Annotated in this window: 55 protein-coding genes, 2 tRNA genes and 2 pseudogenes (1 of these 59 cut by a window edge); 29 read left to right on the top strand and 30 right to left on the bottom strand. The window is 68.4% G+C overall.

Going from position 1 to position 55,480, the window contains the following annotated elements:
• A protein-coding gene (locus tag E6C70_RS15820; RefSeq protein WP_136425473.1) for an RNA polymerase sigma factor crosses the window boundary here: on the top strand, positions 1-330 show its final stretch. It extends 897 nt beyond the left edge of the window; the window shows 330 of its 1,227 coding nt (coding positions 898-1,227); its start codon lies off the left edge, out of view; its stop codon occupies positions 328-330.
• A gap of 15 nt (positions 331-345) precedes the next feature.
• Here the strand turns inward: E6C70_RS15820 and E6C70_RS15825 are convergent, their stop codons facing one another.
• A complete protein-coding gene (locus E6C70_RS15825; RefSeq protein ID WP_136425474.1) occupies positions 346-876 on the bottom strand; it encodes a hypothetical protein in 531 nt (176 codons plus the stop codon).
• 397 nt (positions 877-1,273) lie between these two features.
• Here E6C70_RS15825 and E6C70_RS15830 point away from each other — a divergent pair, with 397 nt between their 5' ends.
• Genes E6C70_RS15830 through E6C70_RS15845 form a run of 4 tightly spaced genes read left to right on the top strand, consistent with a single transcriptional unit; the run spans position 1,274 to position 4,846 of the window.
• Positions 1,274-2,167: an ABC transporter ATP-binding protein gene (locus tag E6C70_RS15830; RefSeq protein ID WP_136425475.1), complete on the top strand. Its 894-nt coding sequence runs from the start codon at positions 1,274-1,276 to the stop codon at positions 2,165-2,167.
• Positions 2,164-3,027 (top strand): ABC transporter permease, encoded by an 864-nt coding sequence (locus E6C70_RS15835; RefSeq protein WP_136425476.1) that lies wholly within the window; start codon positions 2,164-2,166, stop codon positions 3,025-3,027. The genes E6C70_RS15830 and E6C70_RS15835 overlap by 4 nt, the downstream gene beginning before the upstream one ends.
• Positions 3,028-3,062: 35 nt before the next feature.
• The gene (locus E6C70_RS15840; protein WP_136425477.1) at positions 3,063-4,220 is read left to right on the top strand and encodes a sensor histidine kinase; all 1,158 of its coding nucleotides are present in this window, start codon (positions 3,063-3,065) and stop codon (positions 4,218-4,220) included.
• Positions 4,217-4,846 carry a response regulator gene (locus E6C70_RS15845; protein ID WP_136425478.1) on the top strand — a complete coding sequence of 210 codons (630 nt, stop codon included), beginning with the start codon at positions 4,217-4,219 and terminating at the stop codon, positions 4,844-4,846. The genes E6C70_RS15840 and E6C70_RS15845 overlap by 4 nt, the downstream gene beginning before the upstream one ends.
• A 6-nt stretch (positions 4,847-4,852) precedes the next feature.
• On the opposite strand, the gene E6C70_RS15850 is transcribed toward E6C70_RS15845, so the two are convergent.
• From E6C70_RS15850 to E6C70_RS15865, 4 genes are all read right to left on the bottom strand, one after another.
• A complete protein-coding gene (locus tag E6C70_RS15850; RefSeq protein ID WP_136425479.1) occupies positions 4,853-5,335 on the bottom strand; it encodes an SRPBCC family protein in 483 nt (160 codons plus the stop codon).
• Between the two features lie 60 nt (positions 5,336-5,395).
• Positions 5,396-6,061 (bottom strand): response regulator, encoded by a 666-nt coding sequence (locus E6C70_RS15855; RefSeq protein ID WP_136425480.1) that lies wholly within the window; start codon positions 6,059-6,061, stop codon positions 5,396-5,398.
• A complete protein-coding gene (locus tag E6C70_RS15860) occupies positions 6,054-7,220 on the bottom strand; it encodes an ATP-binding protein (RefSeq protein ID WP_136425481.1) in 1,167 nt (388 codons plus the stop codon). The genes E6C70_RS15855 and E6C70_RS15860 overlap by 8 nt, the downstream gene beginning before the upstream one ends.
• A 186-nt stretch (positions 7,221-7,406) precedes the next feature.
• A complete protein-coding gene (locus E6C70_RS15865; protein ID WP_136425482.1) occupies positions 7,407-7,964 on the bottom strand; it encodes a CGNR zinc finger domain-containing protein in 558 nt (185 codons plus the stop codon).
• Between the two features lie 71 nt (positions 7,965-8,035).
• On the opposite strand from E6C70_RS15865, the gene E6C70_RS15870 reads away from it, so the two are divergent.
• Positions 8,036-8,998 carry an EamA family transporter gene (locus E6C70_RS15870; RefSeq protein WP_235833585.1) on the top strand — a complete coding sequence of 321 codons (963 nt, stop codon included), beginning with the start codon at positions 8,036-8,038 and terminating at the stop codon, positions 8,996-8,998.
• Between the two features lie 11 nt (positions 8,999-9,009).
• Here the strand turns inward: E6C70_RS15870 and E6C70_RS15875 are convergent, their stop codons facing one another.
• The 4 genes from E6C70_RS15875 to gabT all read right to left on the bottom strand — a co-directional run bounded on the left by E6C70_RS15875 (position 9,010) and on the right by gabT (position 15,006).
• On the bottom strand, positions 9,010-10,362 hold the full coding sequence (locus E6C70_RS15875; protein WP_136425483.1) for a flavin monoamine oxidase family protein: 1,353 nt from the start codon (positions 10,360-10,362) through the stop codon (positions 9,010-9,012).
• A gap of 64 nt (positions 10,363-10,426) precedes the next feature.
• Complete coding sequence (locus tag E6C70_RS15880; RefSeq protein ID WP_235833586.1) at positions 10,427-12,064, bottom strand: NAD-dependent succinate-semialdehyde dehydrogenase; 1,638 nt, start codon at positions 12,062-12,064, stop codon at positions 10,427-10,429.
• Between the two features lie 312 nt (positions 12,065-12,376).
• Positions 12,377-13,651 carry a Glu/Leu/Phe/Val family dehydrogenase gene (locus E6C70_RS15885; RefSeq protein ID WP_136425484.1) on the bottom strand — a complete coding sequence of 425 codons (1,275 nt, stop codon included), beginning with the start codon at positions 13,649-13,651 and terminating at the stop codon, positions 12,377-12,379.
• Complete coding sequence (gabT, locus tag E6C70_RS15890) at positions 13,648-15,006, bottom strand: 4-aminobutyrate--2-oxoglutarate transaminase (RefSeq protein ID WP_136425485.1); 1,359 nt, start codon at positions 15,004-15,006, stop codon at positions 13,648-13,650. Before gabT ends, E6C70_RS15885 begins: the two co-directional genes overlap by 4 nt.
• A 100-nt stretch (positions 15,007-15,106) precedes the next feature.
• Here gabT and E6C70_RS15895 point away from each other — a divergent pair, with 100 nt between their 5' ends.
• From E6C70_RS15895 to E6C70_RS15915, 5 genes are all read left to right on the top strand, one after another.
• The gene (locus E6C70_RS15895; RefSeq protein WP_136425486.1) at positions 15,107-16,618 is read left to right on the top strand and encodes a PucR family transcriptional regulator; all 1,512 of its coding nucleotides are present in this window, start codon (positions 15,107-15,109) and stop codon (positions 16,616-16,618) included.
• Positions 16,619-16,748: 130 nt separating this feature from the next.
• A complete protein-coding gene (locus tag E6C70_RS15900) occupies positions 16,749-17,690 on the top strand; it encodes a serine/threonine-protein kinase (RefSeq protein WP_136425487.1) in 942 nt (313 codons plus the stop codon).
• Positions 17,691-17,787: 97 nt separating this feature from the next.
• Positions 17,788-19,386, top strand: coding sequence for a PspC domain-containing protein (locus tag E6C70_RS15905; protein WP_136425488.1), 1,599 nt, complete (start codon positions 17,788-17,790; stop codon positions 19,384-19,386).
• Positions 19,383-19,802, top strand: coding sequence for a hypothetical protein (locus E6C70_RS15910; RefSeq protein WP_136425489.1), 420 nt, complete (start codon positions 19,383-19,385; stop codon positions 19,800-19,802). Before E6C70_RS15905 ends, E6C70_RS15910 begins: the two co-directional genes overlap by 4 nt.
• A gap of 227 nt (positions 19,803-20,029) precedes the next feature.
• Positions 20,030-20,959 carry a serine/threonine-protein kinase gene (locus tag E6C70_RS15915; protein WP_168770991.1) on the top strand — a complete coding sequence of 310 codons (930 nt, stop codon included), beginning with the start codon at positions 20,030-20,032 and terminating at the stop codon, positions 20,957-20,959.
• An 18-nt stretch (positions 20,960-20,977) separates the two neighbouring features.
• On the opposite strand, the gene E6C70_RS15920 is transcribed toward E6C70_RS15915, so the two are convergent.
• The 4 genes from E6C70_RS15920 to E6C70_RS15935 are packed head-to-tail and all read right to left on the bottom strand — an operon-like array spanning position 20,978 to position 23,496.
• Positions 20,978-21,460, bottom strand: a complete 483-nt coding sequence (locus tag E6C70_RS15920; protein WP_136425491.1) for a GNAT family N-acetyltransferase — start codon at positions 21,458-21,460, stop codon at positions 20,978-20,980.
• Positions 21,457-22,632: a UDP-N-acetylmuramate dehydrogenase gene (locus tag E6C70_RS15925; protein ID WP_136425492.1), complete on the bottom strand. Its 1,176-nt coding sequence runs from the start codon at positions 22,630-22,632 to the stop codon at positions 21,457-21,459. The genes E6C70_RS15920 and E6C70_RS15925 overlap by 4 nt, the downstream gene beginning before the upstream one ends.
• A complete protein-coding gene (locus tag E6C70_RS15930; protein WP_136425493.1) occupies positions 22,625-23,050 on the bottom strand; it encodes a MaoC family dehydratase in 426 nt (141 codons plus the stop codon). Before E6C70_RS15930 ends, E6C70_RS15925 begins: the two co-directional genes overlap by 8 nt.
• The gene (locus E6C70_RS15935) at positions 23,050-23,496 is read right to left on the bottom strand and encodes an FAS1-like dehydratase domain-containing protein (protein WP_207670161.1); all 447 of its coding nucleotides are present in this window, start codon (positions 23,494-23,496) and stop codon (positions 23,050-23,052) included. The genes E6C70_RS15930 and E6C70_RS15935 overlap by 1 nt, the downstream gene beginning before the upstream one ends.
• 78 nt (positions 23,497-23,574) lie before the next feature.
• Between E6C70_RS15935 and E6C70_RS15940 the strand changes: the two genes are divergently transcribed.
• Positions 23,575-24,342 carry an SGNH/GDSL hydrolase family protein gene (locus tag E6C70_RS15940; RefSeq protein WP_136425494.1) on the top strand — a complete coding sequence of 256 codons (768 nt, stop codon included), beginning with the start codon at positions 23,575-23,577 and terminating at the stop codon, positions 24,340-24,342.
• A gap of 134 nt (positions 24,343-24,476) precedes the next feature.
• On the opposite strand, the gene E6C70_RS15945 is transcribed toward E6C70_RS15940, so the two are convergent.
• Positions 24,477-24,971, bottom strand: coding sequence for an FBP domain-containing protein (locus E6C70_RS15945; protein ID WP_136425495.1), 495 nt, complete (start codon positions 24,969-24,971; stop codon positions 24,477-24,479).
• Between the two features lie 26 nt (positions 24,972-24,997).
• Between E6C70_RS15945 and E6C70_RS15950 the strand changes: the two genes are divergently transcribed.
• Both E6C70_RS15950 and E6C70_RS15955 read left to right on the top strand, forming a co-directional pair.
• A complete protein-coding gene (locus tag E6C70_RS15950) occupies positions 24,998-26,593 on the top strand; it encodes a molybdopterin-dependent oxidoreductase (protein WP_136425496.1) in 1,596 nt (531 codons plus the stop codon).
• Positions 26,594-26,625: 32 nt separating this feature from the next.
• A complete protein-coding gene (locus tag E6C70_RS15955) occupies positions 26,626-27,489 on the top strand; it encodes a ribokinase (protein ID WP_136425497.1) in 864 nt (287 codons plus the stop codon).
• 36 nt (positions 27,490-27,525) lie between these two features.
• On the opposite strand, the gene E6C70_RS15960 is transcribed toward E6C70_RS15955, so the two are convergent.
• Positions 27,526-27,861, bottom strand: coding sequence for a hypothetical protein (locus tag E6C70_RS15960; protein WP_136425498.1), 336 nt, complete (start codon positions 27,859-27,861; stop codon positions 27,526-27,528).
• Positions 27,862-27,965: 104 nt separating this feature from the next.
• On the opposite strand from E6C70_RS15960, the gene E6C70_RS15965 reads away from it, so the two are divergent.
• The 6 genes and pseudogenes from E6C70_RS15965 to E6C70_RS15985 all read left to right on the top strand — a co-directional run bounded on the left by E6C70_RS15965 (position 27,966) and on the right by E6C70_RS15985 (position 32,951).
• Complete coding sequence (locus E6C70_RS15965) at positions 27,966-28,865, top strand: alpha/beta fold hydrolase (RefSeq protein WP_136425499.1); 900 nt, start codon at positions 27,966-27,968, stop codon at positions 28,863-28,865.
• Between the two features lie 260 nt (positions 28,866-29,125).
• A pseudogene (locus E6C70_RS17340) lies at positions 29,126-29,344 on the top strand (sulfatase-like hydrolase/transferase); the annotation flags it as partial.
• A gap of 149 nt (positions 29,345-29,493) precedes the next feature.
• Positions 29,494-30,438 (top strand): annotated as a pseudogene (locus tag E6C70_RS16890) (sulfatase-like hydrolase/transferase); the annotation flags it as partial.
• A gap of 74 nt (positions 30,439-30,512) precedes the next feature.
• Positions 30,513-31,406, top strand: coding sequence for a dioxygenase family protein (locus E6C70_RS15975; protein WP_136425500.1), 894 nt, complete (start codon positions 30,513-30,515; stop codon positions 31,404-31,406).
• A gap of 109 nt (positions 31,407-31,515) precedes the next feature.
• The gene (locus E6C70_RS15980; protein WP_136425501.1) at positions 31,516-32,082 is read left to right on the top strand and encodes a DUF2238 domain-containing protein; all 567 of its coding nucleotides are present in this window, start codon (positions 31,516-31,518) and stop codon (positions 32,080-32,082) included.
• Complete coding sequence (locus E6C70_RS15985; RefSeq protein ID WP_136425502.1) at positions 32,079-32,951, top strand: glycosyltransferase family 2 protein; 873 nt, start codon at positions 32,079-32,081, stop codon at positions 32,949-32,951. Before E6C70_RS15980 ends, E6C70_RS15985 begins: the two co-directional genes overlap by 4 nt.
• Here the strand turns inward: E6C70_RS15985 and E6C70_RS15990 are convergent.
• The 3 genes from E6C70_RS15990 to E6C70_RS16000 form a co-directional block, all read right to left on the bottom strand.
• Complete coding sequence (locus tag E6C70_RS15990; protein WP_136425503.1) at positions 32,889-33,158, bottom strand: hypothetical protein; 270 nt, start codon at positions 33,156-33,158, stop codon at positions 32,889-32,891. The genes E6C70_RS15985 and E6C70_RS15990 overlap by 63 nt on opposite strands.
• A gap of 16 nt (positions 33,159-33,174) precedes the next feature.
• Positions 33,175-34,635 carry an APC family permease gene (locus E6C70_RS15995; RefSeq protein WP_136425504.1) on the bottom strand — a complete coding sequence of 487 codons (1,461 nt, stop codon included), beginning with the start codon at positions 34,633-34,635 and terminating at the stop codon, positions 33,175-33,177.
• Positions 34,636-34,891: 256 nt separating this feature from the next.
• Entirely contained in the window at positions 34,892-35,161 is a 270-nt protein-coding gene (locus E6C70_RS16000) for a GlsB/YeaQ/YmgE family stress response membrane protein (RefSeq protein WP_136425505.1), read from the bottom strand.
• Between the two features lie 114 nt (positions 35,162-35,275).
• Between E6C70_RS16000 and E6C70_RS16005 the strand changes: the two genes are divergently transcribed.
• Complete coding sequence (locus tag E6C70_RS16005; protein WP_136425506.1) at positions 35,276-35,944, top strand: response regulator transcription factor; 669 nt, start codon at positions 35,276-35,278, stop codon at positions 35,942-35,944.
• On the opposite strand, the gene E6C70_RS16010 is transcribed toward E6C70_RS16005, so the two are convergent.
• Positions 35,898-36,797 carry a CPBP family glutamic-type intramembrane protease gene (locus E6C70_RS16010; RefSeq protein ID WP_235833588.1) on the bottom strand — a complete coding sequence of 300 codons (900 nt, stop codon included), beginning with the start codon at positions 36,795-36,797 and terminating at the stop codon, positions 35,898-35,900. The two genes, E6C70_RS16005 and E6C70_RS16010, sit on opposite strands and share 47 nt — an antisense overlap.
• Positions 36,798-36,926: 129 nt before the next feature.
• On the opposite strand from E6C70_RS16010, the gene E6C70_RS16015 reads away from it, so the two are divergent.
• Positions 36,927-37,751, top strand: a complete 825-nt coding sequence (locus tag E6C70_RS16015; protein WP_136425507.1) for an aldo/keto reductase — start codon at positions 36,927-36,929, stop codon at positions 37,749-37,751.
• A gap of 23 nt (positions 37,752-37,774) precedes the next feature.
• Here E6C70_RS16015 and E6C70_RS16020 read toward each other — a convergent pair whose 3' ends face one another.
• The 7 genes from E6C70_RS16020 to E6C70_RS16050 form a co-directional block, all read right to left on the bottom strand.
• A complete protein-coding gene (locus tag E6C70_RS16020; RefSeq protein WP_268895970.1) occupies positions 37,775-38,191 on the bottom strand; it encodes a CPBP family glutamic-type intramembrane protease in 417 nt (138 codons plus the stop codon).
• Positions 38,192-38,200: 9 nt separating this feature from the next.
• A complete protein-coding gene (locus tag E6C70_RS16025) occupies positions 38,201-38,620 on the bottom strand; it encodes a hypothetical protein (RefSeq protein WP_136425509.1) in 420 nt (139 codons plus the stop codon).
• 158 nt (positions 38,621-38,778) lie between these two features.
• Positions 38,779-39,333 (bottom strand): DUF302 domain-containing protein, encoded by a 555-nt coding sequence (locus E6C70_RS16030; protein WP_136425510.1) that lies wholly within the window; start codon positions 39,331-39,333, stop codon positions 38,779-38,781.
• On the bottom strand, positions 39,330-40,301 hold the full coding sequence (locus tag E6C70_RS16035) for an NmrA family NAD(P)-binding protein (protein ID WP_136425511.1): 972 nt from the start codon (positions 40,299-40,301) through the stop codon (positions 39,330-39,332). The genes E6C70_RS16030 and E6C70_RS16035 overlap by 4 nt, the downstream gene beginning before the upstream one ends.
• The gene (locus E6C70_RS16040; RefSeq protein ID WP_136425512.1) at positions 40,298-41,068 is read right to left on the bottom strand and encodes an alpha/beta fold hydrolase; all 771 of its coding nucleotides are present in this window, start codon (positions 41,066-41,068) and stop codon (positions 40,298-40,300) included. The genes E6C70_RS16035 and E6C70_RS16040 overlap by 4 nt, the downstream gene beginning before the upstream one ends.
• A gap of 118 nt (positions 41,069-41,186) precedes the next feature.
• A complete protein-coding gene (locus E6C70_RS16045; protein ID WP_136425513.1) occupies positions 41,187-42,131 on the bottom strand; it encodes an alpha/beta hydrolase in 945 nt (314 codons plus the stop codon).
• Positions 42,128-43,417 carry an MFS transporter gene (locus tag E6C70_RS16050; protein ID WP_136425514.1) on the bottom strand — a complete coding sequence of 430 codons (1,290 nt, stop codon included), beginning with the start codon at positions 43,415-43,417 and terminating at the stop codon, positions 42,128-42,130. Before E6C70_RS16050 ends, E6C70_RS16045 begins: the two co-directional genes overlap by 4 nt.
• 94 nt (positions 43,418-43,511) lie before the next feature.
• Between E6C70_RS16050 and E6C70_RS16055 the strand changes: the two genes are divergently transcribed.
• Positions 43,512-44,489, top strand: a complete 978-nt coding sequence (locus E6C70_RS16055) for a LacI family DNA-binding transcriptional regulator (RefSeq protein ID WP_136425515.1) — start codon at positions 43,512-43,514, stop codon at positions 44,487-44,489.
• 49 nt (positions 44,490-44,538) lie between these two features.
• Here the strand turns inward: E6C70_RS16055 and E6C70_RS16060 are convergent, their stop codons facing one another.
• Complete coding sequence (locus tag E6C70_RS16060; RefSeq protein WP_168770993.1) at positions 44,539-45,453, bottom strand: LysR family transcriptional regulator; 915 nt, start codon at positions 45,451-45,453, stop codon at positions 44,539-44,541.
• A 240-nt stretch (positions 45,454-45,693) separates the two neighbouring features.
• On the opposite strand from E6C70_RS16060, the gene E6C70_RS16065 reads away from it, so the two are divergent.
• The 5 genes from E6C70_RS16065 (at position 45,694) to E6C70_RS16085 (ending at position 51,467) form a co-directional block, all read left to right on the top strand.
• On the top strand, positions 45,694-46,287 hold the full coding sequence (locus E6C70_RS16065; RefSeq protein ID WP_136425517.1) for an NADPH-dependent F420 reductase: 594 nt from the start codon (positions 45,694-45,696) through the stop codon (positions 46,285-46,287).
• Positions 46,288-46,535: 248 nt separating this feature from the next.
• Positions 46,536-48,158 (top strand): helix-turn-helix domain-containing protein, encoded by a 1,623-nt coding sequence (locus E6C70_RS16070; protein ID WP_136425518.1) that lies wholly within the window; start codon positions 46,536-46,538, stop codon positions 48,156-48,158.
• Between the two features lie 171 nt (positions 48,159-48,329).
• Positions 48,330-49,376: an alpha/beta fold hydrolase gene (locus E6C70_RS16075; protein ID WP_168770994.1), complete on the top strand. Its 1,047-nt coding sequence runs from the start codon at positions 48,330-48,332 to the stop codon at positions 49,374-49,376.
• A 16-nt stretch (positions 49,377-49,392) separates the two neighbouring features.
• Positions 49,393-50,418, top strand: coding sequence for an ABC transporter permease (locus tag E6C70_RS16080; protein WP_136425520.1), 1,026 nt, complete (start codon positions 49,393-49,395; stop codon positions 50,416-50,418).
• Positions 50,419-50,558: 140 nt separating this feature from the next.
• Entirely contained in the window at positions 50,559-51,467 is a 909-nt protein-coding gene (locus E6C70_RS16085) for an alpha/beta fold hydrolase (RefSeq protein ID WP_136425521.1), read from the top strand.
• A 162-nt stretch (positions 51,468-51,629) separates the two neighbouring features.
• On the opposite strand, the gene E6C70_RS16090 is transcribed toward E6C70_RS16085, so the two are convergent.
• The 3 genes from E6C70_RS16090 to E6C70_RS16100 all read right to left on the bottom strand — a co-directional run bounded on the left by E6C70_RS16090 (position 51,630) and on the right by E6C70_RS16100 (position 53,559).
• Positions 51,630-51,703: transfer RNA gene (locus tag E6C70_RS16090), tRNA-Met, on the bottom strand.
• A 34-nt stretch (positions 51,704-51,737) separates the two neighbouring features.
• A tRNA-Thr gene (locus E6C70_RS16095) sits at positions 51,738-51,809 on the bottom strand.
• 115 nt (positions 51,810-51,924) lie between these two features.
• Positions 51,925-53,559 (bottom strand): L-lactate permease, encoded by a 1,635-nt coding sequence (locus E6C70_RS16100; RefSeq protein WP_136425522.1) that lies wholly within the window; start codon positions 53,557-53,559, stop codon positions 51,925-51,927.
• Positions 53,560-53,767: 208 nt separating this feature from the next.
• Here E6C70_RS16100 and E6C70_RS16105 point away from each other — a divergent pair, with 208 nt between their 5' ends.
• On the top strand, positions 53,768-55,477 hold the full coding sequence (locus E6C70_RS16105; protein WP_136425523.1) for a glycoside hydrolase family 13 protein: 1,710 nt from the start codon (positions 53,768-53,770) through the stop codon (positions 55,475-55,477).
• Positions 55,478-55,480 lie beyond the last annotated feature (3 nt).

Here is a 55,480-nt window from a genome sequence, read left to right on the forward strand (position 1 = left end):
TCGCCCGAGGCCACCGACTACATCCGGCTCGCCGACTACTACGCGGTGCTCGCCCGACTTGACCCGAGCCCGGTCGTCTCGCTCAACGCGGCGATCGCCCGTGGGATGGCGCACGGCCCGGCCGCGGGCCTCGCCGCCGTCGACGCGGTCGCGGCTTCCGGTTCGCTCGACCACTACTACCTGCTGCCGGCGGCGCAGGCCGACTTCCTGCGCCGGCTCGGACGAGCGGATGCCGCCGCCGTGCGTTACGAGGACGCGATAGCGCTCGCACCGGACGGCCCCGAGCGCCGCTACCTCGAGCGTCGTCGCGCGGCACTGCGCCACCCTTGACCTCCGGGCGGCTCGTCAGACACCGTAGTTGGCTAATGGAGCCCAGAGCTTCGTAACTGAATCGCTGGCGTCGGAGATCACGGCGACCGCGAGGTTCCAACCTGTTGTGTCCGTGCCTGCAATAGGAGCAGCTGGGACTGGATCGACTCGAACCCAGGACGTCTCTATCCCGGGCGTCCCGGAGGACAGGTGCGCGACGTCGTCGGGGAACATGGATTCGACTTTCGTGGTCGGCCAACCAATTGCCGGACCACCGACAGCCTCGATATGAACTCCATCGAGGCTCTCTACGGTGACTTGAAGATAGAAGTCCGGCCAGTATGGATCCGAGCCCCCTATGGATTGGTCGGTAAGACGGAACCCGCCCCAATCGTAGTAGGTTGCAGGCGGGCTCTCGTAGCCACCTGCGGAGCCGGTCTCGTTCGCGGGCCCAAACAAAGCTTGCAAGTAAGCGATTGCTTCCTGCGCGTCGTGGTCATAGTGAAAGGTGGCGAGCACGGCATTGGAGCCGTCTCGGACCGTGACGGCTCCGCCGCCGATGACCATCGTCGACGCTTCGGGAGCAGCCGTCTTCGTCGGCAGGGGCGCTCCGGACGGGGTCGGTTGCAACTCTGTCGAGGTCGAGGTCGGGGTCGGTGGGAGATCGGGCTGAAGCTGACTTGTACATCCGCTGAGAGCAAGCGCCGACAGTCCTAACATGAGCACCGCGAGACTCTGACGCATCCGCTCCCCCCTCCTCCTTGCAGCAAGCAGCCGCCGCGGCCTGAGGCGAGCATATCGATTCGAGGAATGTGATTGATCACGATTCCGACATATACCCCCCCCCCCCCCGCCCCCCCCGCCACGCTCGACCGGCGCCGCGGCGCGCATCCGTCGACTGGTGGATGCGGCGCTCATCCGTCCGGGCCTGACGGTGCCGCGTGGATGCTGGCACGCTGGGGGCATGACGATGAGTGATGAGGCCGTGACGGTCCGCGACCTCCGCAAGCGGTACGGGCAGATGGTGGCCCTGGACGGCGTGAGCTTCGAGATCCATCGCGGCGAGACGTTCGCGCTGCTCGGCCCCAACGGCGCCGGCAAGTCGACGACGATCGAGATCCTCGAGGGCTACCGCGACCGTTCCAGCGGCGAGGTCGACGTGCTCGGCACCGATCCCGGTCACTCCACCCTCGCGTGGAAGGCGAAGCTCGGCATCGTGCTGCAGTCGACCGCGGAGGCCGGCACCATGACGGTGACCGAGCAGTTGCGCCACTTCGCCGGCCTGTTCCCGCGGTCGCGTGACGTCGACGAGGTCATCGACGCCACCGGCCTCCGCGAGAAGGCGAAGGTCCGCATCAGCAAGCTCTCCGGCGGCCAACGTCGCCGGGTCGACGTGGCCCTCGGCATCATCGGCCGCCCCGAGCTGCTTTTCCTCGACGAGCCGACAACGGGCTTCGACCCCGAGGCACGCCGCGACTTCTGGAGCCTCATCCGCCAGCTCAAGGCCGAGGGGACCACCATTCTCCTCACCACGCACTACCTCGACGAGGCGGCGCAGCTGAGCGATCGAGCCGGCGTCATCAACCACGGGCGGCTCATCGACATCGGCCGCATCGACGAGATCGGGGAGGCGGATGCGCGCGTGCCGATCGTGCGCTGGCGCGATCGCGACGGCATCCGTCAGCGGCGAACCACCGAGCCGGCCGCCCTCGTCACCGCGCTGGCCGCCGAGTTCGGTCATGAGCCCCCGGAACTCGAGGTGATCCGCCCCAGCCTGGAGGACATCTACCTCGACCTGGTCGCCGACGACGCAGCGGCCGAGAGTGCCGTGAGCGAGACCGAGGAGGTGGTCGCATGACCGCCGTGGCGAACGACACCGACACCAGCCGCCCCCGCGCCGCCGCCCGCCCGCGCATCCTCGCCAACGGGATGTCGCGCATCCGCTACGAGGTGAAGACCTACTTCCGCTCCCCCGACGCCGTCTTCTTCACGTTCCTCTTCCCCGTCATCATGCTGGGCATCTTCACCTCGGCGTTCAGCTCATCGGGGGACATCGTGCCCGCTCGGGGTGAGGCGGGCGTCAGCGTCGGAGCGTACTACCTGCCCGGACTGGTCGCCGCCGGCCTGCTGCTCAGCGGCGTGCAGAACCTCGCCATCGAGATCGCCGGCGAGAAGAGCAACGGCACCCTCAAGCGGCTCGGGGGCACCCCACTCTCCCCGGTGAGCTACTTCATCGGCAAGATCGGCCAGGTGTTCGTCACGGGCACCCTGCAGGTGGCGCTGCTCCTCGTGGTCGCCCGCGTGGTGTTCGGCATCGCCCTCCCGACCGAGCCCGAGGTCTGGCTGCGGTTCGCCTGGGTGTTCGTGCTCGGCATCACCACCTCGGCGCTGCTGGGCATCGCGCTCTCGGCTCTCCCGCGGTCGGGACGCAGCGCATCCGCCGTCATCCTGCCGGTCGTGCTCGTGCTGCAGTTCATCTCGGGCGTCTACCTGCAGTTCTACCTGCTGCCCGACTGGATGCAGAACATCGCCAGCGTGTTCCCGCTGAAGTGGATGGCGCAGGGCATGCGATCCGTCTTCCTCCCCGACTCCTTCGCGAAGCTCGAGGTGCACGACTCGTGGGAGCTCGGCTGGATCGCCCTGGTGCTGCTGGGCTGGCTGGTCGTCGGCCTCGTGCTCAGCCGCATCACCTTCCGCTGGATCCGCAAGGACGGATGAGGCGCGCGGCGCCGGCTCGATGAGAGAGTGATGGCATGAGCAGGACGATCTGGTGGGATGTCGCGGCATTCACCGCCGCGACCGTCACCGTGATCCTCGCGTCGATCGGCACTCCGTTCGACGCTGCGTCGTGGGGTGTGCTGGCGTGCGCCGTGGCGTTCCTCGCCGCGCACTTCGGGTACGCGCGCCGGCACATCGAGGAGCAATCCGCCCGCTCGACTCTCATCATCGCGCTCCTCTATGCGGCCGTGATCGCGGTGGGGTGCGCCTTCAACCCCAGCTTCGCCATCCTGCAGGCCTTCGTGTATCCGGCGATCTGGTTCGCCGCCGTCGACACCCGTACGGCCATCATCGGCAACGTCGCCGTCGCGGTCGCGGTGGTGATCGGATCGGTGGTGTTCTACCCGCCGCCCCAAGGGCTCGTCATCGGACTCGGGGTCGCCCTGCTCTCGTTCGGCTTCTCGCTGGCTCTCGGGCTGTGGATCACGCGCATCGCCGAGTTCGGCAACGAGCGCGCCCGCCTGCTCGCGGAGCTGCAGGCGACGCAGGGCGAGCTCGCCGCCCTGCACCGCGACGCGGGCGTCTCGAGCGAACGCGAGCGACTGGCCCGCGAGATCCACGACACCATCGCCCAGAGCCTCACGGGCCTCGTGATGCTCGCGGAGCGGGCCGAGCGCGAGCTGGCCGTCGACGACGCCGGGCGCGCGGTCGAGACGGTGACCATCATCGAGTCGATGGCGCGCGAGGCGCTCACCGAGGCTCGCTCGCTCGTGGCGGCGATGGCACCGGTGCGGGTCGATTCGACATTGACGGATGCGCTGACGCGGCTCGGCGAACGGTTCGAACGCGAGACCGGCGTCCGGGTCACGACGGCGGTGAGCGTGACACCGCTCGATCGCGAGCTCGAGGTGGTGTTGCTGAGGTGCACCCAGGAGGCGCTCGCCAATGTGCGCAAGCACGCGCGGGCCTCTGCGGCATCCGTCGTCATCAGCCAGCTCGACGCGGTGACGACACTGACCGTCACCGACAACGGCGTCGGCTACGTCGACGGAGGAAGCCAGACGGGCTTCGGCATCAGCGGCATGCGGGAGCGGGTGGCGATCGTGGGCGGAGACGTCGAGTTGACCGGCAGTGACCCGGGTGGAACGGTGCTCACGGTGAGCATTCCATCACGGGAGAGGATGGCGACATGATCCGCGTCATCGTGGCCGACGATCATCCCATCGTCCGCGGAGGCATCGTCGGCCTGCTCGCGGCGGTCGACGACATCGAGGTGGTCGGGGAGGCAGCCGACGGCGCCGAGGCGATCACCCTCGCCGAGGCGCTCTCCCCCGACCTCGTCCTCATGGACCTGCGGATGCCCGGAGTCGGCGGCGTGGAGGCGACGGCGCACATCGTGGCGGCGCCGGGCTCGACGCGTGTGCTCGTGCTCACGACCTACGAGAACGACGACGACATCCTCGGGGCGATCGAGGCAGGCGCCAGCGGTTACCTGCTGAAGGCCGCACCGCAGGAGGAGATCGTGGCGGGGGTGCGTGCGGTGGCGGCCGGGCAGACCGTGCTGGGCCCGTCCATCGCGGCGACGCTGGTGAATCGGGTGCGGTCCGAGTCGACGCCCGCGCCCGCGCCTCGCCTCTCGGCTCGCGAACTCGACGTGCTGCGCCTCGTCTCCGACGGTCGGTCGAACCCCGAGATCGGGCGGGAGCTCTTCATCGGGGAGGCGACCGTGAAGACGCACCTGCTGCACGTGTTCGAGAAGCTCGAGGTCAGCGACCGCACGCGCGCCGTCACGAAGGCGATGGAGCTCGGGCTGCTCTGAGTGCTTTCAGGCTGCCTGGTCTCCGCCCTCCGCACCCTCGCGCGCCACGCGCTCGATCTCCTCGCGGAGCCTGACGGCGAGGCCCTCGTGGGCGATGCGCAGCTGGCGGAAGGCGTAGCCGAACAACAGCAGGGGCGCCGTCATCGTCACCGTGGTGCGGGCGTGCACCGTGCCGTCGGCCTCGTCGACGAGCTCGGTCTCGTTCTTGACGATCGTGCGGGGCCGCTGCCGCGCGACGGTCACCACACGAGCGGCGTCGACCTCGAGCACGTCCGTGAGGTAGCGGACGCGGAAGGGGATGGGGCCGAGACGCAGCCGGTCGGTGATGCGGTAGCTGCGCAGCGATCCGTCGGCCGTCGGCAGCTTCTCGACGTTCACGATGAACGGATGAAGCGCGGCGTGCTTGGAGTATTCGGTGAGCAGGGGCCAGGCATCGTGGGCGTGACCGGCCGCGACGATGTCATAGCTGAAGGAACGGGTGCGGGACACGACCGTCACTGTAGCGACGCTGGCACGCCCGATGCCGCGCCCACGCCGAGGCGGCGGTTGTCAGAGCAGCTTGCGCGCCGTCGCCCAGGCCGTGAGCTCGTGACGGCTGGACAGCTGCAGCTTGCGCAGCACGCTCGAGACATGCGTCTCGACCGTCTTGATGGAGATGAACAACGTCGACGCGACCTCCTTGTAGGCGTAGCCACGGGCGATCAAGCGCATCACCTCCTGTTCGCGGGCGCTCAGGCGGTCGAGCTCCTCATCCGTCGCCGCTGTCTCGCCCACCGCCGCACCGAACGCGTCGAGCACGAAGCCGGCCAGCCGCGGCGAGAACACCGCATCGCCATCGGCGACGGCGTGCACGGCGCGCGACACATCCGAACCCGATGATCCCTTGGTGATGTAGCCCCGAGCGCCGGCCCGGATCACGCCGACGACGTCCTCGGCGGAGTCCGAGACGCTGAGGGCCAGGAAGCGCGTGCCGGGCATGGCGGAGGCCAGCCGCTGGAGCACTTCCGCCCCGCCCGATGTCCCCGCGCTCGACCCACCGGGAAGGTGCACGTCGAGCAGCACGACATCCGGTCGCCGCGTCGTGACCACGGCGATCGCGGACTCCACGTCGTCGGCCTCGCCCACCACGTCGATGCTCTCGTCGAGATCGGCCCGGAGCCCCGACCGGAAGATCGAGTGGTCGTCGACGACCACGACCGTGAGCCGTTCAGCCACGAGCCGGCTCCGTGTCGAAGCGCAAGTGCACCTCGGTGCCACCGCCGGCACCCGGGGAAACGGATGCGCTGCCGCCCGCGCGCCGCATCCGGCCGATGATCGACTGGCGCACGCCCAGCCGGTCGCCCGCCACCCGGGCGAGGTCGAAGCCGGTTCCGCGATCGCGCACGAAGACCTCGACCGCGCGGGAGGAACCCTCGATGTAGACCGACACCTCGCCCCCGGCGTGGCGGGCGGCGTTGAGCATGGCCTCGCGAGCCGCCGCTGCCAACTCACCGGACGCCCGCTCGGTCGAGGTGCCGACGGCCACCACGTCGATGTGCACGGGGTAGTCGAGTTCGAGGGCGGCCGCGAAGTCGCGCAGATCGGTCGCCAGATCGCTGTCGGCTGGAGTGTCGCCCGCGTACAGCCAGCTGCGCAGTTCCCGTTCCTGGGCCCGCGCGAGTCGACCGGCCTCACTCGAGGCACCGGCGCGGTTCTGGATGAGGGCGAGCGTCTGTAGCACGGAGTCGTGCAGGTGCGCGGCCATCTCGTTGCGCTGCTCATCGCGGATGCGGCCGATCCGCTCGGCCTCGAGGTCGCGCCAGACCCGGACGAGAGCGGGTGCGAAAACCAGACCGATGCCCACCAGAGCTACGAGCGAGGCGACGAGCCCGGTGACGCCCGTGACCGTCCCGGACGCGAAGAAGACCGCAACCACGAGCAGGGTGAGCGACGCGACGGCGCGAACCCCCTGCTCGGTGCGGCGGCCTCGGGCGGGATCGGGCCGATCGATCAGGCTCGCCCAGGCTCCGGCCCCCGCGGCACACACGACCGTCGCGAGCAGGCACAGGGCGACCTCGGACGTCGACGATCCGCCGCGCCACACCAGCGCCATCGTCGCGAGGGCGAACAGCCCGGCGCCCGCCGCGAGCAACCACGACACGGGAGCACGGCGGGTGACAGGCTCGTCGCCCGCATCCGTCGCCTGCCGCCACGGCGTGAACGCCCACAGCCAGAGATAGAGGAGAACGCCGGCGCCCCAGACCAGCCCGGTGATGACGAACGCGATGCGCACCACCCGGACCGACCAGCCCAAGTGCTCGGCGAGGCCACCCGCCACTCCGGCGACGAGGCAATCGCGCTCTCGCACGAGGCGAGGAGCGGTTGAGGCGGACATGCCTCGATCCAACCAGACGGGGTGCCGCGGCGTGCCGTCTCTCAGGGTCGAATCAGGGTGCGGCTACGGTGCGGCGTCCGGTAGGCGCAGGCGATCGACCGGGCCGCTCAGCCCGTCCGGTAGCCGCAGGCGGTCGACCGGGCCGCTCAGCCCCGACCGGTCAGCCCAGCCGGTCAGCCCAGCCGGTCAGCCGCGGGCGTCGGACCGGCGCTCGCGGAACGCGCTGACGGCCACCCGGTTCCCGCACCGCAGTGAGCAGTACCTCTTCGAGCCGTTGCGGGTGAGGTCGACGAGCACGCCGTCGCAGTGCGGAGCTTCGCACACCCGCAGCCGCGACGTCTCGCCCGAACGGATGACGTCGATGAAGGCCATCGACGCCTCCACCCGGATGCGCTCGGCCAGCGGCGCGTCGGGTTCGGTCGCGTGCAGGTGCCAGTCGAAGCCGTCGTGCTTGGCGAGATGGGGAAGCGCGCCCGCCTCGCGGAGCATGGCGTTGACCTCCTGGACGGCTTCAGGCGTGTCCAGGTCCCAGATGCGCCGCAGCCGCGCCCGCGCCGAACGCACCTCGGCCAGCTCGGCCTCGTCGTGGTCGATGCGGCCGGAGTACGGGTGCTGCTCGAAGATCGCGTCCAGGTCCTTCTCGGTGGAGAGCTCGTCGCGTCCGCTCGCCGACGCCGTCGGGAGCGTGTTCGCGAGCGCGGCGACGAACTGGAGGGCATCATCCGTATCATCAGCAAAATGCACCTTGACTCCTTACGCGCTCGGCGAGTACCGTCATGAGTGTAACGGATGTAGCTCATTACATGGAGGTGCTTATGGCGATCATGTCGCGGGCGTCGAGCGGCCTGCTCCTCGCGATCACGTCCACCATCACCTTCGCGCTCTCCGGCGCCTTCGTGAAGCCGCTGCTCGAGAGCGGATGGACGCCCGGGTCGGCCGTGATCGCCCGCGTGCTCATCGCGGGGGTCGTCCTCTCGCCGTTCGCCGCCGTCGCCCTGCGCGGTCGGTGGCGCACCATCTGGACCGGTCGCCGACGCATCATCGGCTTCGGACTCATCCCCGTCGCCGCGACCCAGCTGGCCTACTTCGCGGCCATCGCGCGCATCCCGATCGGCATGGCCCTCCTCATCGAGTACCTCGCGCCCGTGCTGCTGGTGCTGCTCGCGTGGGCGCGGACGCGATCCGTCCCCCCGGCGGTTGTGATCGTGGGCAGCGTTCTGGCTCTCGGCGGTCTCGTGCTCGTCATCGGGCCGGGTGTCGCCGGGCCCATCGACCTGCTCGGCGTGCTGTTCGCCGCGACGGCGGCCATCGGGCTGGCCGCCTACTTCCTCATCGCCGCGATGCCCGACGATGGGGTTCCGCCGGTCGCGCTCGCCGCATCCGGTCTGCTGCTTGGAGGTGTCGCCCTCCTGGCGCTCGGCCTCGTCGGCATCGTTCCGCTCGGAGCGACCTTCGGTACCGTCGACCTCCTGGGTGCCACCGTGGCGTGGTGGATTCCGCTCGGCGTCGTCGCCCTGCTCGCCACGGCCGTCGCCTATGCCACCGGCATCGCCGCGACCACGCGCCTGGGCTCGCGGCTGGCGTCCTTCGTCGGGCTGCTCGAGGTGGCCTTCGCCGCCCTGTTCGCCTGGATCCTCTTGGGCGAGGCCCTCTCGCCGCTCCAGCTCCTCGGGGGCGTGCTCATCATCGCCGGCATCGCGTTCGTCCGTGCCGAACGCGGCGCGGACGCGGTGAGCCCCGAATCCGAGAGGGTGACCACCTCGGCCGAACCTGCCTGAGCGCTCGGTTTCTAACGGGCGGCGAGGATGGCGGCAGCCGTCTCGTGGCCGACGCGAATGGCGCCGTCGACGTGCTGGTAGCCCTTGCCGGCCATGTCGCTGCAGGAGAAGTGGATCGGTCCGACGGGCGCCCGCAGGTCGGCTCCGTACCGGGCCAGGCCGCCCATGTCGAAGCTCGCGGCGTAGGCCCCGCGCGTCCACTCCTCGCTCCCCCAGTCGCTCTCGTAGTACACCTGCGGCGTGAGCGCCTTCTCGCCGTAGTAGGTGGCGAGGGAGGCGAGGATGCGCTCCCTGCGCTCCTCGGCCGGCACCGCGAAGACGCCGTCGGCGTTCTCATCCGCGACGAAGCCGACGAGCGTGCCGCGCGGGTCTCCGTGGTAGCTGTTGTCGTAGGCCTCGTGGACGAGCTGGTAGGGGCTGAAGGCGGTACCCGAGAGCCCGTCCTCACGCCAGAACGGCGTGTCGTAGACGGCGTGCACCTTGATGACCAGGCCCATCGAGAGGTGCTGGTGCAGCTGGTGCTGGCGGCGGGGCAGCGGCGGCTCGTAGCTCACGCGGCTGATGAGCACCGGCGGCACGGCGAGGATGGCGAAACGCGCGGTGACGGTTATGCCGTCGGAGATCGCGGTCACGCCATCCGTTCCCCAGCGCAGGGTGCGCACCGGCTGATTCGTGAACACGTCGCCGCCGAGGCGCTCGGCCATCAGCAGCGGAACCTGCTGCAGGCCGCCGACGACGCGCTCGTCGAGAATGAAGTCGGCGTCGACCAGGTTGGAGAAGCTGCCGGCGGATGCGGCCATCAACAGCGCCTGCAGGGCGGAGAAGGCGTGCGCCGGCTTGGTGAGCATCGCCCCTGCGATGAACATGCCGATGTTGTCGCGCGCCTCCTGGTCGTCGGTCTGCGTCTCGAGCCACCGGGCGAACGAGATCTCATCGAGCTCCCGGGCGAGCGGATGCGCCCACGGACGGTCGGGGTCGATCTCGGCCACGAGCGCGTCGAGCTTGTCGATGAGGCCGACCATCTCCTGCTCCGTGCGGGCGGGGACGGGGAAGATCTCGCCCTCGAACAGGCTGCGCTCACCCGCCGCATTGATGTAGACGTTCTGGCCGGCGCGGTAGCGCGAGTAGGTGGACAGGCCGAGGTCGGCGAGGGTCTCCTTGAGCGCATCCTGGTCGGGCGAGACCCACTGGCCGCCGATCTCGAGGGTGGCTCCGTCGATGTCGTTCGTCCAGAGACGGCCGCCGACGCGATCGCGAGCCTCGAGGACAGCGACGCTGAGACCCGCCTTGACGAGGTCGGTAGCAGCCGTGAGGCCCGATGCTCCGGCGCCGATGATGACGACGTCGCGTTCGATGTGTTCCATGGTGTTCTTCCTCTTGCTGGTCAGGCTCGGGGTGTTCGGGCTCGGGGTGTTCGGCTCGTGATGTTCAGGTGGGGATGAGCGTGTACTTGGTGGAGAGGTACTCGTGGATTCCCTCGAGGCCACCCTCGCGGCCGAGGCCGGACTGCTTGACCCCGCCGAAGGGAGCGGCGGCGTTCGAGACGAGTCCGGTGTTCAGACCCATCATGCCCGTGTCGAGCCGGTCGATCATCCGGTGGCCGCGGGCGAGATCGGCGGTGAACACGTAGCCGACGAGCCCGTACTCGGTGTCGTTGGCGAGGCGCACGGCCTCATCCTCGTCCGAGAACGTCGTGATGGCCAGCACGGGCCCGAAGATCTCCTCGCGGAGGATGTCGCTGCCGGTGGCGACGTCGGTCAGCACCGTCGGTGCATAGAAGGAGCCGTCGCGCTCGGGACGGTGGCCGCCCGTGAGCACGCGGGCACCACGGTCGACGGCATCCTGAACCAGAGCCTCGACGGATGCCACCGCCTTCTCCTCGATGAGTGGCCCGATGCTGACGCCGTCCTCCGTGCCGCGGCCGACGCGCAGGGCGTTCACCCGCTCGGTGACGCGTTGGGCGAACTCGTCGGCGACATCCGCGTGCACGATGAAGCGGTTCGCCGCCGTGCAGGCCTGGCCGATGTTGCGGAACTTGGCGAGCATCGCCCCGTCGACGGCCTTGTCGAGGTCGGCGTCCTCGAAGACGACGAACGGTGCATTGCCGCCGAGTTCCATGGACGTGCGGAGCACGCCATCCGCGGCCTGGGCGATGAGGCGGCGACCGACAGCCGTCGACCCGGTGAAGGAGAGTTTGCGGAGCCGCGGGTCGGCGATGATGGGCGCCGACACCGCGGCGGAATCGGAAGTCGTGATGACGTTGACGACTCCGGCCGGCACCCCGGCGTCCTCGAGCAGTTGCGCGAACAGGAGCGTGGTGAGAGGGGTGAGCTCGGCAGGCTTGATCACGACGGTGCAGCCGGCGGCGAGTGCCGGCGCGATCTTGCGTGTAGCCATGGCGAGGGGGAAGTTCCACGGCGTGATGAGGAAGCACGGGCCCACCGGACGCTGCGTGACGACCATCGTCCCCGCGCCCTCGGGGCTCTGCCCGTAGCGCCCCGAGATGCGCACCGCCTCTTCGCTGAACCAGCGCAGGAACTCGCCCCCGTACGTCACCTCGCCACGTGCCTCGGCGAGCGGCTTGCCCATCTCGATCGTCATCAGCAGCGCGAAGTCATCGCGGCGCTCCTGAAGCAGCTCCCACGCTCGTCGCAGGATCTCGGCGCGCGCCCGCGGTGCCGTTGCTGCCCATGCCTCGGCGGCCTCGACCGCGGCGTCGAGTACGCGGATGCCGTCGGCCGGGCTCGCGCCGGCGATCGTCTTGATGACGCGTCCCGTCGCGGGATCGTGTACCACAATGCCGGTTCCCCCGCCGTCGACCCAGGCGCCGCCGATGTACAAGCGATCGGGCACGCGAGCGAGCAACTCGAGCTCGACGTCGGCGGTGTCGGCGGTGTGCGCGATGTGCTTAAGGACGGCGATATCGGTGGTGTCGGTAGCGTCGGCGATATCCGTGGTGCCGGCAACGTCGGCGATATCCGTGGTGCCGGCAACGTCGGCGATATCGGTGGTGTCGGCGGCGTCACTGGTGTCGGCGGTGCCGGCGGTCATGGTGGTGTCGGTCATGACATTCCTTCCATCGAGCATCCGCGGATGCCCTGGGCTTGAATCAGGTCGAACTGCGAGGCGATGCGCGTTATGGCACTTTCTCTCGGCGGGATGCGCGTTATTGCACCGAACTGGCTCGGGGCGGGCGGCGTAGGGAGCTGGGTCGGCGGGCGATCGGGTACTTGCTCGCCCGGGATGCGCGTTATGGCACTTTCTCTCGGTGGGATGCGCGTTATTGCACCGAACTGGCTCGGGGTCGGGTCGGGTCCGGGGTCACGGCGGGACGTGTCGCGTCGGGATCGAGCCGACGTCGCGGCGCGCGGCCCGGCGTCAGGGGTACAGTCCGCGCAGGCGGTGGGCCTCGGCGACGCGTTCGACCGCAAGCACCGTCGCGGCCTCCCGCAACGAGAGGTCGCGAGCCTCCGCGTAGGCGACGACCTGCTCCCAGGCTCCGCGCATCCGGTCGGCGAGTCGGGTCTCGACCTCGTCGGCCTTCCACCAGTAGGCCTGGTTGGCCTGCACCCACTCGAAGTACGACACCACGACGCCTCCCGCGTTGGCGAGGATGTCGGGCACCACGAGCTGGTCATTGGCGCGGAACACCCGGTCGGCCGCCGGCGAGGTGGGTCCGTTCGCCCCTTCGACGATGACGGATGCGCTGACGCGGTGCGCGTTGCCCTCGTGCAGTACGCCCTCGACCGCCGCGGGCACGAGCAGGTCGAGGTCGAGCTCGAGCAGCTCGTCGCCGCCGAGCGCATCGGCATCGGCGAACCCGACGACGCTTCCGGTCTCGGCGACATATGCCGCCAGGCGTTCGACGTCGAGTCCTGACTTGTTGTGGACGGCCCCGTACTGGTCGCCGACAGCCACCACCCGGAGGCCCGCCTGGCTGGGGAACAGCGCGGCGTCGCGGCCCACCTTGCCGAAGCCCTGGACGGCGGCGCGGGCTCCCTCGACACGGATGCCGCGGTGCTGCAGCGCCGCGAGCGCGATGTGGGTGACGCCGCGTGAGGTGGCGCTGGCTCGACCCTGCGATCCACCGAGCGCGATCGGCTTGCCCGTGACGATGCCGGGCACGGTGTAGCCCGTGCTCACCGAGTACGTGTCCATCATCCATGCCATGGTCTGCTCGTCGGTTCCGACGTCGGGGGCCGGGATGTCGCGCTCCGGGCCGATGATCGGCAGGATCTCGCTGGTGTAGCGGCGGGTGACGCGCTCGAGCTCCGCGATCGAGAACTGGCGCGGATCGATCGCCACCCCGCCCTTCGCCCCGCCGTACGGCACGTCGATGAGCGCGCACTTCCACGTCATCCACATCGCGAGCGCTCGCACCTCGTCGAGGTCGACTCCGGGTGCGTAGCGGAGGCCGCCCTTGGCCGGTCCGCGCGAGAAGTTGTGCTGCACGCGATAGCCGCGGAACAAGCGGGTCTCGCCCGAGTCCGTGCGGAGTGGGACGCTCACCGTGAGTTCGCGACGCGGGGTCGCGAGCATCTGGTGCAGGCCGTCGGGGTAGCCGAGGAAGCCGATCGCGTCGGAGAGCTGCGCGTGCGCATCCTCGAGCGGGGTCGCGAGCGGGGCGAGAACGGGCGCCGTCACGAGGCTCATGCGGTCGCCAGCGCTTCCGCGATCACGTCGAGCCCCTCGGTCAGCAGGTCGTCGCCGATCGTGAGCGGCGGCAGGAAACGGATGACGTTGCCGTAGGTTCCGCAGGTCAGCACGATCACACCCTGGGCGTGCGCCGCCGACGCGACACGAGCGGTCAGCGCGGCGTCAGGCGCATCCGTCTCGGGGTCGACCAGTTCGATCGCGATCATCGCGCCGCGGCCTCGCACGTCGCCGATGCGGGGGTCGGATGCCTGCAGCGCGGTGAGGCGATCGATCAGCAGGCGCCCGATGTCGCCCGCCCGCTCGATGAGACCCTCCGACGCGTAGGACTCGATCGCGGCGAGTGCCGCGACACAGGCCAGCGGGTTTCCGCCGTAGGTGCCGCCGAGTCCGCCGACCTGGGCGGCATCCATGATGTCGGCGCGACCCGTGACGGCCGAGAGCGGCAAGCCACCGGCGATGCCCTTCGCGGTGACGACCAGGTCGGGGACGATACCCTCGTGCTCACTGGCGAACCACGCGCCGGTGCGGCCGAAACCGGACTGCACCTCATCGGCGATGAAGACGACGCCGTTGGCGCGCGACCACTCCAGCAGGGTAGGCAGGAAGCCGGCCGCGGGAACGATGAAACCGCCCTCCCCCTGGATGGGCTCGATGATGAGAGCGGCGAGATTCTCGGCGCCGATCTGCTTCTCGATCTGGAGGATCGCGGTGCGCGCCGCCGTGACCCCGTCGATGCCGCCATCCCGGAACGGGTAGGAGAGCGGAGCGCGGTAGATCTCGGGGGCGAAGGGGCCGAAGCCGTTCTTGTATGGCTGGTTCTTGGCGGTGAGGCCCATCGTGAGGTTGGTGCGGCCGTGGTACGCATGGTCGAACGCGACGACGGCCTGCCGCCCGGTGTGGTGGCGGGCGATCTTGACCGCGTTCTCGACGGCCTCGGCTCCCGAGTTGAACAGCGCGCTGCGCTTGAGGTGGTCGCCCGGCGTGAGTCGATTGAGCGCCTCGGCGACGGCGACGTACGACTCGTACGGCGTGATCGTGAAGCAGGTGTGGGTGAAGGCGTCGAGCTGCGCCTTCACCGCCTCGACGACGCGCGGGTGAGAGTTGCCGACGCCCGTGACGGCGATACCGCTGCCGAGGTCGATGAGCGAGTTGCCATCGACGTCGACGACCACTCCACCTCCTGCCGCTGCGGCGAACACCGGGAGGGTGGCTCCGACACCGGCGGCGACGGCATCCGTCTTGCGGGTCATGAGCGCGCGCGAGAGGGGGCCGGGGATGCTCGTGACGAGTCGCCGCTCCTGGACGATGTCGGGTCCGCCGACGGTGCGGGCGGGTGCGTCGATGGTGGTCATGATCACTCCTGTGTGGTTCGGGCGACGGTGCGATGCTAGGCGGCGTTCGGGCACAGCACGATGGACGAGACGTACACTTGAGCGGATCACGTTAGACATCATGTACAGGAGTTCCGTGCTGCCCACGCTCCGCGCCCTGCTCGCCCGCGACGACCTCGCCCTGAGACTCGCGACTCCCGCGCCGGCCGCAGCGCTGGACTCCCCCGTGCAGTGGGTGCACAGCTCCGACCTGGTCGATCCGACCCCGTTCCTGGCGCCCGGGCAGGTCCTGCTGACGACGGGCACCCAATTCGACCAGACGGATGCCGACGACTACGTCGCCAGACTCGTCGATCGCGGCATCACGGGCCTCGGGTTCGGCACGGAGGTGATTCGAGCGGGCACGCCGGTCGCGCTGATCGAATCCTGCGGCGTCCGCGGACTGCCGTTGTTCGAGGTGCCCTACCGCACCCCGTTCATCGCCGTCGCCCGCACGACCGCCGAGCTCATCGCCGCTGACGCCTACGCCCGCCACACCTGGGCACTCGACGCCCAGCGTGCCATCTCGCTCGCCGCCCTGCGCGCGGACGGACTGCACGCCGCTCTCGCCGAGCTCGCGCGCGTCCTGGCAACGGGCGTCGCCCTGTTCGACGCCGGGGGCGGGCTCGACCGGGTGTTCCCCGCCGATGCCATCGACCCCATCGCCCTCGGCGTGGTGCGGCGCGACGTCGAACTGCTGCTCGCCCGCGGCCAGCGCGCCAGCGCGACGGTCGAGGCGGGAGGTCGCTCCCTGCAGTTGCACACCCTGGGCGGCCGCGGTCGCCTGCGGGGTGTCCTCGCCGTCGGCGCCGACCTCGACGAGCAGGGCCGCGAGGTCGTCGCATCCGTCGTCGGTCTGGCCAGTCTCGCGCTGGAACAGGCGCGTGAGCTCGACCGCACCCGGCAGCGGATGCGCACCGGCCTCGTCCATGCTCTGCTCGCCGGCGAGACCGAGCTGGTCGCCCGGGTCGCTCCCGACCTCGGCGGGGCGCTTCCGGAGGGCGAGGTCCGGGTCGCCATCGTCGCGGTCGACTCCGATCGACGCGACGCCCTGGACGAACTGCTCGAGCGTCGCGCGCGACAGTCGACCGGCGCGCTGTTCTTCGGGCGCACGGATGACGGCGTGCTCCTCGTGGTCGACGCCGCCGCGTCGCGCACGCTTCGGGAGCTTCCTCGACGCTTCGGTGCGCGCGTCGGCGTCTCCGGGCTCGCATCGAGGGAGCAGCTGGCCCCTGCGCTCGCGCAAGCCAGGGACGCGCTGGCCACCCTCGACGAGCCCGGCACGCGAGGCTTCGACGAGCTCGCCGCTCATGGCATAGTCGACTCGCTCGCGCGTGGCGGGACCCGCGAGCTGGCCCGCGCCGCCATCGCCCCGCTCACCCGACACGACGCCGACGCCGGCACCGAGCTGGTGGCCACGCTGCGGGCGTGGCTCGAGGCCGACGCCCAGTACGACCGGGCGGCCGCCGCCCTCGGGGTCCACCGGCACACCGTCCGCGCCCGGATCGCCCTCGCCGAGCGCGTATCCGGACGCGACCTCGGCACCTTCGCGGGCCGAGCCGAATTGTGGGTCGCGCTGGTCGCATCAGCCTGAGACGGTGCCGATCCCGGGACATCCGAAGGGGTCGTCCGATCCGAATAAGGGGTGACCCGGTTACGCAGCGGGGCCATCCCCGGTAGACCCGAGGAAGAGCTCGTTCGCAGCCGCACGAGGATGGAGGTGCATGATGCAGGAGTCGCTGATCGGTGACCGCTACCAGCTCACCGCGCCGATCGCCCGGGGCGCGATGAGCGCCGTGTATTCCGCCCACGACCGCGTCCTCGACCGCGAGGTCGCCATCAAGTTCCTCATCGGGGACGGCAGCGGCGACGCCTCCGATCGCGCCGAGCGCGAGATGCGTCTCGGGGCGAGCGTCGACCACCCCGGCCTCGTCGAGATGCTCGACGCCGGCTACGCGGCCTGGCGGGGTTCCCGCATCCGCTTCCTCGTGCTGGAGCGCCTGAACGCCCCGTCCCTCCAGCAGCTCCTGCAGACGGCACCGCCGAGTGCGGCACTCATCGCCGAGATCGGCGAGCAGGTCGCTGACGCGCTCGCGTGCCTGCATCAGCGCGGTGTCCTGCACCTCGACGTGAAGCCGGCGAACATCATGGTCGAGCGTGTTCCGACCCTGCGGTACTCCCGACGGGTCCGCCTGATCGACTTCGGCCTCGCCGAACGCATCGACGGCATCCCGCACCGCCCGACCCCCACCGCTATCGCCACCGCCGGCTACCTGAGCCCCGAGCACGTCGCCGGCATCCCCCTCACCGGCGCGAGCGACGTCTACTCCCTCGGGCTCGTGCTCCTGCGCTGCCTCACCGGTCACGACGAGTACGAGGGCACCGCAGCGGATGCCGCGCTCGCTCGGCTCTCCCGCGATCCTCGCGTCCCGCTCGACGTGCCGGAGGGCTTCGCCTCGATCCTGTCCGCCATGACCGATCGGACGCCGGCATCGCGGCCCCGTGCCGAGGACGTCGCCGACGCGTTCTCCGTCCTGCGCCCCGTCGATTCCCGCGCGAGGGTCGATGGCCGCCGACGCGCACCCTCGCCCATGACACGGCTGCGCTCCCTCATGCGCGGCACCCGATCCGCGGGCGCGAGCAGCTCGTTGCCGATCGCCGTCTGAGCTCGATCAGGGCAGGATCTCCGGTTCCCGTCACTCAGGGTGCGATCAGGGTGGTACCCGATGGCGGCACTCCCGGCCGGTGAGCCAGCATCGGATCATGACTTCGAACTCCCCTGCTCCCGGTCTCGACGAGCCGACACCTGATCCCCGCCCGACCACGGGCGGCGCTGCGGAATCCGGCTTCTTCGCCTGGCTGCGCTCGTTGCGCGTCCCCCGGCAGCCGGGCTGGCTGGGCGGCGTGTGCGCCGGCGTCGCCGCCCGACTCGGCATCGACCCGATCATCGTTCGCGGCATCGTCGTCGTGTTCGCCCTGTTCGGCTCTCCCGTGCTGCTGGCCTACGGGGTGGCGTGGCTGCTGCTGCCCGACGCGACGGGTCGCATCCACCTGCAGGAACTGCTGCGCGGCGTGTTCGACAGCGCCATCGTCGGCATCGCCATCCTCATCATCTTCGGCGTCGTGCCATACGGATTCGGGATCGGCCCATTCATCGGCGGCCTCGGTGATGGCGCGGCGTGGTCGGGAGGGGTGTGGAACGGCGCATTCGGTTTCCACCTCGGCCCCTTCGTCACCTTCATCGTCCTCGCTGGGGCGATCACGGCGCTGATCGTGTGGCTGGTGCGCCGGCGCGATGCCACGCCCATGAGCGGCTACGGGTCGGCCGGCTACGGCCCGGCGGAGACGACGACGGATGCCGCACCGCCCGCCACGTCCGATGCCGGGACGACGGAGGCGCTCGCCGGCGCCGCCGCAGCGACGCCGACCGAGTCCCCCGCCTCCGATGCCGCGGCACCGGTCGAACCCACGCGACCGGATGCCGCGGTCGGAGCGGATGAGTACGTCGCCTGGAAGCGCCAGCACGACGAGTGGCGCCGCGACTACGACGCGTGGAAGCGTTCGCAGGCCGAATCGGACCGAGCGGCCCGCGCGCAGCTCGCCGCCCGGAACAAGGCGCAGGCAGCCGAATTCCAGGCCCGCGCGATCGAGGCAAGGCGCACTCGTCGCCTCACGCGGCCGCGCATCAACTTCGGCTACTTCATCGCCGTGCTGGGCGCCGCGCTGATCGCGGGAGCGATCGGCGGAATCATCGCGGCGGGCGATGCGTCGATCGCGCCGTACACCTGGACGGTCAGCCTCGCCGGCGCAGCCCTCGTCACCGCCGCGGGCATGGTGGCCGCCGGCATCGCGAGGAGACGCAGCGGATGGCTCGCCTTCGTCACCATCGCGCTGCTCGTTCCCGCCCTGATCTCGGGGGCGGTGCCCCGCACGGCCGAGTTGCGCTTCGGAAGCTTCGACACGAGCCTGACCAGCACGCGCAGCATCGTCCAGCCGCTGGGGTCCACGTTTCTGACCGTCGACGATTCCACCCGCAAGGCCGCCATCAGACCGCGGCTCGAACTCACCCAAGGGGCGGGAACGGTGTACGCGGAGGTGTCCGACGACACCGTTCTCAGCATCGACGCCACGGTCGGCAACGGCTCCATCACCTTCTACTACGTCGACGCGGCCGGCAATCAGACCTTCGAGAAGGCGGTCAAGCTGAGCGGCTCCGGCACCGATCACTGGGCCGGATGGAAGGGCGGCGGCGGTGTTCCTCATGCGCCTGACGCGCAACTGGTCGTCCGGGGCGGCAACACCGACATCACCGTCGTCACCCACGAGAAGGCCGCCGTCACGAACGAGGAGAGCAACAAGTGAGCGACACCGAGGCCCTGAGCGCCGAACCGACCGACCCCACCGCTCCTCTGCTGCCAGCGGCCGCTGACAGCGCGCGGACCACCGCGGCAACGCCCGCCGCCACCGCGACGCCCGCCGCCATCGCGACGCCCGACACCCCCGTGATGAACGCCGCCCTCGGGACGAGCGCCGCTCCCGCGCCGACGGCGCCACGCATCCGCTGGGCCGCCATCGTCTGGGGCCTGTTGTTCGCGGGCATCGCATCGGCGCTCCTCTGGGTCGTGACCGACGTCGGCAATCGGGACGCGGCATCCCTCTGGCTGAAGACCGTGTCGCCGGCGACCCTGGTGCTCGTGATCCTGCTCGTCGTCGGCGGCCTGTTGCTCGTCGCCGGACTGGCGAGCCTGCTGCGCCGAATCACCTCCGGCCGCAGCTGAGACCTCCCGCGTCGGGGGCGCGGGAGCCGGTGCCGGGAGCCGTGGGGGCGCGACTCCCGGCACGATGACGCTTTTCGGACGTGAACCGGGGTTTGTTCGCGATCCTGCGCACACCGTCCGTTTGCACCATTCATATAACGTTCAAGGTTTCCCGGCTGCTGGATGTGGCTCCGGAGCGGTAGAAATAGAGCATGCCGCGGGGTGGCGGTGATGAGGGGATGGGATTCGTGAGCGAATCGACGGGGGACATGCAGCCGAAGCTGCTGGAGGGCCGTTACGAGGTGCGGTCGCTGATCGCGCGCGGGGGCATGGGATCGGTCTTCAAGGCCTGGGACATCCGGCTGCACCGCAGCGTCGCCGTCAAGGTGATGAACCCCGAACTGACCGAGGACGAGAGCGCCCGCGTCGATCGCGAGATCGCGATCGCCAGTCATACCCATCACCCGGGATTCGCCGAGGTGCTCGACATCGGCGTCGTCGACACTTCGACGGATGAGCGCCGCTTCATGGTGATGGAACTGGTCAACGGCGGCTCGCTGCAGGAGGCCATCGTCGAAAGCGCCCCCGACCTCAAGACCGTCGCCGAGATCGGAACGCAGGTCGCCGACGCCCTCGGTCACCTGCACCTGCGCGGCGTGCTGCACCTCGACGTCAAGCCCGGCAACATCCTCATCGAGCACGTGCCCACCCTCGGCTTCACCCGCCGCGCCCGCCTCATCGACTTCGGAATCGCGCAGCCCATCGACGGTCACGGGCGTGCGCCGGGCCGCAGCATCGTCGCGAGCGCCGCCTACATGAGCCCCGAACACGTCGAGGGCCTCCCCCTCGGCGGCGGGAGCGACGTGTACTCGCTCGGACTCGTGCTGCTGCGCTGCATCACGGGCCGCGAGGAGTTCACCGGCACCCAGGCCGACGCCGCCATCGAGCGCCTGCGTCGCGATCCCGAGATCCCCGAGCTGCTGCCGACCGGCTGGTCGCAACTGCTCGCCGCGATGACCTTGCGCGCCCCGGCCGGCCGGCCCACCGCGCACGACGTCGCGGGAGAGTTCGACGCGTTCGCCCGCGCCTCGCGGCACACGCCGATAACGTTCACCCCGACGCGCTCACCGCTCGCCGCCGCGGACGACGCCCTCTCGACCGCCGAACTCGCCGGCTGAACGTCCCGCCGACACGCGTCAGGCGAGCGGAAGCAGGTAGGTCTGCATCGGGCGCCCCGACACGGGGTGCGGCCGCACCTCGCCGACCTCGACCCAGCCTGTCGCTCGATACAGTCGGACGGCCGTCTCGTTGGCCGTGAGCACGTGGAGAACGATTCTGGGCCGCCCCTCCGCGCGGGCCGCGTCGACCGCGGCCGTCAGGAGCCGCCCTCCCAGGCCCGCTCCTTGCCCCTCGGGAGCGACGGCGAGGAGGCTGAGGTAGGCAGCGTCAGCAGGGTCGCCGTCGAATCCGAGGCCGGACTCGGCGACCAACGCGAACCCGACCGGGGTGTCACCGTCGACCGTGACGATCCACGCGACGCGGGGCGCATCGAACTTCTCGCGGATGCGGATGGCACCGGCTTCGCTCAGGGCGATCCCGTCCCGCTCGGCGACCGCGCGAAGCCATAGGGCAACGCATGCCTCGACATCGCCCTCCGCGCCGTCGCGCAGTGTCGTCACAGCTCGACGCCGACGATCACCGGTTCCGGTTGCAGGATGATGCCGAACTCCGCCTGCACGCGCTGCTGCACGAACCGAGCCAGCTGCCCGATCTCGGCGGCGGTCGCTCCCCCGCGGTTCGTGATGGCGAGCGTGTGCTTGCTCGAGATGGCGGCCTTCGATCCGGGGAGCGCGAACCCGCGCCGGATACCGGCCCGCTCGATCAACCACGCCGCGGAGAGTTTCACCAGGCGCGGCTCCGTCGATGCGATCACCACCGGAGCGGCGAGCGCCTCCTGCGCCGCCTGCCACGGGTCGAGGTCCGGCCGGTTGAGGGGCTCGATCACGTCGGGCTCCTCGGGCGTCATCGGCCAACGCGGCGCATCGGCGGGAAGTTCTCGTGCGAAACTCTCGCGAACGATCGGGTTCGTGAAGAACGAACCCGTGCTCCAGGTGTCGTGATCGTCGACGTTCAACACCATCCCCTTGGATGCGCGCAGCGCGAGCACGGCATCGCGCACGGCCGCGATGGGCACCCGATCGCCCAGCTGCACGCCGAGCGTCGAGGCGAGCTGGGCGTACTCGACGGGTCGGCCGAGCGCCTCGCCGAGCACCTCCCGTTCGGCCGCCGCGTCGTGCAGCGACAGTTCGACGGAGATGACGACGCCCGCGCGACCCTGCTTGAGGGTGGAGGTCCGGTAGCCGAGACCGAGCTCGGCGGCGGGCACCCGTTCGACCTCACCGGTGTCGTAGTCGAGCAGCTCGATGGCCGTCAGCACGCTCGACACCTCTTGGCCGTACGCGCCGATGTTCTGCATGGGGGCGGCGCCGACCTGGCCGGGGATGCCGCTCAGCGCCTCGAGGCCCGCCCATCCGTTCCGCACGGCCTGGGCGACCAGCCCGTCCCACGGCTCACCCGCCTGCACGCGCAGACGCACGGTTCCCTCCGGAGCGTCCGGCAGCACCTCGATGCCCCGGGTCGCCACGCGCAGCACGGTGGCCGCGAGGGGCTCGTCCCCGACGAGCAGGTTCGATCCGCCTCCGAGCACGAGCAGCTCGCCGCCCGACTCCCACACGGCGAGCGCCGTATCAACCAGGTCGCGCTGCGTCGTCGCCGTCACGATGCGCTCCGGCACCCCGCCGACCCGAGTCGTCGTCAGCTCGGCAAGGGGAACGGCATCCGTCTCAGGCATGGTCGAGGGCGACCCGCACCTGCGCCTTGCCGAGGACGGTCTCGCCGTTGAAGGTGACGGTGAGGTCGATGCGCGCCGTGCCGGCATCGCTGTCGAGCTGCCCCACCTTCGCCACCACCCCGACGCTCGCCCCGTCGGTCGGGTCGACCAGCACCGGGCGGGTGAACCTCACCTGGTAGTCGGTGACCCGGGCGGGGTCCCCGATCCAGTCGACGACGGGCTGGACCGCCAGGCCCATGGTGAGCATGCCGTGGGCGAGGACGCCCGGCAGACCGACGGATGTCGCGACGTCGTCGCGATAGTGGATGGGGTTGAAGTCGCCCGACGCGCCCGCGTAGCGCACCAGCGAGTCACGGGTGAGGCCGAACGCCGCCTCGGCGACCACGTCGCCCACGGTCAGGTCGTCGATGGAGGGCATCACTCGTCTCCTCGCACCACGAGCGCGGAGACGGCGGTGGCCACGTGAACTCCGTCGGAATCGGTGATCGTGGTCTCGGCGGTCACCAGGCCGTGTCCGCCGAGCGTCTTCACGCTCGTCACCGCGAGCTGCGCGGTGAGCAGGTCGCCCGCGACGATGGGCCGGCTGTAGCTGAAGCGCTGGTCGCCGTGGACCACGCGGGTGAAGTCGATGCCGGAGTCCGGCTCGGCGAGCAGCTGACCGAGAGTGGTCTCCTGCAGCACGATCGCGAACGTCGGAGGAGCGACGACGTCGGCGTGGCCGGCTGCCCGGGCGGCGTCGACGTCATGGTTGATCGGACTGGTGGCGAACACGGCACGGGAGAATTCGCGCACCTTCTCGCGCCCCACCAGGTACGGCGGCGCCGGCGGGAAGGCGCGGCCCTGCAGTTCGGGGTTCACAGACACGCGCCCAGCCTACCGGGGCCGCTCGCGACCGTTCGGGCGGCGGTCCGAGGCGGCGACGGGCGGGATTAGGCTCGTCGCGTGCCTCAGTTCCGCAGTTTCGTCGCGATCGGCGACAGTTTCACCGAGGGTGTCGGAGACGACCTCGCCGACGGCAGCGTTCGCGGATGGGCGGACTTCGTCGCCGTCGGGCTCGCGCAGGCCGCGGCGCCCGAGCGGGTCACCTACGCGAACCTCGCCATCCGTGGCCGCAAGCTCGGCCCCATCATCGACGAGCAGCTCGAGCCGGCCATCGCGCTGGCGCCCGAGATGATCAGCTTCAACGGCGGCGGCAACGACATCATGCGCCCGAAGATGCCGACGGACCTCGTGGTCTCGCGCTTCCGCGGGGCGATCGAGCGCATCCGTGCGGCAGGCATCCACGCCCTCATGCTCTCGGGCGCGAACCCGACCGACCACCTTCCGCTGGGTTCGGTGTTCGACAAGCGCGGCGTCGCGCTCACCGCGGCGCTCGTAGACCTCGCCGACCAGCCGGGTGTGACATTCGTGGACAACTTCTCGGATGTCGGGCTCCGCGACATCCGCTACTGGTCACCGGACAAGCTGCACCTGAACGCCCTCGGTCACGCCCGGGTCGCCTCCAACGTGCTGACCGGGCTCGGGGTCGCCGTTCCGACGGAGTGGGGCGTCGAGGAGGTGGCCGCTGGGCCCGCCGGCGAGAAGGGCCGCCGGACCGCCGCGTACTACCGCGAGTACGTGCTGCCCTGGATCGGGCGCAGGCTCACGGGTCGCTCCTCCGGCGACGGCCGTGCGGCCAAGCGCGCCACCCTGGAGCCGGTCGCGCTCTGATCGCCGCCCGCTGAAGCCGTCACGCTGCCCGAACGGACGGATGCCGCCGCCTCGGCAGCAGCATCCGTCCAGCTGAGCAGCGCAATGGACGCGACACGAGAGCGCCGGAGAGTGCAGGCGAGGGAGCTGGCGCGTCAGCCCTCGCGGACGCTCGACAGGAAGCGTCGTGTGCGCTCGGCCAGGCCGGAGATGCGCGCATCCGTGTGGCCGACCGCGGGAACCTCGAGTGGCGCGAGCGGCGCCCCGAGCCGCACGTTCTCGGGGCAGGAGAGGTCCGAGCAGATGTACTGGCCGACGCTGTCGCCGCGCTCGCCCGCCTCGCCGACCCGACGGGCCGTGAACAGCGACACCTGGTCGGCCGGTTGCAGCGTGTGGCAGAGGCTGCAGTAGGCACTGCGATTGTGCGGCATCGACGTCTCGGCCGCGCGCAGCACGACGCCGACCGGCTCTCCATCGACCTCCGTGACGATGTAGCCACGACGGGGAGCCTTGGGATCCCGCCAGCCGAGGAAGTCGATGCGCTCCCAGTCGGTGAGCAGGTAGTCGACCGGGAGGGCGACGGTGCGCTCCTCCTCGGCGGTGGAGTTCATGAGCGACGTGCGGATCTCATCCTCGGTCAGCGGCTGCACTGGCGAACCTCCCTGTGCTTCTCCTGATGCGATCCAGTCTAGACAGCGCCGGGATCTACGCTGGTGCGGTGACCACTTCGACCCGGGCGACCGGCTGGCTCGCCGCGTTGTGCGGGCTCATCGCCGCCGCCGTCACCCTCGCGGTCGCCGAGCTCATCGCCGTCTTCGTCGGAGCGGAGGCCAGCCCGCTGTTCGCGGTCGGCGCGTGGGTCATCGACCTGGTGCCCGGCGGATTCAAGACCATCGTCATCGACCTGTTCGGCACCGCAGACAAGGCCGTCCTGCTCATCGTGCTCGGCCTGATCGTCACGGCCGCCGCGGCTTGGGCGGGATGGCTGGAGTTCCGCCGTCCGCCGTGGGGCACGGTCATCCTGGTCGTGGTCTCGGGCATCGCCGTCTTCGCCGTGCTCACTCGCGCGGGCGCCGGAGTGTTCTCGGCGCTGCCGACCGTCGTCGGGATGGTGACGGGCGCGCTCGTGCTGCGCGCGGCCATCCGTCGCCTGCATCGTTGGCGTGATGCGACGGATGGCGGACAGCGCGTCACCGCGGGCATCGACCGCCGATCCTTCGTGCTCTACTCGGCGCTCGCCGCCGCCGCGGCCGTCGTCGTCGGGACCGGCTCCCGCATGGTGAACGCCGGCAGCGCGGCCGTCCACTCCGTGCGCGATGCCCTCCGGCTGCCGGCTCCGGCCTCGGCCGCGCCCGAGGTGCCGGCGGGGGCGGAGCTCGCGCTCGACGGGCTCTCGCCGTACATCACGCCGAACGGGCAGTTCTACCGCATCGACACGGCCCTGCAGGTTCCCGCTGTCGACCCCAACACGTGGAAGCTGCGCATCCACGGCCTCGTCGACCACGAGGTCGAACTCACCTGGGCGGAGCTGCTCGACCTGCCGCTCATCGAGCACGTCGCCACCCTGAGCTGCGTGTCGAACGAGGTGGGCGGCGACCTCATCGGCAACGCCCTGTGGCTCGGCTACCCCATCCGCGAGCTGTTGAAGCGAGCCGGCCCGCAGTCCGGCGCCGACATGGTGCTCTCGCACAGCGTCGACGGCTGGACCGCCGGCACCCCCCTCGACGTGCTGCAGGACGCGGGCACCGAGGCGATCCTCGCGGTGGGCATGAACGGCACTCCCCTGCCGATCGAGCACGGCTTCCCGGTGCGGATGGTCGTGCCGGGGTTGTACGGCTACGTGTCGGCGACGAAGTGGGTCACCGAGCTCGAGGTCACCCGGTTCGCCGACGCGATGGGCTACTGGACCGACAAGGGCTGGAGCGCGAAGGGACCGATCAAGACCGAGTCGCGCATCGACACCCCGCGTGCTGGCGCAGGAGTATCCGCGGGCTCGGTCGCCGTGGCCGGGGTGGCCTGGGCGCCGCACACCGGCATCACGGGCGTCGAGGTGCGCGTCGACGGTGGCGAGTGGCGGCAGGCGCGGTTGGCAGACTCGGCGTCGGCCGACACCTGGCGACAGTGGGTCTACGAGTGGGATGCGCCGGCGGGCGGGCACGAGCTCTCGGTCCGCGCGACGGATGCGAGCGGTTACACGCAGACCTCGAGCGAAGCGCCACCCGCGCCCGACGGCGCGACCGGCTGGCACACGGTGTCGGTCACGGTCCACTGACGACCGACGCACCGGGTGGGTACGGTGGGCGGATGGATGAACGGATGTCTCAGCCCGGCCAGGTGATCGTGGTCGGGTCCGTGAACGTCGACCTCACCATGCGCACCGATTCGATCGTCGCGCCCGGCGCCACCGTGCCCGGCCGCGACTTCGCCACCCTGCAGGGCGGAAAGGGTGCCAACCAGGCCGTCGCCGCGACGCGAGCGGGAGCGTCCACGAGCCTGGTCGCCTGCATCGGCGCTGACGCATACGGCGAATCCGCGCGCGCCGCCCTGCGTGATGCCCACGTCGCCGACGACCGGGTGCGCGTCATCGGGGATTCGCCGACGGGGATGGCGTTCATCCAGGTGGCGGACGACGGCGAGAACGCCATCGTGGTGGTCGCCGGCGCCAACGCGGAACTCTCCCCCGCCGACGTCGACGCGGCATTTGGCGAGGTGACCGGGGAGCCGCCGGTCGTCGTCCTCGGACTCGAGACCCCGTTCGCCACGATGACGCACGCGGCACGCGAGGCATCCGCTCGGGGATGGACGGTCATTCTCAACCCGGCTCCAGCACGCGCCCTTCCGTCCGACCTGCTGCCGCTCATCGACGTGCTGGTGCCGAACGAGCACGAGGCCGAGGCCTTGGGTCACTCGACGATCGACGACCTGCTCGCGGCGGGCACGCACGCGGTCGTCGTGACTCGCGGGGCACGGGGGGCGCGCATCCACACCACCGGCGAGGTCACCGACGTGCCCGCCGTCGCGGTTAGCGCGATCGACACGACCGGTGCGGGCGACGCGTTCATCGGCGCGCTCGCCGCATCCGTCGCCGCAGGTGCGTCGCTCGTCGATGCCGTCGGGGCCGCAGCCCACGCGGGCGCAGACGCCACGACCCGTATCGGCGCCCGCTGAGGCGCGCCGCTGAGGCAGCCCGCTGAGGCGCGCCGCTCAGGACGCGAGCATCCAGACCAGCGCGGCCGCGTTGACGAGGGCTGTCGCTGCCGGACCGAACGTCTTCACCCGGTCGGGGATGCGGGCGCCGATGACGGCGTCGACGAGCTGCACGATCACCATCGCGAGCGCGACGGCGGCGACGAAGGCGACGGATGTCGTGAATAAGGCGACGATCGCCGCGATCGCCAGCGCGAGGCTCCGCGAGAACGCGTACTCCGAGGCCGTGCGCGCACCGGCATCCGCGCCGCGAAGCCCGGCGATGGCGTACCCGAGGCTCACGAGCGCACTGATGAGGGTGATGGCGGCGCAGAACCAGAAGGCGATGGTCACGGGTTCATGGTAGCCGGGGGGACGGGGCCTCCCGGCGCCAGAGCTTGACGCACCCCCGTCACCGCTCCGTACAATCCGCAGGACGGGGTTGACGAGGAGACACCATGGCTGATCACCGATTCAGGCTCCACACCGGGCGGCACATCGGGGTGTCCGCGGCGGGGGATCCGCTGTCGCGACGGCTGGTGGTGTTCTGCCACCCCACTCCCGGCTCCGGGGGCTTCGATCCGAATCCGATCGTGACGAATCGGTGGGGCGTGCACCTGCTCGCGGTCGACCGGCCGGGCTACGGCGCCTCCGATCCGTGGCCGAGCGGCGTCGCGCCGTCCATCCAGGGCTTCGCCGAGGACATCTTCGAGTACGTCTCCCGGTCGGAGTCGATCGCCATGAACGTGGAGCACACCGACTTCGGGCGCATCGGGGTGATCGGCTGGGGCACCGGTGGCGCGGTGGCGCTCTCCCTAGCTGCCCAGCATCCCGACAAGGTGGACCGCCTCGTCATCGTCGGAGCCGCGTCACCCGACGCCTCCGGGAACGGCCGCGGGCCCGGCAACGCGCTCGAGGGTGCCGACGTCGGTCGAAACACCTCCGTCGATGCCCTCGCCGAATCCTTGCGCGACCGCCTGCCCTTCACGACGGACACACTCGGGGTCGATGACGACGATCCCGCTTTCGCCATGCTCGGTCTGGAAGGTCGCGTGCAGCGGATGCTGCAGGACGCCCAGGCGCAGGAGGCAGCCGGAGTCGCCACCGATCTGCTCGCCCTCCGCGACGACTCCTGGGCCGACGACCTGTCCTCGATCACCGCGGAGACGATCATCGTCTATGGAGACGGCGACCCGATGTCGGACTCGGAGGATGCCAGCGTGTTCGGCAAACGCATCCCCGGAGCGCGTCGCGCTCGGGTGCAGGACACCGGCCGTCTCGTGATCGCGAGCGCGTGGCGCCAGTTGCTCGAGCACGTCGCGCCCGACCACGGTCGAGTGCCGGAGGAGATCCGCTAGGTGGGGTCTCCGCTCGCCGCGGCGCCCTGACATTCCCCTGACGTTCCCTGCATCCGACGTTTACCGGGGGCGAACAGAATGTGGCCATGAAACGCGTCGCCGTTGTCGTGGTCGCCATCGCCGTGACCCTGCTCGTCTCCTCGTGCGTCGCGGCGCCGGCGGGCGCTCCCGCCTCGTCTCCGGTCGGCACGGCCGGCGCCACCCGGCCCAACATCGTCTTCGTACTCACCGACGACCTCGCCATGAACCTCGTCAGCCGCATGCCGCACGTTCAGGCGCTCGGGAAGGCGGGCGAGACCTTCGGCAACTACGACGTCGTCGACTCGCTCTGCTGCCCATCGCGGTCCGCCATCTTCACGGGCGAGTACCCGCACGACGACGGCGTGTTCACCAACTCGGGGACGGATGGCGGCTACTCGGCGTTCAACTCCAACGGCAACCAGCAGCGCTCGTTCGCCGTGGCCCTGCAGAAGGCCGGCTACCGCACCGGATTCATGGGCAAGTACCTCAACGGCTACGCCGTGACGGACCCGGTGCCCCCCGGCTGGAACGAGTCGCCGGGCAGGCCGGCTACCGCGAGTTCGACTACGACCTCAACGAGAACGGCCACGCCCAGCACTTCGGGAAGGCGGCCTCCGACTACATGGTGGACGTGCTGGCGAAGAAGGGCGCGGCGTTCATCGACTCGTCGACGTCGTCGCACCAGCCGTTCATGCTGGAGGTGGCCACGTTCGCGCCGCACGCGCCCTACACGCCGGCGCCGCGCTACGCGACGGCCGACCAGGGCGTCGCGTATCCGAAGACCCCTGCCTACGACGCGGCACCGACCAACCCGCCCAGTTGGCTCGCGGGACGCCCGCCGCTCACCGCGCAGCAGCAACAGCAGATGCGCGCCTCCTACGACAAGCGCCTCGAGGCGGACCGGGGCGTCGACGACCTGCTCGGCCACCTCCAGGACGAGCTCACGGCTCGCGGGGTCGCCGGCGAGACGGATGTCGTGTTCAGTTCGGACAACGGCTATCACATGGGCGAGTACCGGCTGCTGCCCGGCAAGCAGACCGCCTTCGACAGCGACATCAACGTTCCCCTCGTCGTCGCCGGTCCGGGCGTGCCGGCGGGTCGGGTCGAGACCTCCCTCGTCTCCAACATCGATCTCGCGCCGACCTTCGAGACCCTGGGCGGAGCACCGGTGGGCTCGAACGTGGATGGCGTGAGCCTCGCCGACCTGTGGCATGGCCACACGCCGGCGTCCTGGCAGCAGGCCGTGCTGATCGAGCATCACGGGCCGAACGACGCCAAGGGCGATCCCGACGCGCAGAACCAGCAGCACGCCGACCCGCCCTCGTACGAGGCCGTCCGCACGGCCACCGCCCTCTACGTGCGATACGCGAGCGGTGAGGAGGAGTACTACGACACGACTCATGACCCGAACGAGCTGACCAATATCGCGGCGCAGGGCGTTCCGCCCAGCCTGCCTCGAGCCCTCGACGCGCTTCAGAACTGCCATTCGGCATCGGCGTGTCAGGCGGCCGCGCGCATCACCTGGGCTCCACCCGTCATCGCGCCGTCATAGCGCTCTCACAGAGAGGCCATGGTCGGCCCACAGTCTGTCCTCTCACACTGAGTCGACACGACGAGGGAGGCGACATGGCCCGCACGAAGGCGACAGACCCGCGCTGGATCGACGAGAACGGCGAGGTGATCGACGAGGACCACCGCGGCCTCGTCTACGACATCCGGACCCTGGTCGACCGGCGGCGCGCACTCGGCATCTTCGGCGGCCTCGGCGCGACCGCGCTGTTGGCGGCCTGCTCGTCGACCGGCGCGACGGCCACCGCGAGTTCCACGGCGAGCGCCAGCCCGACGCCCGCGACGGGCGCGGCGACGGCGACTGCGACCGCCGCGGCATCCGGCCCGATCGCCGAGGTGCCCGATGAGACCGGCGGACCCTATCCCGGCGACGGGTCGAACGGCGTGAACGTGCTCGACGACTCCGGCATCGTGCGCAGCGACATCCGTTCCAGTTTCGGCTCGTCGTCGACGGTGGCCGCCGGCATCCCGATGACCATCGAGCTCACGGTGCGGAACGCGTCGACCGGCGCGGCACTCGTGGGGGCTGGCGTGTACGTCTGGCACTGCAACCGCGACGGCGAGTACTCGTTGTACGGCAATGGACTCACCAACGAGAACTACCTGCGCGGTGTCCAGCCGACGGATGCGACGGGTGTCGCCCGGTTCACCTCCATCTATCCGGCCTGCTACTCGGGACGCTGGCCGCACGTGCACTTCGAGGTGTACTCCGACGTTGCCGGCGCCGTCGCCAACGGACCCATCGTGAAGACGTCGCAGATCGCCCTGCCCGCCGAGATCGACTCGCTCGTCTACGCGACGGCGGGCTACGAGCAGAGCGTGCGCAACCTCGCCCAGACCAGCCTGGCCCGCGACATGGTGTTCGGCGACGACCAGGGCATCCACCAGATCGCGAGCATGTCGGGTTCCGTGGCGAGCGGGTTCACCGCCGCGCTCACGGTCGGCGTCTGAGGGCTGTCAACCCCACGGGTCGGGGCGGATGCGCGACGTAGCGTGAAACCGACCCTCCGGCCGAGCGGAGCGTCAGGGAGGCGGGAATCGAGATGACCCCGTCAGCGGCATGCGCCGACTGATCGACGCGTTCATCCGTCCGCCCGTCAGGCCGAGCGAGTTCATCGCCGACGCCATCCGCGTCCTGGCCGTCGTGAGCGTGTTCGTAGCCGGTGTCGGTTGGGGACCCGCGCAGGCCGGCCTGTTCATGCTCGCGCTGCTCGGCACCCTGGTTCCCCGTGCGCTCGCGGTCCGCCCGTTCCTCGACATCCTGACCGGGGTCGTGGTGCTGATCGCCGCGTGGAGCAACATCTTCCACCTGTACACCGAACTCATCGGCTGGGACAAGGTGGTCCACATCGTGCTCACGGCGGTGATCGCGTCGCTCATCGTCATCGGAGCGCAGCAAACGGGGCTCCTGCCGTCCTCGCGCCGGCACCGGGCGGGCCTCATCCTCGCGACCCTGGCAGCGGGACTGGCCGCCGGGTCACTGTGGGAGATGCTCGAGTGGGGCGGCCACAACTTCATCGACGACGGCATCTTCGTCGGCTACGACGACACCATCGGAGACCTCACCGCCGATGGTGTCGGAGCGCTCGCCGCGGGATTCGCCCTCCCCTTCCTTGGCGCGCGATGAGGCGCGGCGAGGATGGATCGTCTCGAGGCACGCCGACGGTCACGGTCGTCATCCCGGCCAGGAATGACGCCGAGCACCTGCGTCGCTGCCTGCGCTCCCTGGCCGCCCAGACCGTGCCGCCCGACGCGGTGATCGTCGTCGACAACGGCTCGACGGACGACACCGGAGCGGTGGCGCTGCGCCACGGCGCCCGGGTGATCGTGGAGCGGGAGACGGGAATCGGGGCGGCGAGCGCGGCCGGCTACCACGCGGCGACCACGGATGTCATCGCTCGACTCGACGCCGACTCGACCCCGGCGCCGGACTGGGTCGGCACGATCGTCTCGGCGTTCGCGCGACGGGGCGACGTCGCGGCGATCACGGGGCCGGCGTTCTTCAGCGACGGTCCGCAGCGCGCCCGAACACCCCTGGCCGCCCTCTACCTCGGCTCCTACTTCGTCCTCACCGGTCTGGCATTGGGGCATGTACCCCTGTTCGGCTCCAACATGGCTTTCCGCCGCTCGGCCTGGCTGAGCGTGAGTGCCCACGTGCACACGCACGATGCCCTCGCCCACGACGACCTCGACCTGTCGTACCACCTGGGTGTCGATCAGCGCATCCGGTTCGTGCCGAGCCTGCGCAGCGGCATCTCGATGCGCCCATTGAGCGACGGCAAGGGTCGGCTGCGCATCCGGCGCGGATTCCACACCATCGCGGTGCACTGGCCGCACGAGTTGCCGTGGCTCCGAGTCTTCCGGAGGATGGCGACCACGCCGCCGGCCGGGCGTGCGCGCGCTCGACCCAACCGGCCCGCGGCGGCCGCGCCGTCAGCGCTTGGTGGGGTGGTCGGCCAGAACCTGGTCGATGTCGATGGCCCTGAGCAGCTCTGACCAGTCGATGCCACGAGCACGATCAGCGGCGTCGGCATCCGCGAACACCTTGCCGTTGCGGTGCACGACGACCGCCGGACCGACCTGGTCGTTGAGCGCAGCGAGGATGGCGTCGTCGGCCCCCTCGACGTCGAAGTCCGCTCCCACTTGGGCGATCCGCTCGGCGGTCAGGGTGTACGAGACGTATCCGACTTCGATCTGGTCCATGCCTCGATCCTAGCGATCAGGCCGAGAAGTCCTCCGGCACCTCCAGCGGACGACGGGTGTAGTAGGCGCGGGCCTTGCGGTAGAACAGCACCAGCGGCACCAGGCCGACCAGGATGAGTCCGACGCCGAGCACGTTGACGATCGGATCGTTGTTGGGGATCGAGCTGAAGAAGATGAAGATCATGAAGGCCGCGCCGACCGCCGGCCAGAGGCCGATGAAGATGAAGTTCTTGATCGATTTGAAGATGACCTTCCGGAAGCCGACGATGACGGCGAGCCCGGCCAGCGCGTAGTAGAACGCGATCTGCAGGCCGATGGAGAGGATCGCGTTGGAGAGGATGTCGCCGACGCTGCCGAGGAAGTTCGATCCGATGAAGAGCACGACGGAGACGCCGACGACGACCAAGGTGGCGAACACGGGGGTCTTCCAGCGGCGGTTGATCTTGCCGAAGGCGAACGGGATGGTGCGGTCTCGCCCCATCGCGAACAGGGTGCGGGTGACCTGGATGAGCGTGGTCTCGAGCGTGGCGATCGTCGAGAGGGCGACGGCGACGATGAGGATCTTTCCGCCGATGCCCGGCCAGACGACATCGCCCAGCACCGAGAGGATGTTGGCGCTGTTGTCCTCGATGGTCTTGGTCGGCAGCATCACCAGTGTCGCGATGGTGAACACCTCGAAGAGGAGGAACACGATGACCACGCCGATGATGCCGGCGGATCCCGCCGACTTGTGGCCATCCCGCGTCTCCTCGTTGAGGTTGGCCGCCACGTCCCAGCCCCAGTAGTAGAAGGCCGCGATGAGCGCGGACGCGACGAAGACGCCGGCCCCGGTGAGGTGACCGAACCCCAGCCAGTCCCACGAGAAGTTCGGGCCCTTGTGGGCACTCGTCGAGGCACGGATGATGGCGATGGCGGCGAACACCACCAGGATGCTCACCTCGACGATGGACATGATCCACTGCGCGCGGGCGGTGACATGCACGCCGAAGATCACGCACGCCGCCATCACGAGGAACCAGAGTGCGCCGACGGCGGTGATGAGCGCGACGTTGTTCGCCTGATCCGGTGCGAACAACGAGACGGTCATGGCACCGGCAGGCAGCGCGCCCGCGACCATGAAGATGGTCGCCGACACCACGAGCGCCCATCCGGAGAGGAAGCCGAGGATCGGGTGCAGGCCACGCGCCACCCAGGAGTAGGACGCGCCGGCATGCACGTCGACCCGGCCCAGGTAGAGGAATGCCCAGGCGATGCCGAGCATCGGCAGGCCGCACCAGAGCAGGGCGCCGGGTGCACCCAGGCCCGCGACGCCGACGAGGGTGGCCGTGGTCGCCGCGATCGAGTAGGCCGGGGCGCTGCCCGCGACGGCCATGACGATCGAGCCGGCGGGACTGATGCCGTCGGCCTGGAGCTGATGCTCCTCGAACTCGACCGCACGTTGGTGCGAGGTCTCGGTCTCCAGCTCACTGTTCGTCATCGAAATCTCCGCCCGCTCGGCACATGGTCAGAGCGAACGTAGCACCCGGAAGAGCGGCTGACAATGCGGATATCGTTGCGAACTCAGCATCGTTACAACGAATGAGTCGCCGTATTGCGGGACGGGAACTAATTTCGAAGCGTTTCTCGACCGAGACGACATCCGCGGGTCCTGTCGCAATCCTCGGCCGGGCATGGCGACAGCCGGCGCCCCCCAGGGCCGCCGGCTGTCTTGTTCCGCTCCGGTGCTTTCGATCTCAGGCGCGCGCGGTGCGACGCCCGACGACCAGTCCGTAGATGAGCAGAACGATGACGGCGCCGACGATGGCGATGAGCCACGACTGGATCGAGAAGAACCCGTCGTATCCGACGCCGAAGATGGCGCCGCCGAGCCAGCCGCCGAGCAGGGCGCCGACGACGCCCAGGAGGAGCGTGATCAGCCAGCCGCCACCCTGGCGTCCGGGGATGATCAGCTTGGCGATGGCGCCGGCGATGAGGCCGAGGAGGAGGAATGCGAGGAAGCTCATGGTGAATCCTTTGGTCTGGTGGTCACTGTCGTGACCGGTGAGCGGGGGTACTGCATCGAAGCTACGCGCGCCGCAGGTCTGTCGGTCACACCCCTAGGTAGGTAATGTCGACCCATGGTGTCCCGCCCGGCGAAGCCCATCACGGTAGCTCTCATCGACGACTACGACGTGGTGCTCGTCGGGCTCGCCCACATGTTCGACGCCTATCGAGACCGGGTGGTCGTGGCCGAGATCGACGCGAACGAACCCCTGAGCGATCCGATCGACGTCGTGATGTACGACTCGTTCGCCCAGCCGGAGTCGGACCATCACGAGATCCGTCAGCTGGTCGCCAACCCGCGAGCGCGCCAGACGGTCGTCTACACGTGGAACTTCCATCCGGAGCTGATCGCCTACGCGCGGGGGCACGGCGTGCGCGGGTACCTCTCCAAGACCCTGCCGGCGCGTGAGCTCGTCGCTGCTCTCGAGGCTGTTCACGCGGGCGAGGAGGTCATCAGCGAGCCGCCACGCCGAACCCAACTCTCGATGGCGCTCGACTGGCCCGGTCGGCGCGAGGGCATCACCGATCGCGAGTCGGAGATTCTCGCGCTCATCACCCAGGGAAAGAACAACGCCGAGGTCGCTGCGCTGACCTACCTGAGCCCGAACACGATCAAGTCGTACAACCGCGCCATCTATCGAAAGATCGGCGTGAGCAGCCGAACGCAGGCCGTCGTGTGGGGAATGAGCAACGGCTTCACTCCCGATCACCACCGGATCGATCACTGGCTCGGCGGACCCTAGACGACCCGACTCTCCCCTTCACGAGGAAGATCGCGATGAGGGCGAGCAGGATGTAGGCGTAGTTGAACAGGCTGGCGATGGTGAGCAGACCGGCATCACCGGCCGCGCCGCCGGTCGAGTCGATGCCGCCCGTGGCCAGGATGGTGGTCGGGTCGGTCGCGGCGTGGAGCAGCATCGCCCAGACCAGGCTGCCGGTGACGCGCATAGACAGGTACATCATGGCGCCGAACCCGAAGGTGTACACGACCGTGATCAGCACCAGAAGTGGGGATTGGCCCGTGATGATGTTGGTGCTGTGCAGGAGTGCGAACAGCAGCGACGACAGCAGCATCACGACGCGCTCGCTGTAGCCGCCTCGGCGAAGGAGATTCACGCCGATGCCGCGTGTGATGAGTTCTTCCGCGAAGCCGATGCACAACCCGAGCAGCAGGACGGCCAGCACCACCTGCATCGAGTACGCCGACCAGTTGGTGGCCACCAAGCGGATCACGATGGGGATGAGCACGAGAACGACGGCGATCCACATCCACGGCCGCCCGGCGATCGGTTGCCGTGCGAAGATCGTCGGCAGCCATCCGACCGACCACACGAAGAGCAGGGTCAGGCCCCCGGCGACGAGGATCGGCAGGGCGACGCCGATGAGCACGCTCGTCGGGTCGCCGAACAGATTCTTCTCGTCGACGACCCCGCTGAACAGCGTTGCGTTCACCCATCCGATGCCCTGGTACATCGCTGCATAGACGACGGTGATCAGCACGGCCTTCCACCATCCGCCGGGGTTCCAGAAACCTTTCCAACCGGATGCGGCAGCGGAGTCATCGGACACGGGCATCTCCCCCACAGGCGCGCTCATGTGCACAATCTACTGGAGGGGCGCTCCGCGGATGCTAACGCGCGGGGTCGGGTATGTCGACCGCCGTTCGGTCCGTCGGCAGGGCGGGATAGCGTCGAAGCAACACCGCGATCCGTCAGGAGAACAACCATGCCCATCCTCACCGACCACCGCGCACTCGCCAACGGCGTCGAGATCCCCGTCCTCGGCTTCGGCACGTGGCAGATTCCTGACGGGGACGACGCCTACGACGCGGTCACGTCCGCGCTCGAAGTGGGTTACCGGCACATCGACACCGCTCGCGCCTACGGAAACGAGGCGAGTGTCGCGCGCGCCATCGCCGACAGCGGAATCGCCCGCGACGAGATCTTCGTTACCACCAAGCTTCCGGCCGAGGTGAAGAGCTACGACGGCGCTCTGAGGAGCTTCGAGACCACCATGGACGCGCTCGGCATGGACCACGTCGATCTCTACCTCATTCATGCACCGTGGCCGTGGAACGAGCAGGGTGCGGACTACCGTTCCGGCAATGCCGAGGCGTGGCGGGCGATGGCGGAGATCCAGCAGTCCGGACGTGCGCGCGCCATCGGGGTGTCCAACTTCGAGGTGGCCGACCTCGAGGCGCTGGCCTCCTCGTCCGACGTCGTTCCGCAGGTGAACCAGATCCGGTTCTTCGTCGGCAACACGCAGGACGCCGTCACACGCTACTGCCACGACCACGGCATCCTCGTCGAGGCGTACTCGCCGTTGGCGACCGGGTCGATCCTCGACGATGAGGACGTGCGTGCGATCGCGGACGGGTACGACCGCACGGTCGCTCAGCTGTGCATCCGTTACGCCCTGCAGAAGGACACGGTGCCGCTGCCCAAGACGACCAACGCCGATCGCATGCGAGAGAACGCCGACATCGACTTCGAGATCTCCGACGAGGACATGGCTCGGCTCGACGGCATCGACGACGACAAGAGGGAGTGAGGTCGAACCTCCAGAACCGTTGGTTATCGGTCACCCGCGATCACCGGGTCGCCGACGACGCGAGCGGAGCCTGCCGAGCGTTCTCTGGCGAACCGGCTCGCCGCCAGCAACACGAGCGCGATGAGCAGGGTCACGCCGAACTGCAGGAGCGCGCCGGCATCGGAGGTCTGCGGCAGCAGTGCACTCGCACTATTGCCCGCGAAATGCAGCAGGATGGCCGACCAGACTGCGCCGCCGAGCCGTTCGAACACCCACAGGTAGGTGAACGAAAGAGGAATCAGGCTCAGGAAGAAGAGGAGGCCGCGCAGGCTGAGCAACCCCATGGCGTGCTGTCCGCTGCCGTTCAGGAAGAACAGCGGCACGTGCCACACGCCCCACGCTGCGCCCAACACGACCGCCGTCATCACCGCGTTCAGCCGCAACCGCAAGCGCGGTTGCAGGTATCCGCGCTAGCCGAACTCTTCGGCGAGCGGGCCCGCGATGAGGTAGGTGACGAGGAAAAGGATGAGTCCGCCGCTCGAGTCGATGACGCCAGGGGCGGCGGACCCGAAGCCGGGCGCGTCGAGCACGAGCGCGGCGACGACGGCAGGTAGGGCGCCGAGCACGAGTGCGGCGGGCACCCATAACCACGGCGCTGCTACCGGAGATGTCGGCTGTCCCGAGCGACGCACGAGGATCACCGCCACGAGAGCGGCCAGGCTCGGCCCGGAAGCGCCGATCGCGAAGTACCAGATCGTCGGCGACTGGCGAACGTCACCGCCGGTGAGCCCGACCACCAGCCAGAATCCCCAGCTGATGACCACGCAGGCCGTCGCGAACACGACGATTGCGCGTCGAATGGGTACCACGTTCTGCGGACTCATCGTCATGCCCCGATCGTGACGTACCGGGGCCGTCGGTGACAACCATCCGCTGCGTCGGCGCGCACGAGAGTGGACGAGCTCGAGAGGGTCGGGGCGCGATCACCCTGCGCTGTCACCGGCTGGCTTTGCTATCGCCCCGCTTTACGGGCTTCTCAACACACGACTCACAGCTCCTCCCTGCCACCTTCGTCGAACAGGTGCGGGGTGAGCTGGGCGCTTGCCTCGGTGGGTATCTCAAGCGACATCGCCGTCATGATGGCGAGCAGTTTCGCATCGATCTTGGGTGCCGCCTCGGCGATAGCCGAGTCGTCCAGCAAGCGGAGGCCGTTCCCTGGCATCTCGGCCGTGAACCAGGCTCCGCCGTCGAGGTCGTCGCTCAGAGTGACTCGAAAGGGCACGAAAGCGAGGACGCGTGGGTCCCGATCGAAGAGCGTTGACAGCATGCGAAGGTTGCCAACCAGAAATCCATGGCTAGAACGGTAGTTGCCGGCCTTTTTCATCAATGGCCCGACGGCGTCCTGCCAATAGATCATCATCTCCAACGGAGCGATGGAACGGATGTGCTCGAGGATGTCGGCGAAGGTGGCTCCACTCATCACGAGTTCCCGCACGTCCTGCTCCGGAAAGACCGGGACAGCGCTGAGGAAGCGATCGAGCAACGCGTCCAGAGGGACGTTCGCCTTGACGGAGAACAGCACCGGCGTTGGCTCCTTCCTCATGTTCGAGCGCTCACGCCTCTCGACGTGGGGGCGAACTCACGCATGGGAAGACGGCCAGTGAACAGTTCCACGTGCGAGGCGATGTAATCCTCGACGGATTCCGGTGCCCGCCCTGTGACGTTCCTGACATCGTCTGTGTGCCGGTTGTAGCGATCGTCGCGATGCACCTTGGCCACCGTGAGGAGGTGCCCGAGAACGTGTGGCGGGATGCCGACGACAGAGCCGAGCTGCTTCGCGTAGACCTCGTCCGGGATGTCGCTGCCGGTGATTGGACGCCCGAGTGCTCGACCGTAGCGAACTGCCAGCTCATCGATCCCGAGCACCTCGGGGCCGGTGAGCTCATAAACGTTCCCGATGTGTCGGGCGGGGTCGCGAAGGACCGTCTTGACCACATTGGCGACATCCGTCGCAGCGACTGGTGACGTCTTGCCGCGTCCGATCGGAAGCGCGAGGACACCGTTCTTAGCAATGCTCTGCCGTGGGGCGCGCGTGAACATCGGGTTGTCGAGGAATACGGTCGGACGAACGGTGACGACCGGGAGGCGCGACCATGTGAACATCTGCTCGACGAGCCAATGGAGCCGTTGCTGCTGCGACTCCTCTGAGCTCGTCGAGGTCATCTGCGACACGGTCATCTGCGACATACTGACGAGCACTTCCAGGTCGCCGCCCTCCAGCGCGAGAGATGCCAGAATCGCAGCAGCCTCCACATAGTCCGACGACACCGGGAAATTGAAGAACACTCTTCTAACCCCGCTGAGCGCGGCGGCGACGTCGTGAGGGCGAGTGAGATCACCTGCGACGACGTCCGCGCCGTGCGCCCGCAACCCGTCGGCCCAGTCGTCGTCTCGGTGGACCATCGCTCTGATGGGTTGCCCGAGTTTCAGGAGCATCTCGCCCGCGAGCCGAGCGATGTTGCTCTCTCCCGGCCCCACACCTGTCAGAAGGATTGGCGTCGTCTGTGTCATTGCAGAGCCCCTTTAGCCCAACCTCCGCTGATCGACTTGGCAGCTTCGACGATCACGTGCGCCACGGTGAGCGGCTCCGCCAGCATCGACAGGTGCGGTGCGTGCCCCTCGACGATCGTGCTTCCCGCACGATGGGCCATGGCTCGCTGCTGCTCCGGGGGGATGACGTGATCGACCGTGCCGACGAAGTACCAGCTGGGAATGCTCTTCCACGCCGGCGTGCCCTCGAAGGGGGTTCCGAGGGCTCCGAGCGTCACCGGATTCTGGCCGGCACCCAAGGCGTCGGCTTCGACCCGGGGAAGGGTTGCCGCGAAGATCTCATGGAACTTGTCGCGCTTGATGTAGCTGTCGTACTCGCCCTGTGGAGCGTCAACCGCCGGGAGCACGAAATCCAAGACGGTCGTGGGGTCGGGGACGTTGAGCATCGAACCCGGGAGTGCGTTCGTGAGACCCGACGCGCTCTCGCCCGCATCGGGCGCGTAGGCGTCGATGAAGACCAGGGCCTTTACATTGTCGGCTTCGAGCGCGGCTCCGGTGATGACGACGCCGCCGTAGGAGTGCGCTGCGAGCACCACGGGTCCCTGGGTCGCCTGATTCAGGAAGTCGGCGACCGCCTTGGTGTCGGTTGCTACGCCGCGGAGGGGATTGGGGGCGAGGAGGACGGTGAAGCCTTCCACCTGAAGGGTGGCGGTGACGGCGGCGAAGCTGGAGCCATCGGCCCATGCTCCGTGGACGAGGACGATCGTTGGTTTGTCGCTTGAGGTCATGAATCGATGTTGGCGGTGGATCGTCACATCCGGTCATGCCGAAAAAGCATCTCGTCGATGAAGATCTCTATCCCTAGTGCTACGAGGGTTCAGCAGGTGCCGACCGGACGGGATATCGCTAAGCGAGGAACCCTGCGAATCGAGCGAGGGTGCGGCTGATCTCGGAGACAGTGCGGCTGCGGTTCAGGTAGCCGTGGACTGTTCCCGGGGAGAGGTGTAGCAACGCCTCGGTGCCCTCGGCGTTCGACTGCTGGACGAATCGTTCACCGGAACTTCGAAGATCATCGAACTCGGCGACCGCCACCATCGAGGGAGGGAAACCGCGCAGTGAATTGCCTTCGAGGGATGCGAATTCGGTGTCGACCGCCGTGCCGAGGTAGCGGCCGAAGAGTTGATCGGCGAGGAACTGCGGAAATCGGAGCGCGATCGGCAGGGCGTGGAGAAGGTCGTCAGTAGCTTGGTCCGGGCGGACTTCCCGGTGCAGGAAGGGATAGGCCATCAGCAGGCGACTCGGCATCGGCAGTCCTCGTCGTCGCAGTTCGAAGCAGGCCGACATGGCGATGGTTGCACCTGCGGAGGCTCCGCCCAGATTGACCTGATCGCGATCGATTCCGAGCTGCCTTGCCTGACGGCTCGCCCAATCCAGAACGCCGAGCACCTGGTGATGCGGGGTCGGGTATTGAGACGTGGCGTCAGCCGCCAAGGAGTAGGCCGGCGTCATGACGGTGACGCCATGTTCGGATGCCAGTTCTCTCGCTACACCGTCAGCCTCGGGCATGTCGAGATCGCCGCTGACGAAACCTCCGCCGTGGCACCAGATCAGGAGGCGCTGTCGATCTCGTGCGGGGGGCGGCCGGCAGGTGCGGACCTCGATCACTCCTGCTCCGGTGTCGAGCTGGTCGACCGAGACGTGGCATGGGGGCGGAGTGGGGTAGGGGTCGGCCAGCCACTGCTGCATCCGCCGACCCTTCTCGGGATCGGTCTGGACCTCATCGAGGCTTCGAATATCGGCGATCAGATGCAACTGATGTCGAAAGAAGGGGTCGAGGGTTGCGGGCTTCATCGAACACTGCGGATGGGAACGACGAGGATTGCACCAACCACCGCGCACGCCGCCGCAATCAAGAACACGGGGCGGTAGCCAGCTGCTGCGACGACAACGGCGACGACGATGGGGGCGATGACCTGGCCGCCGGTGTTCGCCATGGCCAGGAGGCCGAGGTCTTTCGCGACGGTGAGGGGGTTAGGGAGCACGCGTAACACGAGGGCAGCATCGACAGCCCAGTAGATACCCAACCCGAAACCTGAGGTCGCGGAGAAGAAGACCAAGCTCCCGGGTTCCGGAATCAGGAACGGTGCGAGCGCCCCGATGGCGAGAAGGACGCTGGCCACGTAGAGGGGGACCTTGCGTCGGTTGAGGCGGTCCGACACCGGGCCCGCAAGGAGGCCGGCGACGACGCCCGCGACGAGGGAGAACAGCCCAGCCGTTGAGATCGTCGACGATGCGCTGGTGGGGGCCAACTTCATGTAGTCGATCAGGATGAAGAACTGATAGCTGAGGATCATGAAGAACGACACCACGATGAGAAGCCGGCCGAACAGCGCCCAGTAGAAATCGGGCGCGTTTCTGGGGAAGGCGAACACCGTCGTGAAAGTCGTCGCGGTGATCGGCAGTCGGGGAGCACCCACGTTCGAGTCATCGGGTATCAGCAGGACGATGGCGACGGCGCCGACGACGGGGATGGGCGCGAGGGCCCAGAAGCCGATGTCGGGGGTCAGGACGAACTGGGCCGCGATGATGGCGCCCAGAGACTGCGCGATCGTGGTGGACGTGCCCATGACTCCGGACACGAGTCCTTGACGACGAGGCGCGACGCGGTCTGCGACCGCTGCAAGCACCGACGATAGGAACGCGGTCTGGCCGACATTCAACACAGCCCACCCGATGGCGAGGACGGCAATTCCGGGCGCGATTCCGAGAATCACCATGCCGAGCGAGGCGATTGCGCCGCCCGCAAGCAGCCATGGGTTGCGCGCACCTAATCGCGTTCTCGTCCGGTCGGAGAGCGCACCGAAGAGCACGTTGGACAGGAGGGAAATGACGGCTCCGAAAAGGACGAGCGCGGACAGATCAGCGGTCTTGTTCTCCGGGTCGATGACCGCGAGCTTTGCCGGGACGAGCACAGCCAGAGAGCCGAGAAAGGTGATCGCCCAGGTAAGGCCCACGAGCGAGTACCCGGCAACGATACGACCCAGCCCGACCCGCCCGCGGGTCGTGGCACCGTCCGCGAATGTCTGCTCGTCAGGTCCCCATGAGTTCGCGGCGGGAGGTGCGTCCACGAGTGACATCGGATCTCCAATCCGGGCGGCTCACCCCTAGTAACGCGGGTTAGCGGTATCTTCGGTCAATGAAAGCACTCCGACACGTCGAAGGGAAGAGCGGATGGCGCGCGTGACGAGCACGGACGTTGCGCGACGGGCGGGCGTGTCTCGAACCACCGTCAGCTTCGTCCTCAATGAACCGGAGGGACATAGGATCCCGGAGATGACCCGGCAGCGGGTCCTTCAGGCGGCGGCGGACCTCGGATATCGGCCGAACCTGGCAGCACAGACCTTGGCAGCGGGTCGCAGCGGGTTCGTCATGTTGGTCATCGCCGATGTTCGCCTCGGTGAACTCACCATTGCCATGAGCAGCTTCCTGACCTCAGAGCTCGCTCGCCATGGTCTGACCCTTGTCGTGCATTTCGACGCCCCGGGCAGTCGGCCGTTGCTCGACGTTGTCGCCGACCTCCGCCCGCGCGCCGTGATCAGCATGTTCGAGCCGACAATCGAGCTGGTCACCGACCTGAAGGACGTCGGCGTCACGTCCTACTCGGTGTTCTCACGAACGGGAACCCTGGGAGCGCTCCATCTGCTGACCGGCGAGATGCAGGTTGCCCATCTCGTCTCCCAAGGGCACAAGGTGATCGGATTCGCGGAGCCAGCCGAACCGGGTTATGAAGGGCTCTCGTCGCAGAGGTTCTTGGGGGTCGCGGACGCGTGTGCGCGCCGGGGCCTGCCGAAACCGTGCGCGGTCAGATTCGACATTCAGGCCACCGTCGCATCAGAGGGCGTGCAGCAGTTGATGGATGCGGGAGCAACTGCGGTCTGCGCATACAACGACGACGTTGCCCTCGTGGTGCTCGCGGGTATTCGCGGGGCTGGGCTCGAGTGCCCGGCGGATCTGGCCGTCATCGGGGTCGACAACATCGTTGCGGGCTACTCGTCCGAACCATCGCTCAGCACCGTCGAGCTTCGGCCCGAAGAGGTCGCGCGACTCGAAGTAGCGGCAGTTCTCGAGCGGCTCGGGTTCGTAGACGACGAAAATGGGGAAGCCGAGGTCGCGGCCGCCCTCGGTCTGATCGTTCGCGCATCGACCTGACCAGCCTGTGATAACGCGATCAGCTCGTCGTGGCCTGACCGGTCCCTTGCTAGTGGGCGTGGGCCTCGAAGGTTGCGACTCGCGCGGCCGCCATTCGGGCGAACCGGCGCGCGACGGGCGACGAATGGTCCCGGAGCCCTGCGAGGGAGATTGTTGTGGTGATCGGAGTGGGCGGCTGCGCAACGCGCATCGATTCGTCGACAGACCTCAACGCCATCGCGCGCGGAACCACAGCTACACCACCGCCGGCTCGTGCAATGGCAACCATGAGTTCCCAATGCGGGGCTTCGATCGTCGATGTGGGCTCCACACCCACCATGTCGAAAAGACGCCGAACCGGCTGCCTCGGGTAGCGCGAATCAGGAAGGTGAATCATGGCGCGACCTTCCAGGAGCCCGGCGGACACGATCGGAATGACGTCAGGGTCGACTCCCCTCGCTCCGTCGCCCACTGCGAATACCGCCAACTGCTCTTCTTCGCGTACGACGGTCGAGGCGATGGCCTCGCTCGCGCTGATCGTGTCGACGATGGCAAGATCGGCGGCTCCGGCTTCGAGGGCCGCGAAGGCCTCTGCCGATGTATCAGCATTCGACACGCGAAGGTCCACTTCCGGGGCTGACATGTGGAACTCTGCGATGAGCGGCCCGAGCTCGCGAATGCTCAGGGCGTTGGTGCTGATCAGCCGCAGGCTCCCCGAAGCTCCGCCGTGAATGCGGCGAAGGACCTCGCGGATCGATTCGGCCTCTGCCAGCGCCCGCCGTGCGGGTTCCATCACACCGTGCCCGGCATCCGTCAACGTCACCCCGCGGGAGGATCGAAGAAAGAGTCGCGCGTGCAGCTCGCGCTCCAAGAGGGCGACTCGACGCGTCAGTGCGGGCTGCGAGATGAAGAGCGCGGCGGCCGCAGCAGAGAAGGAGCCGTGCTCCTGCACAGCCACCACTGCTTCCAGTTCTCGAAGATCCACCCCACCAGCATCTCGATTCGCGTTCGCATCGGCACCAGTCAAACGACTGGCTTCGACCAGGGTCTCGCCACGGTTATACGAGTCTCTGATAGGGCGAGTGGCATCGTGCATTGGACTCAGCGACGTCAGGGCTGTCTACTGTCAGTGGGTTGGACAGCCCTCGGCCAGCCGGCCTCGTCGAACCCCGAGGGCGGGTGAGCAGCGTTGACGGATGTGCGGGCCGCAGACGATTGGTGAACCATGCGAATCGGAGTGCTTGGAGCCGGTCAACTGGCGCAGGCTTTCGCCCGTCGCGCGACTGCCGCCGGACACGAAGTGATCTTGAGCAACCGAGCGGGACCACAGAGCCTGTCTGCCACCGTGTCGAAGCTTGGTCCGAGCGTGTTCGCGGGTAGTGCGTTGGCCGCGGCCGAGATGGACACGGTGGTCTTGGCTGTGCAATCCGACCACATCGACCAGGCGTTGATCGATCTACCCGACTGGGGTGGTCGAACACTTGTCGATGCGACCAATGACCTACTCGGGGTGGCGCCTCTCCCCGGCGTGCTGACGTCCAGTGAGCGAGTCGCGGACCTCGCGAGGGGCGCGCGTGTGGTCAAGGCGCTCAACACCATCTCCGCGTGCAGATTCGCGGGAGATCCCCGAAGGGCGGAGGGGCGCCGGGTCGTTCTGGTGTCCGGCGACGACATCCCCTCCAAGCGTGCGTTCCAAGGCTTGGTGGAGCAGATGGGTTTCGCTGCGATCGACCTCGGCGGCCTTGCGGAGGGCGGGAGATTGCAGCAAGTTCCTGGGGGCATTCTCGCCGGCGTAGACCTCATGCGGTTCGACCGCTAGGCGGAACTTCCGAACTGGTGGCAAGGGCCGGCCGGTTCGACTCAGCAGTGCGGACCCCTCTCGGAGCGCATCGACCGACACAAGACTGTTGCCGTGTTCGTCGGTGTGGCTGCTGGCACCAGCTCGCGATCGAATCGAAATGCGCACAAACGCTGGTGATAACGCGCGTCAGCAACTAGCATGATCGTGCTGTACCACCATCTGAGATGACAGCTCACCTCTAGTCACAGTGGATCGGGAGTGGAGACGTGGAGTCGATCGAACTTGCGGCCAACGCTGCTGTCACTGATCGGGCAGGGCGGCTAGCTTGGCTTCGCCAGCGAGGTCTAGCCGCTAACGCCGAGGCTCACCTGGGTGACATCGATGAGGCTCTCGAAATCGTGCACGACGCCAGGAGGCGCTACCCCGGCACGGCGCCCCTGCATCCCTTCGCGGCGGCGATCTCGTACGCCATGGCCCAGAGGGCAGGCGATCTGGTCTCCATGCGGGCAGTCCTGCTCGAGGCACTGAGCGAGCGGGAAATCCTCGACGACGCGATCTGCTTCAACGCGACGTTGAGTATGCTCCTCACCACCGCGCATCTGAGGTGGGATCCCGCATGGTGGCTGGAAGCCATCGAGATCGGGCGGCAGCATCGCCAACTGGTCGACAGCGTCAACTCCTTCATCATCGGATCGATCGATCAGAACCTGGGCGAGTCCTACCCAGCCAGGCTCCAGCGCCATCAGAACCTCGAAGCCGCCATCAGAGGAGCGCCCCCATGGCATCTCACTACCTTGATGGTTGCCGCGGGGCACACCGTCTGGCTGCCGGGCGAAGCGCAGTTCGTCAACCGCATTCTGGCCGACGCGATGCCGACGGTCGGAATCGTGTCCATGATGACGGCCAATCAAGCCATCGCGGCCCGACAGTCGGGCGACTGGGCGGTGGCCGTGGGAGCGGCAGAGCGCGGAATTGCTGCTGCGTCATCCGCTGGATTGCATTACTGGAAGGCTCATCTGCAAAGCCACCTGGCGGTGACACGGGCATTGCTCGGAGACGCGCCGGCAGCAACCGAGCTCGCCCGCGACGCGACGAGGTGGGCGACATCCCGGGGTACCCGAATCATCCTCGATGATGCTCGCCATGCCGAGACGATCCTCGCGCTATCTCGCGGCGACTACGAGGCTGGCTACGCATCTTTGACCGGTCTGACCGAGGATCTGGACCGATGGATGATGTCCGCCTATGGGATGACTGAGGCGCTGGACCTCGCCGAGTCCTGCCATCACACTGGCCGGCCCGGAGATGCTCGCAAGATCATCGAGACCGCCATGGGGATCGGGCGGCAGTATCTCTCTCCGAAGAGCCGGATGTTGTTGTGCGCAGCTTCAGCTGTCGTCGAAGAGGACGTCCGCGCATCGGACCGCCTGTTTCGTGAAGCTCTGGCCTCGGACGCCATGCTCGACTTTCCGTACGAAGCGGCTCGCGTACGGCTCGCGTACGCCGACCATCTGGCCGAACGGGGTGAAGACACCCTTGGCGCGATGGCCCAACGGCGGCGGGCAGTCGAACTGTTCGAAACGCTCGGCGCGGTTCTATGGGCAGAGCGGGCGCGCGAAATGCTGGGGACGGCACCCTCACCCGAGATGCGCAAGGTAGATCCACGACTCGAGGTTCGTTTGAGCCCACAAGAACTTCACGTTGCACTACTCGCTGCGCAAGGCCTGAGCAACAAGCAGATCGGAGCCGACCTGTTCATCTCGGCTCGGACCGTCGGTTTTCACCTGTACAACGCGTTTCCGAAACTGGGTATCTCATCGCGGGCGGGGCTTCGCGATGCGCTGCTCGTGCGCGGGGTGGGCACCCACGCCGCGGCGCGCCTCACCTGATCCGCCATGCATCCATCTCAGCGCTGGAGCGTCGATGCGTTCGGAGTCGACTGGCGCCTCGACGCCCTTCGTGCGCGCAGCTGACGTCGTTTCCCGTTCATGACTATTGGTTCCTCCGGCATTCGTTTCCGGCATGACAGGACCAGCCCGACCCCGCGCATACTCAGTGCCATGAATACTCCTCGGCACCTCCGCAATCGGAAACTCATCGCAACCGCAGCAGCGGCAGCGCTCACCGCCCTCGCCATTTTCATCCCAGCTCAAGGCGGGCTCGCGGCTTCCTATCCCAGCAGCTCGACGCGCGGTTCCACCACGACGACGACCAAGCCCACTATCGTGCTCGTCCACGGGGCATGGGCGGACGGGTCGAGCTTCACGCCCGAGGCCGCGGCGCTCCAACTCGCCGGATACAAGGTGCTGGTCGCACCGAATCCGCTACGCGGAGTCGCCAGTGACGCGACGGTCCTGGAGAACTTCCTCGCCCAGAAGACGAGCGGCCCGGTCGTGCTCGTCGGCCACTCGTACGGCGGGATGGTCATCACGGCCGCCGGTCTCAGCGACCCTGATGTGAAGGCGCTCGTCTACGTGGACGCCTACGCGCCGGCGTCCGGTGAGAGCGCCAGTTACCTGACGAACGTGCTGCCCGGGTCGCTGTTGAACGTGCCCGACGCGTCGACCGTCTTCGATTTCGTGAAGCCCTACGTGGACGCCCCACAGCCGGAATGGGACGCCTACATCAGGCTGGACAAGTTCAAGCCGATCTTCGCGGGAAGTCTCCCGACCGCCGCGACGAATCTCCTCGCCGTCGGACAGAGCCCTGTCACTCTGGCCGCCCTTGGGGCGCCCTTCGTCGGTACCCCGGCGTGGTCATCCGTGCCCAGCTGGTTCGTCATCGGCAAGAACGATGCGCTGCTTCCGGCGGCCGAACAGCGGGCCATGGCCGCGCGAGCCGGTGGCAAGGTGACCGAGATCAGCGCGCCTCACCTTTCGATGCTGGACAAGCCCCCTGCAGGTCACGGCTGTGATCATCGACGCGGCGAAGTCCGTCCATTAGACGAAAGACGTCGGCAGTTCAGCAGTCCTCGGGACGGGCGAGCGACATCTCGCCTTGCCCGAGGTCCTTCCCCTTCTGGGTCAGCTCGTAACCGTCCGGCTCTCCCTCAGTCGTGGAGCGCCGGCGGAGGATCCGCTTTGAGCCAGTTTCCTCAGTCGCGATGAGAGTCAGGAAATCCCCATGTCATCACCTCGTTCGTCCAGCCCTGCCGGTGTCGTCCAAACCGCGCACGGGGCATGGATCGCCCTCGTTGTCACAGGTCTCGTCATCGGAGCCGCCTTCATCGCGGTGTACGTGGGCCTGCAACGCGACCCAGTCCCCTTGCACCTTCCAATCGCCGTCGCCGGAAGCCAGCTCGCCGCGGCGGCCGACAGAGGCTTCGGAGACGCGGTGGACGTCACCGAGGTGTCGACACTCGAGAAAGGCGCAACACTCGTTCGTGACGGTAAGGCGGTCGCCGCCTTCGGAGCCGTCTCGCAGACCAGCCTTCAACTTGACTACGCCGGCGCCCGCGGGCTGAGCGAAAGCGGGGCCGCCCGATCGCTCGTCGGTGGACTGGCGGCCAAAGCGGACTTCACGGTAAGCGAGAAGGACGTCGTCCCCCTGGTCCGGTACGACAGCCGTGGCCTGGTCGGGTTCTACGTCGTGTTCGGCGTAACCCTCTCGTCCTTCGTCCTCGCGCAGGGGTTGACCGGAGCCGTAGCTCGGATCCGACTCCGCCACCGCCTCTATGCCATCGGCGGCTTCGCGGTCCTCATCGGCCTCGTGGCCGCTGTGATCGCCGGCCCCGTCTACGGCGCGCTCAACGCTCCGTTTCCGATTCTCTCGTCGACGCTCATTCTGCTCTCGGCCGCGAGCGCGCTGGCCACCAAGGCCCTCGGCGCGTGGCTCGGCGCCGCCGGGATCGGATTGGCCGTGCTCATCCTCACCACCGTCGGGAACGCGGTCAGCGGCGCGACCATCGGAGTCGACCTGCTTCCATGGTGGGCGCAGACTCTGTCTCCGATTCTTCCCCCGGGCGCAGCATTCCGGGCCGTGAACGAGTTCGGATACTTCAACGGTGCGAATGCGTGGTCCTCGCTCGTCGTCTTGGCCGCCTGGGCGTTGGTGGGACTTGTTCTCGTCGTGGCACGCCAGTCGCTCACGCTCCGCAAGGCGAGCACGACGCCAATCAGCGAGCCCGCTCCAGCCCTCGTGGACGCCTAGCTCACGAAGACGAGGTTCGGACGGCCACATCCGGCCGTGCACACCTCTGGCGTGCCGGGCGCCGTTCGCAATGCTGATCGCCCCCGCTCTACTGTGCATCGCGATTCACGCATGCCCGGACACATATCAGCATTGACTTGATGTACCAGACCGCCCGTCGGAATCAGATCAACCTGGAGGACTCCGTGCCCCGTACGACCTATCCACAACAGCACACCCTGACAACTCCCAACAGCAGCGTGTGGGTCGGAGAGCTGCCCGGCGTCGACCCGGCAATCGTCCTACTTCATGGATTCCCGGACGACTCGACCATCTACGACAGGTTGGTGCCATTCCTCGGCGAACGTCGCGTCCTCGCCATCGACTTCGCCGGATACGGGCTCTCGTCGCGAGACGCGTTCGTATGGGCCGACGACCAACGCGAGTCCGAAATAGTGAGCGTCCTGGAGCAACTGGACGTCGTGGGCGCGACCCTTGTCGGTCACGACGCAAGCCTCCCCGTCGCCATCAACATTGCGCTGGACCACACCGATCGCGTTGGAAAGCTGGTGCTCCTGAACGGCTACTTCAACTCCGACGGGAACTTGAAACTGCCCGACATGATTCGACTTTTCGGAACCGTCGAGCTCAACTCACTGTCCGACGCCATCATGGGCGATCCGCAGCAATTGCAATGGTTGTTGGGGTACTCGGGTGCCCAGTTCGGAATCGACGCCTCCGATCCCGCCGGTGTCGCGACGAATTCGATCATCCCGGCGTTCTTCGGCAGTCCGGGCGAGCACGCGGACTCCCGAACCGCCATCCGTGAGTGGACCGCGAGACTGTACCCGGGGATAGACGACAACAACGGACGCGTGGCCGCCGGAGATCTCGGCAAGCTGGACATTCCGGTAATAGTCGCGTTCGGCAAGGGAGATCCGTTTCTGACGCCGGAAGTCGCTGCGAGAATCGGCGCCCTTTTCACCGACGTTCAGGTCGAGGGAGTCCGCGAGTCTTCTCACTGGCCTCAATGGGACCAGCCGGAAGTTGTCGCGCGCGCGATCCTCTAGCCGATACCGTGACGCCCACCAACGGGGAACGGCTCGGCTGACCGTCCAATAGGGGCACGCAGCGGAGTTGGTCTCGGCGTGCGCGGATCGTCGATCGGTCGAGAGTCGAACGGCGCCGAGCATGGAAATGGCCCGGGATCCGCAAGATTCCGGGCCTGTAAGTAGCGAGGGCGGGACTCGAACCCGCGACACCACGATTATGAGCCGTGTGCTCTAACCACCTGAGCTACCCCGCCGGGCAGGTTTCGACGGGCATGCCCGAAGAACCAGAGCCCCGAGTCAGGATTGAACTGACGACCCCTTCCTTACCATGGAAGTGCTCTACCACTGAGCTATCGGGGCGCGCCACCCGAGAGGTTCGGCTCCGGGCAACCAGTAGAGAATATCATCCATCCGCCCCACGCGATGACACCGCCGGCACGGTACGGATGGCGACGGATGCGGCATCCGTCACGTCTCAGGCGACCAGCGAGACGAGCATCACCCACACGCACAAGAACGCCAGCATGCCGAGGCTGTACTTGATGGACGCCCGTAGGATCTCGCCCTCCCGCCCGACCAGCCCGACCGCAGCGGCGGAGATGGCGATGGATTGCGGAGACACGACTTTGCCCATCGCGCCGCCCGCGGTGTTCGCCGCCACGAGCAGGGTGGGGTCCACGCCGATCTTCGTCGCCGTCACGTTCTGCAGGTGAGCGAAGAGGGTGTTGTTGTTGACCACCGAGCCGGTGATGAACACGCCGAACCAGCCGATGATGGGCGAGAACAGCGGGAAGACGGCCCCTGCGCCCGCCAAGGCGAGACCGATGGATGCCGAACCCCCTGAGTAGTTGGTGATGTTCGCGACAACGAGAATCAGCAGGATCAGCACGATCGGGCGCCAGAGCTCGCGGACGGTGGCGACGAACTCGCGGCCGAGATCTCCCCAGTTCAACGCGGGCGTCGTGAAGAAGGAGACGAGCACGGACAGCAGGATGGCGGTGCCGGTCGCGTTGACGGGCGTGAACTGCCAGATGGCCGAGACGGGCGCTGCTCCATCGCCCGGCGGCTGCACGACGCCGTTGAGACCGGGGATGGGAACGTTGAACACGAGGACGCCCAGCGGACCGGCAGCTGTCTTGCCATCCGCCGACGCCGGGGCGAACAGGTCCTTGAACCAGGGAATGCTCCAGACGAAGATGAACGCCGTGAGGATGTAGAACGGGCTCCACGCCGCGGCGATCTCACGCAGGCTGTGCCGCTCGGGCTCAGGCGCCACCGAGCCGTCCTCGCGGAAGATGCGTTTCGGCTGCCAGAACCGGCCGACGACGAAGAGCGCGACCATGCCGAGCAGGCCCGGGAGGATGTCGGCGAGCTCGGGGCCGAGCAGCAGCAGGATGAGCGCCTGCGACCCGCTGTAGACGATGCTGAGCGCGAGCGTGGCGACCCAGGTCTCGCGGAGGCCCCGCCATCCGTCGAGGATGATCACCAACAGGAACGGGATGGCGAAGGTGAGCAGCTGCACGACCACGACCATCTCCACCGACAGCGCGCGCAGGTCGACTCCGCCGACCTTGGCACCCACGATGACCGGGATGCCGATTGCCCCGTACGCACCCGCAGCGGCATTGGCGACGAGGCTGATCATGGCGGCCTTGATCGGCTTGAAGCCGAGCTGAACGAGCAGCGCCGCACAGATGGCGATGGGCACGCCGAAGCCCGCGGCACCCTCGAGGAAGGCGCCGAAACTGAAGCTGATGAGCAGCACCTGGATGCGCTGATCGGGCGAGATGCCGGCGATGCTGGAGCGGATGACGTCGAAACGCCCGCTTGCGACGGCGAGCTTGTAGAGCCAGACGGCCATGACGATGATGAAAGCGATCGGCCAGAGGCCGGTGAGGATGCCGATGAGCGCCGACCCGCCGATGGCGGTGATCGGCATGCCGAACGGCCACAACGCGACAACCACCGCGAGGGCGACGGCGATGATGCCCGCCGTGGTGCCCTTCATCTTGAAGACCGTCAGGCAGACCAGGAACGCGAGGATCGGGACGGCCGCGACGATGGCGCTGAGCCAGAGGGCTCCGAGCGGGTCGTAGTCCTGTGTCCACATGGCGATTCCCCTGTCCGATGGGCCTATGGCGACCCTATCGAGAGGCGATGCGGTCGAACAGGATGCGCGATCTCGCCGGTCGGTCGAAGACGGCCGCGGGGCTTCTTGTGCAAGCGTTTGCTCGACGGGAATGGGGTGGTCGAATCGTTGCGATAATGGAGAGTCGCCGCAACAGTTGCATCCGTTTTCATCCCGTAAGGTGTCGCACATGACTTCGCTGACCACCGTCGACGCCGCCCCGGTCGACGCCGCCATCGGCCAGGAGTGGTGGCGAACCGCCGTCATCTACCAGATCTATCCCCGCTCCTTCTCGGACGCGAACGGCGACGGGATGGGCGACCTCGCCGGCATCAGCGAGCGCCTCGGCGCCCTGCAGGAGCTCGGCGTCGACGCCATCTGGCTCTCCCCCTTCTACACGTCTCCGCAGCGCGACGCGGGCTACGACGTCGCCGACTACTGCGGCGTCGACCCGCTGTTCGGCTCGCTCGCCGACTTCGACCGTATGCTCGCCTCAGCGCACGATCGGGGCATCCGGGTGATCGTCGACCTCGTTCCCAACCACACGTCGAGCGACCACGCCTGGTTCCAGGCCGCGCTCGCGGACGGGCCCGGCAGCGAGGCGCGCGGCCACTACATGTTCCGCGACGGCAAGGGACCGAACGGCGACACCCCGCCCAACAACTGGATGTCGGTCTTCGGCGGCCCCGCGTGGACGCGCATCACCGACCCGGACGGAACTCCCGGCCAGTGGTACCTGCACCTGTTCGACAGCTCGCAGCCCGACCTCGACTGGACGAGCGAATGGGTTCGGCAGCAGTTCCGCGACATCCTGCGATTCTGGCTCGACCGGGGGGTCGATGGATTCCGCGTCGATGTCGCCCACGGCATGATCAAGGCCGAGGGCCTGCCCGACTACACGCCGCCCGAGGGCGCCGGCAGCATGGGCGGCGGCGCGACACCGCTGGAGCCCGACATCGCCGCATCCACGCCGGCATCACCGCCGTTCTGGGCGCAGGACGGCGTCCACGAGATCTACCGCGACTGGCGCCGATTGCTCAACACCTACCCGGGCGATCGCATCCTCGTAGCTGAGGCTTGGGTTGATCCGCTCGCCAAGGTGGCACTGTGGGTGCGGCCCGACGAGATGCACCAGGCCTTCAACTTCGCCTACCTCGAGACGCCGTGGGAGGCGGATGAGCTGCGCACGGTCATCGACCGCTCCATCGACACGTTCGCCGCCGTCGGCGCCCCGAGCACGTGGGTGCTCTCCAACCATGACGTCGTGCGCCACGCGACGCGGCTCGCCCTGACGGGCGACAACCTGCAGGGCGCCGGCGTCGGGCCGAAGAGTGTCGGACTCCCCGACCCGGCCGTCGGGTTGCGGAGGGCGCGGGCGGCATCCGCCCTCATGCTCGCCCTGCCGGGCTCCTCCTACATCTATCAGGGCGAGGAACTCGGGCTCCCCGAGGCGATCGACCTGCCCGACGACGCGCGCGAGGATCCCACCTGGTTCCGCACCAAGGGCGAGCGCTACGGTCGCGACGGCTGCCGCGTGCCCATCCCGTGGTCTGCGGATGCGCCGTCCTTCGGGTTCGGACCGACGGATGCCTCCTGGCTCCCTCAGCCCGAGTCGTGGGGGCGGTTCGCGCGTGAGGCCGAGGAGGGCGACCCCGATTCGACGCTCGAGCTCTACAAGCGCGCACTTCTGCTCCGCCGCGAGAGCGGTCTCGGCAGCGGGCATCTCATCTGGCGGCACGGCTTCGCCCACGACGTCGTGGCGTTCCGTAACGGGGACGTGACAGTGGTGGCGAACGTGGGCACCGCATCCGTGCCGATGCCCTCAGGAGAAGTTCTGCTGGCGTCCGCGCCGGTCAGCGGCCAACTCGAGCCCGACACGACGGTCTGGTTGCGCTCCTAGCCC

The sequence above is a fragment of the Orlajensenia flava genome (assembly GCF_004801905.1).
Taxonomy (GTDB): domain Bacteria; phylum Actinomycetota; class Actinomycetes; order Actinomycetales; family Microbacteriaceae; genus Orlajensenia; species Orlajensenia flava.

What these genes read in the sequence shown, in the direction of transcription:
- E6C70_RS15825 (WP_136425474.1), bottom strand. Translation starts at nt 876, where the DNA reads ATGGTCATCGGCGGCGGAGCCGTCACGGTCCGAGACGGCTCCAATGCC.
- E6C70_RS15830 (WP_136425475.1), top strand. Translation starts at nt 1,274, where the DNA reads ATGACGATGAGTGATGAGGCCGTGACGGTCCGCGACCTCCGCAAGCGG.
- E6C70_RS15835 (WP_136425476.1), top strand. Translation starts at nt 2,164, where the DNA reads ATGACCGCCGTGGCGAACGACACCGACACCAGCCGCCCCCGCGCCGCC.
- E6C70_RS15840 (WP_136425477.1), top strand. Translation starts at nt 3,063, where the DNA reads ATGAGCAGGACGATCTGGTGGGATGTCGCGGCATTCACCGCCGCGACC.
- E6C70_RS15845 (WP_136425478.1), top strand. Translation starts at nt 4,217, where the DNA reads ATGATCCGCGTCATCGTGGCCGACGATCATCCCATCGTCCGCGGAGGC.
- E6C70_RS15860 (WP_136425481.1), bottom strand. Translation starts at nt 7,220, where the DNA reads ATGTCCGCCTCAACCGCTCCTCGCCTCGTGCGAGAGCGCGATTGCCTC.
- E6C70_RS15870 (WP_235833585.1), top strand. Translation starts at nt 8,036, where the DNA reads ATGGCGATCATGTCGCGGGCGTCGAGCGGCCTGCTCCTCGCGATCACG.
- E6C70_RS15875 (WP_136425483.1), bottom strand. Translation starts at nt 10,362, where the DNA reads ATGGAACACATCGAACGCGACGTCGTCATCATCGGCGCCGGAGCATCG.
- E6C70_RS15880 (WP_235833586.1), bottom strand. Translation starts at nt 12,064, where the DNA reads ATGACCGACACCACCATGACCGCCGGCACCGCCGACACCAGTGACGCC.
- E6C70_RS15885 (WP_136425484.1), bottom strand. Translation starts at nt 13,651, where the DNA reads ATGAGCCTCGTGACGGCGCCCGTTCTCGCCCCGCTCGCGACCCCGCTC.
- gabT (WP_136425485.1), bottom strand. Translation starts at nt 15,006, where the DNA reads ATGACCACCATCGACGCACCCGCCCGCACCGTCGGCGGACCCGACATC.
- E6C70_RS15895 (WP_136425486.1), top strand. Translation starts at nt 15,107, where the DNA reads ATGTACAGGAGTTCCGTGCTGCCCACGCTCCGCGCCCTGCTCGCCCGC.
- E6C70_RS15900 (WP_136425487.1), top strand. Translation starts at nt 16,749, where the DNA reads ATGATGCAGGAGTCGCTGATCGGTGACCGCTACCAGCTCACCGCGCCG.
- E6C70_RS15905 (WP_136425488.1), top strand. Translation starts at nt 17,788, where the DNA reads ATGACTTCGAACTCCCCTGCTCCCGGTCTCGACGAGCCGACACCTGAT.
- E6C70_RS15925 (WP_136425492.1), bottom strand. Translation starts at nt 22,632, where the DNA reads ATGCCTGAGACGGATGCCGTTCCCCTTGCCGAGCTGACGACGACTCGG.
- E6C70_RS15930 (WP_136425493.1), bottom strand. Translation starts at nt 23,050, where the DNA reads ATGCCCTCCATCGACGACCTGACCGTGGGCGACGTGGTCGCCGAGGCG.
- E6C70_RS15950 (WP_136425496.1), top strand. Translation starts at nt 24,998, where the DNA reads ATGCGATCCAGTCTAGACAGCGCCGGGATCTACGCTGGTGCGGTGACC.
- E6C70_RS15955 (WP_136425497.1), top strand. Translation starts at nt 26,626, where the DNA reads ATGGATGAACGGATGTCTCAGCCCGGCCAGGTGATCGTGGTCGGGTCC.
- E6C70_RS15965 (WP_136425499.1), top strand. Translation starts at nt 27,966, where the DNA reads ATGGCTGATCACCGATTCAGGCTCCACACCGGGCGGCACATCGGGGTG.
- E6C70_RS15975 (WP_136425500.1), top strand. Translation starts at nt 30,513, where the DNA reads ATGGCCCGCACGAAGGCGACAGACCCGCGCTGGATCGACGAGAACGGC.
- E6C70_RS15980 (WP_136425501.1), top strand. Translation starts at nt 31,516, where the DNA reads ATGCGCCGACTGATCGACGCGTTCATCCGTCCGCCCGTCAGGCCGAGC.
- E6C70_RS15985 (WP_136425502.1), top strand. Translation starts at nt 32,079, where the DNA reads ATGAGGCGCGGCGAGGATGGATCGTCTCGAGGCACGCCGACGGTCACG.
- E6C70_RS15990 (WP_136425503.1), bottom strand. Translation starts at nt 33,158, where the DNA reads ATGGACCAGATCGAAGTCGGATACGTCTCGTACACCCTGACCGCCGAG.
- E6C70_RS15995 (WP_136425504.1), bottom strand. Translation starts at nt 34,635, where the DNA reads ATGACGAACAGTGAGCTGGAGACCGAGACCTCGCACCAACGTGCGGTC.
- E6C70_RS16000 (WP_136425505.1), bottom strand. Translation starts at nt 35,161, where the DNA reads ATGAGCTTCCTCGCATTCCTCCTCCTCGGCCTCATCGCCGGCGCCATC.
- E6C70_RS16005 (WP_136425506.1), top strand. Translation starts at nt 35,276, where the DNA reads ATGGTGTCCCGCCCGGCGAAGCCCATCACGGTAGCTCTCATCGACGAC.
- E6C70_RS16010 (WP_235833588.1), bottom strand. Translation starts at nt 36,797, where the DNA reads ATGAGCGCGCCTGTGGGGGAGATGCCCGTGTCCGATGACTCCGCTGCC.
- E6C70_RS16015 (WP_136425507.1), top strand. Translation starts at nt 36,927, where the DNA reads ATGCCCATCCTCACCGACCACCGCGCACTCGCCAACGGCGTCGAGATC.
- E6C70_RS16025 (WP_136425509.1), bottom strand. Translation starts at nt 38,620, where the DNA reads ATGACGATGAGTCCGCAGAACGTGGTACCCATTCGACGCGCAATCGTC.
- E6C70_RS16030 (WP_136425510.1), bottom strand. Translation starts at nt 39,333, where the DNA reads ATGAGGAAGGAGCCAACGCCGGTGCTGTTCTCCGTCAAGGCGAACGTC.
- E6C70_RS16035 (WP_136425511.1), bottom strand. Translation starts at nt 40,301, where the DNA reads ATGACACAGACGACGCCAATCCTTCTGACAGGTGTGGGGCCGGGAGAG.
- E6C70_RS16040 (WP_136425512.1), bottom strand. Translation starts at nt 41,068, where the DNA reads ATGACCTCAAGCGACAAACCAACGATCGTCCTCGTCCACGGAGCATGG.
- E6C70_RS16045 (WP_136425513.1), bottom strand. Translation starts at nt 42,131, where the DNA reads ATGAAGCCCGCAACCCTCGACCCCTTCTTTCGACATCAGTTGCATCTG.
- E6C70_RS16050 (WP_136425514.1), bottom strand. Translation starts at nt 43,417, where the DNA reads ATGTCACTCGTGGACGCACCTCCCGCCGCGAACTCATGGGGACCTGAC.
- E6C70_RS16055 (WP_136425515.1), top strand. Translation starts at nt 43,512, where the DNA reads ATGGCGCGCGTGACGAGCACGGACGTTGCGCGACGGGCGGGCGTGTCT.
- E6C70_RS16065 (WP_136425517.1), top strand. Translation starts at nt 45,694, where the DNA reads ATGCGAATCGGAGTGCTTGGAGCCGGTCAACTGGCGCAGGCTTTCGCC.
- E6C70_RS16075 (WP_168770994.1), top strand. Translation starts at nt 48,330, where the DNA reads ATGAATACTCCTCGGCACCTCCGCAATCGGAAACTCATCGCAACCGCA.
- E6C70_RS16080 (WP_136425520.1), top strand. Translation starts at nt 49,393, where the DNA reads ATGTCATCACCTCGTTCGTCCAGCCCTGCCGGTGTCGTCCAAACCGCG.
- E6C70_RS16085 (WP_136425521.1), top strand. Translation starts at nt 50,559, where the DNA reads ATGTACCAGACCGCCCGTCGGAATCAGATCAACCTGGAGGACTCCGTG.
- E6C70_RS16100 (WP_136425522.1), bottom strand. Translation starts at nt 53,559, where the DNA reads ATGTGGACACAGGACTACGACCCGCTCGGAGCCCTCTGGCTCAGCGCC.
- E6C70_RS16105 (WP_136425523.1), top strand. Translation starts at nt 53,768, where the DNA reads ATGACTTCGCTGACCACCGTCGACGCCGCCCCGGTCGACGCCGCCATC.